Origin of the sequence: Sorangium aterium, assembly GCF_028368935.1 — a bacterium.
GTDB lineage: Bacteria > Myxococcota_A > Polyangia > Polyangiales > Polyangiaceae > Sorangium > Sorangium atrum.
This window is the reverse complement of sequence record NZ_JAQNDK010000002.1, coordinates 749,730-807,400: the sequence shown is the minus strand read 5'-3', so window position 1 is coordinate 807,400 and position 57,671 is coordinate 749,730. Positions and strand designations below refer to the sequence as shown.

The 57,671-nt window shown below is 71.4% G+C and carries 43 protein-coding genes and 2 pseudogenes (2 of these 45 cut by a window edge); 17 read left to right on the top strand and 28 right to left on the bottom strand.

Going from position 1 to position 57,671, the window contains the following annotated elements:
* The 3 genes from POL72_RS17990 to POL72_RS17980 all read right to left on the bottom strand — a co-directional run.
* A protein-coding gene (locus POL72_RS17990) for a glycosyltransferase family 4 protein (protein WP_272096639.1) crosses the window boundary here: on the bottom strand, nucleotides 1-53 show its 5' portion. 1,123 nt of this gene lie to the left of the window's left edge; only the first 53 of its 1,176 coding nucleotides appear in the window; its start codon is at nucleotides 51-53; the stop codon falls past the left edge of the window.
* Complete coding sequence (locus POL72_RS17985) at nucleotides 50-1,420, bottom strand: phenylacetate--CoA ligase family protein (protein WP_272096638.1); 1,371 nt, start codon at nucleotides 1,418-1,420, stop codon at nucleotides 50-52. The genes POL72_RS17990 and POL72_RS17985 overlap by 4 nt, the downstream gene beginning before the upstream one ends.
* 331 nt (nucleotides 1,421-1,751) lie before the next feature.
* Nucleotides 1,752-5,693: a protein kinase domain-containing protein gene (locus POL72_RS17980; protein WP_272096637.1), complete on the bottom strand. Its 3,942-nt coding sequence runs from the start codon at nucleotides 5,691-5,693 to the stop codon at nucleotides 1,752-1,754.
* A 130-nt stretch (nucleotides 5,694-5,823) separates the two neighbouring features.
* Between POL72_RS17980 and hisC the strand changes: the two genes are divergently transcribed.
* Nucleotides 5,824-6,906, top strand: coding sequence for a histidinol-phosphate transaminase (hisC, locus tag POL72_RS17975; protein ID WP_272096636.1), 1,083 nt, complete (start codon nucleotides 5,824-5,826; stop codon nucleotides 6,904-6,906).
* Between the two features lie 16 nt (nucleotides 6,907-6,922).
* Here hisC and POL72_RS17970 read toward each other — a convergent pair whose 3' ends face one another.
* On the bottom strand, nucleotides 6,923-7,642 hold the full coding sequence (locus POL72_RS17970) for a hypothetical protein (RefSeq protein WP_272096635.1): 720 nt from the start codon (nucleotides 7,640-7,642) through the stop codon (nucleotides 6,923-6,925).
* A gap of 509 nt (nucleotides 7,643-8,151) precedes the next feature.
* Here POL72_RS17970 and POL72_RS17965 point away from each other — a divergent pair.
* Complete coding sequence (locus POL72_RS17965; protein ID WP_272096634.1) at nucleotides 8,152-9,375, top strand: hypothetical protein; 1,224 nt, start codon at nucleotides 8,152-8,154, stop codon at nucleotides 9,373-9,375.
* Here POL72_RS17965 and POL72_RS17960 read toward each other — a convergent pair.
* Complete coding sequence (locus POL72_RS17960) at nucleotides 9,260-10,531, bottom strand: cytochrome P450 (protein WP_272096632.1); 1,272 nt, start codon at nucleotides 10,529-10,531, stop codon at nucleotides 9,260-9,262. The genes POL72_RS17965 and POL72_RS17960 overlap by 116 nt on opposite strands.
* A 42-nt stretch (nucleotides 10,532-10,573) precedes the next feature.
* Here POL72_RS17960 and POL72_RS17955 point away from each other — a divergent pair, with 42 nt between their 5' ends.
* Both POL72_RS17955 and POL72_RS17950 read left to right on the top strand, forming a co-directional pair.
* On the top strand, nucleotides 10,574-11,320 hold the full coding sequence (locus POL72_RS17955; protein WP_272096631.1) for an AraC family transcriptional regulator: 747 nt from the start codon (nucleotides 10,574-10,576) through the stop codon (nucleotides 11,318-11,320).
* 99 nt (nucleotides 11,321-11,419) lie between these two features.
* Nucleotides 11,420-12,592: an aminotransferase class V-fold PLP-dependent enzyme gene (locus POL72_RS17950; protein ID WP_272096630.1), complete on the top strand. Its 1,173-nt coding sequence runs from the start codon at nucleotides 11,420-11,422 to the stop codon at nucleotides 12,590-12,592.
* Between the two features lie 159 nt (nucleotides 12,593-12,751).
* Here the strand turns inward: POL72_RS17950 and POL72_RS17945 are convergent, their stop codons facing one another.
* From POL72_RS17945 to POL72_RS51205, 9 genes and pseudogenes are all read right to left on the bottom strand, one after another.
* Entirely contained in the window at nucleotides 12,752-14,017 is a 1,266-nt protein-coding gene (locus POL72_RS17945) for a phosphatase domain-containing protein (RefSeq protein WP_272096629.1), read from the bottom strand.
* Nucleotides 14,018-14,125: 108 nt separating this feature from the next.
* Nucleotides 14,126-15,466: a PAS domain-containing protein gene (locus POL72_RS17940; RefSeq protein ID WP_272096628.1), complete on the bottom strand. Its 1,341-nt coding sequence runs from the start codon at nucleotides 15,464-15,466 to the stop codon at nucleotides 14,126-14,128.
* A 383-nt stretch (nucleotides 15,467-15,849) separates the two neighbouring features.
* The gene (locus tag POL72_RS17935; protein WP_272096627.1) at nucleotides 15,850-16,974 is read right to left on the bottom strand and encodes a CE1 family esterase; all 1,125 of its coding nucleotides are present in this window, start codon (nucleotides 16,972-16,974) and stop codon (nucleotides 15,850-15,852) included.
* 83 nt (nucleotides 16,975-17,057) lie between these two features.
* The gene (locus POL72_RS17930; protein WP_272096626.1) at nucleotides 17,058-18,110 is read right to left on the bottom strand and encodes a poly(ethylene terephthalate) hydrolase family protein; all 1,053 of its coding nucleotides are present in this window, start codon (nucleotides 18,108-18,110) and stop codon (nucleotides 17,058-17,060) included.
* Between the two features lie 333 nt (nucleotides 18,111-18,443).
* Nucleotides 18,444-19,448: a c-type cytochrome gene (locus POL72_RS17925; protein ID WP_272096625.1), complete on the bottom strand. Its 1,005-nt coding sequence runs from the start codon at nucleotides 19,446-19,448 to the stop codon at nucleotides 18,444-18,446.
* A gap of 77 nt (nucleotides 19,449-19,525) precedes the next feature.
* Nucleotides 19,526-19,852 carry a hypothetical protein gene (locus tag POL72_RS17920; protein ID WP_272096624.1) on the bottom strand — a complete coding sequence of 109 codons (327 nt, stop codon included), beginning with the start codon at nucleotides 19,850-19,852 and terminating at the stop codon, nucleotides 19,526-19,528.
* Entirely contained in the window at nucleotides 19,849-21,381 is a 1,533-nt protein-coding gene (locus POL72_RS51215) for a c-type cytochrome (RefSeq protein ID WP_272096623.1), read from the bottom strand. Before POL72_RS51215 ends, POL72_RS17920 begins: the two co-directional genes overlap by 4 nt.
* Before the next feature lie 106 nt (nucleotides 21,382-21,487).
* Nucleotides 21,488-21,934, bottom strand: a pseudogene (locus tag POL72_RS51210) (PKD domain-containing protein); the annotation flags it as partial.
* Nucleotides 21,935-21,937: 3 nt separating this feature from the next.
* Complete coding sequence (locus tag POL72_RS51205; protein ID WP_272096622.1) at nucleotides 21,938-22,624, bottom strand: Ig-like domain-containing domain; 687 nt, start codon at nucleotides 22,622-22,624, stop codon at nucleotides 21,938-21,940.
* 187 nt (nucleotides 22,625-22,811) lie between these two features.
* Here POL72_RS51205 and POL72_RS17900 point away from each other — a divergent pair, with 187 nt between their 5' ends.
* Nucleotides 22,812-24,128, top strand: coding sequence for a glycoside hydrolase family 43 protein (locus tag POL72_RS17900; RefSeq protein WP_272096621.1), 1,317 nt, complete (start codon nucleotides 22,812-22,814; stop codon nucleotides 24,126-24,128).
* Nucleotides 24,129-24,186: 58 nt separating this feature from the next.
* Here POL72_RS17900 and POL72_RS17895 read toward each other — a convergent pair whose 3' ends face one another.
* From POL72_RS17895 to POL72_RS17880, 5 genes are all read right to left on the bottom strand, one after another.
* A complete protein-coding gene (locus POL72_RS17895) occupies nucleotides 24,187-25,572 on the bottom strand; it encodes a DUF2156 domain-containing protein (protein ID WP_272096620.1) in 1,386 nt (461 codons plus the stop codon).
* A gap of 103 nt (nucleotides 25,573-25,675) precedes the next feature.
* Entirely contained in the window at nucleotides 25,676-26,617 is a 942-nt protein-coding gene (locus POL72_RS17890; RefSeq protein WP_272096619.1) for a hypothetical protein, read from the bottom strand.
* On the bottom strand, nucleotides 26,614-27,204 hold the full coding sequence (locus tag POL72_RS17885; protein ID WP_272096617.1) for an RNA polymerase sigma factor: 591 nt from the start codon (nucleotides 27,202-27,204) through the stop codon (nucleotides 26,614-26,616). The genes POL72_RS17890 and POL72_RS17885 overlap by 4 nt, the downstream gene beginning before the upstream one ends.
* Nucleotides 27,205-27,417: 213 nt before the next feature.
* Complete coding sequence (locus tag POL72_RS51765; RefSeq protein ID WP_373372212.1) at nucleotides 27,418-27,570, bottom strand: zinc-binding dehydrogenase; 153 nt, start codon at nucleotides 27,568-27,570, stop codon at nucleotides 27,418-27,420.
* Between the two features lie 36 nt (nucleotides 27,571-27,606).
* Nucleotides 27,607-27,846, bottom strand: a complete 240-nt coding sequence (locus tag POL72_RS17880) for a helix-turn-helix transcriptional regulator (RefSeq protein WP_272096616.1) — start codon at nucleotides 27,844-27,846, stop codon at nucleotides 27,607-27,609.
* Nucleotides 27,847-28,219: 373 nt separating this feature from the next.
* On the opposite strand from POL72_RS17880, the gene POL72_RS17875 reads away from it, so the two are divergent.
* Entirely contained in the window at nucleotides 28,220-28,990 is a 771-nt protein-coding gene (locus POL72_RS17875) for an HAD family hydrolase (RefSeq protein ID WP_272096615.1), read from the top strand.
* 119 nt (nucleotides 28,991-29,109) lie between these two features.
* Here the strand turns inward: POL72_RS17875 and POL72_RS17870 are convergent, their stop codons facing one another.
* Entirely contained in the window at nucleotides 29,110-29,829 is a 720-nt protein-coding gene (locus POL72_RS17870; RefSeq protein WP_012241508.1) for an RNA polymerase sigma factor, read from the bottom strand.
* 216 nt (nucleotides 29,830-30,045) lie between these two features.
* Here POL72_RS17870 and POL72_RS17865 point away from each other — a divergent pair, with 216 nt between their 5' ends.
* Together POL72_RS17865 and POL72_RS17860 are read left to right on the top strand one after the other, a co-directional pair.
* Nucleotides 30,046-31,407: an ATP phosphoribosyltransferase regulatory subunit gene (locus POL72_RS17865; RefSeq protein ID WP_272096614.1), complete on the top strand. Its 1,362-nt coding sequence runs from the start codon at nucleotides 30,046-30,048 to the stop codon at nucleotides 31,405-31,407.
* A gap of 112 nt (nucleotides 31,408-31,519) precedes the next feature.
* On the top strand, nucleotides 31,520-32,803 hold the full coding sequence (locus tag POL72_RS17860) for an adenylosuccinate synthase (protein WP_272096613.1): 1,284 nt from the start codon (nucleotides 31,520-31,522) through the stop codon (nucleotides 32,801-32,803).
* 150 nt (nucleotides 32,804-32,953) lie between these two features.
* On the opposite strand, the gene POL72_RS17855 is transcribed toward POL72_RS17860, so the two are convergent.
* The 3 genes from POL72_RS17855 to POL72_RS17845 all read right to left on the bottom strand — a co-directional run bounded on the left by POL72_RS17855 (nucleotide 32,954) and on the right by POL72_RS17845 (nucleotide 36,280).
* Complete coding sequence (locus POL72_RS17855) at nucleotides 32,954-33,661, bottom strand: tetratricopeptide repeat protein (protein ID WP_272096612.1); 708 nt, start codon at nucleotides 33,659-33,661, stop codon at nucleotides 32,954-32,956.
* A gap of 347 nt (nucleotides 33,662-34,008) precedes the next feature.
* Nucleotides 34,009-35,289: an esterase/lipase family protein gene (locus POL72_RS17850; protein ID WP_272096611.1), complete on the bottom strand. Its 1,281-nt coding sequence runs from the start codon at nucleotides 35,287-35,289 to the stop codon at nucleotides 34,009-34,011.
* A gap of 442 nt (nucleotides 35,290-35,731) precedes the next feature.
* Nucleotides 35,732-36,280, bottom strand: coding sequence for a hypothetical protein (locus POL72_RS17845; protein ID WP_272096609.1), 549 nt, complete (start codon nucleotides 36,278-36,280; stop codon nucleotides 35,732-35,734).
* A gap of 733 nt (nucleotides 36,281-37,013) precedes the next feature.
* On the opposite strand from POL72_RS17845, the gene POL72_RS17840 reads away from it, so the two are divergent.
* On the top strand, nucleotides 37,014-37,817 hold the full coding sequence (locus POL72_RS17840; RefSeq protein ID WP_272096608.1) for a class I SAM-dependent methyltransferase: 804 nt from the start codon (nucleotides 37,014-37,016) through the stop codon (nucleotides 37,815-37,817).
* 494 nt (nucleotides 37,818-38,311) lie between these two features.
* The gene (locus POL72_RS17835) at nucleotides 38,312-39,157 is read left to right on the top strand and encodes a DUF4142 domain-containing protein (protein WP_272096607.1); all 846 of its coding nucleotides are present in this window, start codon (nucleotides 38,312-38,314) and stop codon (nucleotides 39,155-39,157) included.
* Between the two features lie 132 nt (nucleotides 39,158-39,289).
* Here the strand turns inward: POL72_RS17835 and POL72_RS17830 are convergent, their stop codons facing one another.
* A complete protein-coding gene (locus POL72_RS17830) occupies nucleotides 39,290-39,958 on the bottom strand; it encodes a hypothetical protein (RefSeq protein WP_272096606.1) in 669 nt (222 codons plus the stop codon).
* 186 nt (nucleotides 39,959-40,144) lie between these two features.
* Here POL72_RS17830 and POL72_RS17825 point away from each other — a divergent pair, with 186 nt between their 5' ends.
* The 4 genes from POL72_RS17825 to POL72_RS17810 all read left to right on the top strand — a co-directional run bounded on the left by POL72_RS17825 (nucleotide 40,145) and on the right by POL72_RS17810 (nucleotide 44,348).
* Entirely contained in the window at nucleotides 40,145-41,323 is a 1,179-nt protein-coding gene (locus POL72_RS17825) for a tetratricopeptide repeat protein (protein ID WP_272096605.1), read from the top strand.
* Nucleotides 41,320-42,336, top strand: coding sequence for a tetratricopeptide repeat protein (locus tag POL72_RS17820; RefSeq protein ID WP_272096604.1), 1,017 nt, complete (start codon nucleotides 41,320-41,322; stop codon nucleotides 42,334-42,336). The genes POL72_RS17825 and POL72_RS17820 overlap by 4 nt, the downstream gene beginning before the upstream one ends.
* A 268-nt stretch (nucleotides 42,337-42,604) precedes the next feature.
* Entirely contained in the window at nucleotides 42,605-43,687 is a 1,083-nt protein-coding gene (locus POL72_RS17815) for a hypothetical protein (protein WP_272096603.1), read from the top strand.
* 208 nt (nucleotides 43,688-43,895) lie between these two features.
* Complete coding sequence (locus tag POL72_RS17810; RefSeq protein WP_272096602.1) at nucleotides 43,896-44,348, top strand: hypothetical protein; 453 nt, start codon at nucleotides 43,896-43,898, stop codon at nucleotides 44,346-44,348.
* 12 nt (nucleotides 44,349-44,360) lie between these two features.
* Here POL72_RS17810 and POL72_RS17805 read toward each other — a convergent pair whose 3' ends face one another.
* Complete coding sequence (locus POL72_RS17805) at nucleotides 44,361-46,091, bottom strand: GAF domain-containing sensor histidine kinase (protein ID WP_272096601.1); 1,731 nt, start codon at nucleotides 46,089-46,091, stop codon at nucleotides 44,361-44,363.
* 130 nt (nucleotides 46,092-46,221) lie between these two features.
* On the opposite strand from POL72_RS17805, the gene POL72_RS17800 reads away from it, so the two are divergent.
* The gene (locus POL72_RS17800) at nucleotides 46,222-46,701 is read left to right on the top strand and encodes a hypothetical protein (RefSeq protein WP_272096600.1); all 480 of its coding nucleotides are present in this window, start codon (nucleotides 46,222-46,224) and stop codon (nucleotides 46,699-46,701) included.
* 1,581 nt (nucleotides 46,702-48,282) lie between these two features.
* Here the strand turns inward: POL72_RS17800 and POL72_RS17795 are convergent.
* Nucleotides 48,283-49,707, bottom strand: a pseudogene (locus tag POL72_RS17795) (serine/threonine protein kinase); the annotation flags it as partial.
* 254 nt (nucleotides 49,708-49,961) lie between these two features.
* Here POL72_RS17795 and POL72_RS17790 point away from each other — a divergent pair.
* Nucleotides 49,962-52,616: a heparinase II/III family protein gene (locus tag POL72_RS17790; RefSeq protein ID WP_272096598.1), complete on the top strand. Its 2,655-nt coding sequence runs from the start codon at nucleotides 49,962-49,964 to the stop codon at nucleotides 52,614-52,616.
* Between the two features lie 33 nt (nucleotides 52,617-52,649).
* Here the strand turns inward: POL72_RS17790 and POL72_RS17785 are convergent, their stop codons facing one another.
* Both POL72_RS17785 and POL72_RS17780 read right to left on the bottom strand, forming a co-directional pair.
* Complete coding sequence (locus POL72_RS17785) at nucleotides 52,650-54,602, bottom strand: protein kinase domain-containing protein (RefSeq protein ID WP_272096597.1); 1,953 nt, start codon at nucleotides 54,600-54,602, stop codon at nucleotides 52,650-52,652.
* A gap of 77 nt (nucleotides 54,603-54,679) precedes the next feature.
* Nucleotides 54,680-56,557, bottom strand: a complete 1,878-nt coding sequence (locus tag POL72_RS17780; RefSeq protein ID WP_272096596.1) for a sigma 54-interacting transcriptional regulator — start codon at nucleotides 56,555-56,557, stop codon at nucleotides 54,680-54,682.
* Nucleotides 56,558-57,149: 592 nt separating this feature from the next.
* Here POL72_RS17780 and POL72_RS17775 point away from each other — a divergent pair.
* Nucleotides 57,150-57,671 carry the 5' portion of a mannan-binding lectin gene (locus POL72_RS17775; protein WP_272096595.1) on the top strand. The gene runs 120 nt beyond the window's last position, so the window shows 522 of its 642 coding nt (coding positions 1-522); it begins with the start codon at nucleotides 57,150-57,152; its stop codon lies off the right edge, out of view.

Here is a 57,671-nt window from a genome sequence, read left to right as displayed (position 1 = left end):
GGCCGGCCCGGCGCGGCATACGGCGCCGGCCGGACCCCGGGCGCTCCGATCATGCCGCGGCCTCGCGGCCGAACTCGATCGGCACCTCGGTCATGGTGAAGCGGAACTTGCCGCCCGATGTGACCGGGATGTCGCTGACGAGCTGCACCCGGATGTCCGCCCGCTCCCCGAGGAACCGGCGCAGATCGCGCTCGATGGCCTGCGACGTCTCCGGCCCGTACCCCTCGCCAGGGATGATCTTGATCGTGATCGCCCGCGTCTTGTCCTGGTGGACCTGATACCGCTCCACCGTCGGATTGTCCTTGAAGAAGTAGGGGAAGAACACGGACGAGAGGAGCTGGCCGTCCGTCCCGACGATCATGTCGAGCACCCGCCCCTCGACCGAGGCGAGCAGCGGCAGCCCGCGGCCGCAGGAGCAGGCCTTGTCGGCCGCGACCACCACATCCTCGTTCTTGTAACGGATCAGCGGCATCGACCGGCACACGAGATCGCTCAGGATCACCTCGCCCGGCTCGCCGGGCCGCGCGTGCCGGCCGCCGCGCACCACCTCGAGGAAGACGTTCTCGATGTTGAGGTGCTTGCCCTCGTGGCGCTCACACTCCGCGCCGATCAGCATCATCTCCCTGCATCCATAACGGTCGTAGACCGGCGCCTGGAACGCCCGCTCGATCACCTCGCGCTGGTGAGGGAACAGCCGCTCCGCCGTCGCGATGATCCCCTTCGGCGTGGGCAGCCGGTGCCCGGTCTCGAGCGCATAGCGCGCCGTGTAGTAGAGTGGGCTCGTGTACCCCACAACGAGGTTCGGCTGGTAGCGCCGGATCTCGTCCACCACCCCCGCGAGCCGCTCCTCCGCCAGGTTCCACGCGCTGACCGTCTTCTTCCGAATCAGCGCCTCGTGCAGCGTGCGCTTCGCCTTCTTCCAGCGGGGCTCCAGGGTCGGAATCCCCCAGATGTACAGCTCCTTGTCCCCGATCCGGCCGCCGGCCCACGCGTCGGAGCGCAGGGCCGCGGCGCTTCTACACTCGTATGTCGTGTGATCGTAAAAGAAGCGCGCCGGCTCTCCGGTCGATCCGCCCGTACCGCTCCTGAAGAGCTTGCCGCGCCACCCATCAGCGATGAGCTCGCTGCCGTGCGCGCGGAGATCGGCTTTGGTCAACACCGGAAAGCGCGCGAGATCCTCGGGCGCGTGCACGTCCTTGACCCGCACCCCGTATTCGGCGAAGCGGCGCCGGTAGAAGGGCACGCTCTGCTCGGCAAAGCGGAGGGCCGCCAGCATCTTTCTCCAGTTGAGCTCCCTGAGCTCGCGCTCCGGACGCCACTGGGACCGCTCCAGCTCCCCCAGGTAGGCCAGCGTGGCTCTCCCTCGGAGTTTCGTCTCGTAAAACGGAAAGAGCACGTTCCGAAAGAGGGCTGAATACATGGCTGCTGAGGATTCTTTCGAACCTCGGCCACACAGTCAAGCAACCGCGGCCGGGTCGCCGCTTCCCCACGCACGCGCCACCCACGCCCCGCGCACGCCCTACCCACGCCCCACCCACACGTTGCACACGCTCCTCCACCCGCAGCCACGATTGGTTACCGCGGAGATGGCGTGAGTGAACTCCTCATGACAACGGCTCAGCTCGACGCGCTCACCGGGGCGCGGTGACATACGCGCTGCGCGTCGCCCTCGCCCGCCGGCGCAGCCGGGCGAGCCAGCACACATGAGCTCTTCAGCTCTTCCGTCCGCAGCGCGGCCGCGACTCGCGGCCTCACTGCAGGGTGGGCTCCGCTTCTTGCTGCCAGAGCGCCGCCAGCGCGAACGTCTTGGCGTTCTCCGGCACGGCCTGGCAAAAGCTCTGCCGCCGCGCCGGGTCCTGGATCCATTGCGCCCGCGCGACGAGCCGCTGCATCGCCACCGTGATCGCCTCGCGCGCCGCCTCGTGGTGGCCGCAGGCGCGGAGCGACTCGGCATACACGAGCCGGATCTGCGCCTCGCCCTCCTCGGTCCCGCCGACCGACACGAGCAGACCGAGCCCGCGCCGAGCCGCCTCGAGCGCCTCCTCTGCCCGGCCCTGCTCGAGCAGCACCCGCGCGCGCACCGAGAGCGCGTGCGCCTGGAGCGTCGGCACGTGCGCCAGCATCGCCACGGCCGCGCCCGCCTCGTTGTCCGCCGCGTCGAGGTCGCCGAGCCGCGTCAGGATCGCCGCGAGGTACGCCCGCGACCGCGCCTCCTGCCGCCGGTTCGCCTGCGCCACGAAGGCGTCGATCGCCTCGGCCGTCGCCGCGCGCGCCGCGCCGAGATCGCCCTGCTGGATCCAGAGCAGGCCCTGGTTCTGCTTGGCGAACGCCGCCACGTTGTAGAGCCCGATCCGCCCCGCCTCCGCGAGCGCGTCGCGCAGCTCGGCCTCGGCGCGGCCGTACACGCCGAGCTGCAGCAGGCAGTGCGCCGCGTTCACGCGGCTCAGGCACGCGTTCCTGAGGTCGCCTGTCTGGAGGTAGGCGGGGATGCTCTGCTCCGTGCACGCGAGCGACGCCGCAGGGTCGCCGTAGCACAGCGCCCGCGACGCCCGGAGCGCGTGGATGCGCGCCGCCACCGCCGCGTCGCGCTCGGCGAGCGGCATCGCCACCCGCGCGAGCTCCTGCACGATCTCCTCCGCCGCGGCGTACTGGCCCCCGTGCAGGAGCGACCCCGCGATGCGCGCCAGCGCGCTCACGGAGGCGCCGGTCGCCTCCCCGACGTCGATCCACGAGCCGCGGTCCCCGCTGCCCGGGCCGGCCCCCCGGAGCTCCTCGACGAGATCCGCGAGCCGGTCGCCCATGCCGAGGCGCACGCGCATCGACGCGGCCTCCCCGGCCGCCGCGTACCAGAGCGCGCTCTTCCGGGGGAAGCCCCGCATCGCCATGACGGCGCACCGCTCGGCCTGGGACGCCTCGCCGAGCCACTTGTGCGCCTCGGCCTGGACGAGGCGCAGCGCCGCGAAGAACTCCCCGTCCACGTCGGCGCTCGCGGCCCCCTGCTCGGCGCGCTGGATCGCGGCGCGGAAGTCGTTCGCCCCGAGCGCCTGCTCCGCCGCGCGCCGGAACCAGACGACCGCGCGCTCGGCGTCGCCGCCGCGCTCGAAGTGGTCCGCCAGCAGCGCCGCGTCGCGCTCGCCGGCCGCGTCCAGCCACTCGCCGGCGAGCAGGTGGCCGAGCGCGCGATCCTCGTCCGTGAGCGTCGCGTACGCCGCCTCGCGCACGAGCGCGTGCCGGAACGCGTACTCGTCCTCGCTCCGGAACTTGCCCTCGCCCCGCCGCGCGATGAGCTCGCGATCGACGAGCACCGCGAGCCAGCCGTCCACCTGGGGGGCGCGGCGCTCGCCGCCGAGCAGCGCCATCAGCCCCCCGCGCCAGAACTTCTGGCCGAACACGCTCGCGGCCCGGAGCACCCGACGCGCCTCGCCGTCGAGCGACTCGAGGCGGGCCTGCACCATCGACAGCACCGTCTCGGGGAGCGCCTCGGTCCGGCCCGAGGCGGCGGCGCGGATGAGCTCTTCCAGGTAGAACGCGTTGCCGCCGGCCCGCTCGCACAGGCGCGCGCAGAGGTCGGGCGTCACGGCGTCGCCGAGCACCTCGCGCACGAGCCGCTCGCTCCCCCGCCGCCCGATCTCGCGCAGCCGGATCTCCTGGACGCCTCGCGAGACCCACACCTTGGGGAAGACGGTCTCGACCTCCGGCCGCGCCAGCGCGAGCACCATGAGCGGCTGGTCGCGGAGCGCGAGGGCCGCGTCGATGAGCTTCACCGTGGGCACGTCGCCCCACTGGAGATCCTCGAGCACGAGGAGCACCGGCTCGGCCCGGCACTCGGCGAGCACGAAGTCCTCGAAGGCGCGGCGGATCTGGTCGCCCATGAGCATCGGGTCGCTCCGCGCGGCGCGCAGCTCCACCCTGCCCTCGTCGGAGAAGCGGATCCGCGCCACCTCACCGAGGAACTCGGTCACGCGGTCGAGGTCGGCGTCGCTCAGGTACCGGCCCACGCGGGCGCGGAGGCGCTGCTCGCGGACCTCCTGCGGCTCGCCGCCGGAGAGCCCGGCCTCGCGGCGGAGCATCTGGCGCAGCATCCCGAAGGGCGAGCCGGCGCTCATCGGGTCGGCGTGGCCGAGCCAGACCTGCACCCGGTCCTTGCGCTCCTCGACGCGGCGCAAGAACTCGTAGCGCAGCCGGCTCTTGCCGAGCCCCGCGGGCGCCGTGATGAGCACCGCGCGCGCGGTCGGCTCGGAGACGCACTCGTCGAGCACGGCGTCGAGGATGGCGAGCTCGTGGTCGCGCCCCACGAACGGCGTCGTGCGCCCGAGCAGCGTCCGCGCGGCCTCGACGAGGTCGCGCTCGGCGCGGAGCACGAGGCCGGTCGCGTCGCCGCCGACCTCGAAGCGGGCGTCGAGCAGGCCGGCCATCACCTCGTCGAGGCGGATCGACCCGCCTTCGGCGCGGTCGAGCAGCCGCACGGCGCGGTCGATGGTGGGCCCCATCGGGAGCCGGTCGTCGGCGGAGCCGCGGCCGGCGACGAGGGCCATCTGCACGCCGGGCAGGAGGTCCCGCACCTCGATCGCGCACCGCGCCGCGCGGGCGGCCTGGTCCGTGATGAGGCCGCGCCCCTCGAGCGTGATGAGCAGGAGCCCGTCGGCAAGCGTCTGCAAGGCCCCGCCGAAGCGCGACGCCACGCGCTTCACCTCGTCCTCCGGGACGGTGCGCGCGAGGGGCACCGTCATCGGGAGCGTCATCGGCATGGTGGGCCCCTGCCACGAGGGGGCCTCCGGCGCCCCCACGCGCGCGAGCATCAGGCACAGCGTGCGCCGCTCGCCGGTCGTGAGCGCGCTCGCGCGCCGGCTCACGGGCGCGGGAGGGGTGCTCTTGATCTCGCCGACGCGGAGCAGCTCGAGCGCCACGGCGGCGCCGTTCGCGGGCCGTTCCGCCGGGGCCTTGGCGAGCATGCGCGCGACGGCCATGTCGACGTTCTCGGGGACGTCGGCGCGCAGGTCGCGGAGGCGCGGCGCCTCGTCGAGCACGACGCGGAGGAGGGCGGTGTGGATGTCGTCGCCGATGAACGGCGGGCGCCCGGTGAGGCAGTGGAACAGGACGCAGCCGAGCGCGAACACGTCGGCCTGGGTGCCGACGTCGCGCTCGCCGCGCGCCTGCTCCGGCGCCATGTAGAACGGCGTGCCCATGACGACGCCGGTCATCGTGAGGGGCGCGAGCGACGTGAGGCGGGCGATGCCGAAGTCGAGGAGCTTGACCTGCTCGACCGACTTGTCGACGAGGTACAGGTTGCTCGGCTTGAGGTCGCGGTGGACGACGTTGTTGCGGTGCGCCTCGGCGAGCGCCTCGGCGATCCGGAGGCCGAGCGTGACGCTCTCGGCGATGGTGAGCCCGCGCCGGCGCAGCCGGTCGCCGAGGCTCTCGCCCTCCAGCCACTCGAGCGCGAGCCAGGGCTCGCCGCTCTCGGTGGCGCCCTGCGCGATGTACCGGACGATGCCGGGGTGCCGCAGCTCGGCGAGCACCTGCGCCTCGCGCGCGAAGCGCTCGCCGTGCTCGAGGCCGCGGCCCGACATGACCTTGAGCGCCGCCGTCTCGCCGGTGTGCCGGTCGAGAGCGCGGTAAACGGAGCCCATCCCGCCCGACCCGGCGAGGCGCTCGATCAAGAAGCGGTCGGCGACGATGTCCCCGGGTTTCATCGGGACGGCGAGTATCACACGGAGCCCCATGGGCGAGGCCAGATCCCGGCGACTCCCGGCGACGAACCCGCGGCAGGGCGCCTGCGAGCCGGCTCACTCCCCACGGCCAAGGTGTGATAGGGTGCGCGCTATGTCTGCGATAGTCCTGCCCTCCGTCGAGCTGCTTGCGCCGTACGAGACAGGGAAGCCTCTCGACGAGCTCGCGCGCGAGCTCGGCGTGACGGACGCCGTGAAGCTCGCCTCGAACGAGAATCCGCTCGGCCCGAGCCCGCGCGCCCTCGAGGCGGCGCGCCAGGCGCTCGCGAACGTGCACCTCTACCCGGACGGCGCGGCCTACCGGCTGCGCGAGCGGCTCGCGGCGGTCCACGGCGTCACGATGGAGGAGATCGTCCAGGGAAACGGCTCGAACGAGCTCCTCGACCTGATCGTGCACACCTTCGCGACGCCCGGGTCGCACATCGTGTTCGCCGACCCGGCCTTCGTCGTCTACAAGCTCGCCTCGCTCGCCTACGGCGTCCCGTTCACGGCCGTACCGCTGCGCGACCTGCGGCACGACCTCGAGGCCATGACCGCGGCCGTCACGCCGAAGACGCGCCTCCTGTTCATCGCGAACCCGAACAACCCGACGGGCACGCACGTCGGCCGCGCCGCGGTCGAGCGCCTGCTCAGGGAGGTCCCGCCCGAGGTGATCGTGGTCATGGACGAGGCGTACATCGAGTACACGGACGCGCCGGATTTCCCGGACTCCCTGCGCCTCCGCGGGCTCCGCGAGCGGCTGCTCGTGCTCCGCACCTTCTCGAAGATCTACGGCCTTGCGGGCTTCCGCGTCGGCTACGCCGTGGGCCCGGCCCAGCTCATCGACTACATCAACCGGGTGCGCGCCCCGTTCAACGTGAGCGCGCTGGCGCAGGCGGCCGCCGTCGCGGCGCTCGACGACGCCGAGCACATCGAGAAGAGCCGCGCGCTGAACCTCCGCGAGCGCGACCGGCTCACGCGCGAGCTCACGCGGCTCGGGCTGTCGGTGGCGCCGAGCCAGGCGAACTTCGTGCTCGTGGACGTCGGGCGGCCGGCGCGCCCCGTGTACGACGCCCTGCTGCGGAAGGGCGTCATCGTGCGGCCCTTCGGCAACCTGCCGACGAGCCTGCGGGTCACCATCGGCACCGAGCGCGAGAACCAGCGATTCCTCGACAGCCTGTCCGACGTGCTGGCCTGACCCGGCGAGTGGCGCGCTACCAGCGCTTCGCCTCCGGCGGCGCGCAGCGCACTGCAGCGCGCAGCATGCCGCCGAGGCGCAGCGGCACGAGCGTGACGAGCCCGCGCTCCTCCGCAGCGCCGGGGCGCGCCGAGGGGTTCTCGTAGACGTGCAGGAAGTCGCAGCCGCCCGCCGGCTCGGCCGCCGTCTGCCCGACCTCGAAGACGAACGGGCCACCTCGATCGTTCGCCTCCGGGTCGAACGAGGAGGCGAGCCTGGACATGAGCTCGTCCGCGCCCTCCGGCGGGCTCGTGCGCGCGATGTCGACGAAGCGCGAGAACAGCGCATAGCTCGACGGGTGAGCCACCGAGCACAGGCAAAACACGGGTCGACCCGGGTGGGCGAGCATGTACCGGATCAGGCGCAAAAGGACGTGGCGGAGGACGTCATCGTCGCCGGCGTGCTCGCCGAGCGCCCCGGACTCGCCACGGAAGATCGCGATCTGCGGGCCGGAAGGCTCCGGATCCATGATCTGAACCGCGAAGTAGCCGGTGATCTGGCTGTCAGCGCCCCTGTGGACCACGACGGCGCCGTGCTCCGCGCCAGCGTCGATGACGTGGGTGGCGAAGCTCTTCTCCCTCTGCGCACCCTCGAAGATCACGCGGCGTAAGCCATAGAGCTCGTCGATGAGCTGCTGTCTCTGATCCCAGGACATCTCACGTGGAACAAAAACCTCGACGGAGGTCTGGTCTTTCATCGAATCCTCCATGCCTGCCCATCCCGTCGCCGACCTCGGCCGCGGGACGGCGGTCCGCCGGGCGCCGTCAGCGTCGCAGCGTCGTTCATGCTGTCGGCGCCAGCGGCATCGGCGCCATCACATCCAGCAATGGTGGTGCCACGGTGCGAGGAGCGGCGATGACGCCGCGGTCCTCCCCTCATCGTCGGCCGTGCGCCACGCACGACGCGCCAGCCCGGCCCAGACGAGCTCGTCGGCGCGGCGGCGCGGCGGCGCGGCGGCGCGGCGGCGCGGCGAACCTGACGGTCCATCGCGGCGCGTCCGCTTGTATCGCCGGACCGCACAGCAGGACGGGTGAGGCCGGCGTGCATCAGCTCCGCAGGCATCAGGAACGCTGGAGGACCGCGCGACCGAGCCATCCATGCAACGAGACGCTCGCGGCGCGCCGCCCTCAGCGCCTCGTGACATGCGGCCGCGAGCGCGATTGCCCGCTGGCAAGCGGTGCTTTACGGTCGCGCTCAATGAACCGCATGCGTCGAGCCCGCCTCTCCCGCCTTCCCTTCGTGCTCGCGCTTGCCTGCGGAGCCCTCCTCGCCTGCACCGCATGCTCCGGCAGCGGCGGCGCGCCGGGCAAGGCGCCGGCCAGAGCGCAGGGCGAGGCGCCCGCGCCCGCGCCGCAGGGCGAGACGCCCATCGCGCCGACCCAGGCCTCGCCCGGGCCCGCAGCGCCCTCGACCGACTTCCTGGGCAAGCGGCCGGCCACCTCGCTGCTCTCGGGTCGCCTCGCGGTGCGGCTGCCCGAGGGGGCGCGGATCGAGGCGCGCGCGCGCTCGGTCATGGCCGCGGCGGAGCCGGACGAGGACGAGACCCGCGTGGTGCTCGACGCCGGCGACGAGCGCTTCGTGATCATGGCCTACGAGCTCTTCGCGCTCGGCGGAAAGGATCCCGAGGGCGGCGTGCGCGCCGCGGCGGCCACGGACTTCCCCGGGGGCGGCGCCACGGTGGAGCCGCTCGGCGTGTCCGACGAGCAACTCAAGGCCTGGGCCGTGTTCCCCAAGAGCGCGGATCGCGGCAGCGTCGCCATCCCGGTGCTCGTCCTGTACGTCCTGCACCCGGACGGCTTCGCGCAGATGCTCGCCTTCTACGTCAATCCGCCAGCCGCGAAGGACGCGGCGGGCTGCAGCGCGCTCGCGGCCGGCGCGGGCGCGCTGCCGGCGGCGCCCGGCGAGCTGCCCCGATGCACGGCCTTCGCGCGCGCGATCGCCGCCACCGTGAGCGCGGGGCCGCGGCGCCTCGACGCGGGCGGAGGAGAGCGCACCCTCAAGGGACAGGGCAGCGAGGACAGCTTCCTCGTGAAGGTCCCGGCAGGCGCGAGCACCACCGCGCAGCGCGGCCCGGACTTCACGGTGCACCGCCTGCGATTGCCCGTGGAGCTCGGCGCGCCGCAGTCCGCGATAGGCATCTATGTCGGTGGTCACCCGTCGTTCCAGTACAACCAGAACGAGGCGAAGGTGACCCCCACGCCCAGGCCAGGCAAGGTGTTCGGAAAGGCGATGAGCTGGCAAGTCTGGCCCATGAGCCCCACGCGCGTCATGGCGGAGGCGATCCTGCCGCACCCGAAGATCAAGGGCCTGACGTTCACCTCTTCGCCGGCGCCGCGGACGACAAGGCGCTCGCGCCGCTGCTCGACATCGCCGCCTCGCTGCGGGTGCCCTGACGGCCCGGGGCGCCGCCGAGGCGCGGACCTGGCGTGAATCGGATGGGCAGGCGGGTCGGGCCGTGCACGTGGATCGCCCGGCGCGGCTCCCACGGCGCGTCGCTGGCGAGCTCGAGGCCACCGAGCCGCGCGACCAGATCGGAGAGCGCGATCCTGGCCTCGAGGCGCGAGAGCGGCGCCCCGATGCAGAAGTGGATGCCGTGCCCGAACGCGATGTGCGGGTTGGGATCGCGCCCGATATCGAAGCGGCCAGGGTCGAGAAATTGCTCCGGATCTCGGTTCGCGGCGCCGATCATCGCCAGCACCGCCTTGCCGGCCGGGATCACCTTTCCGTGCATCGGGACATCGCGCCTCGTCACGCGGAACATCGCCTGGACCGGCGAGCGGTAGCGCAGCACCTCCTCGATCGCGGAGGGCAGCAGATCGGGCGCGGCCCGGAGGCGGGCGAGCTCGTCCGGGTTCTCGAGGAAACACAGCATCGCATTGCCGATCAGGTTCGTTGTCGTCTCGTGGCCTGCCACGAGGAGGAGCTGGAAGAAGCCCAGGATCTCGTCCTCGTTCAACCGCTCTCCGTCCACCTCGGCCTCGACGAGCCTGGTCAGGAGATCATCCTCCGGCGCCGCCCGCCGCTGCTCGATGAGGCCTCTCAGGTAGGCCTGCATCTCGGCCGTCACCGCCGTGAACTCGACGAGCGCCCGGGCCGCCTCCTCGCTGCCGGAGACCGTATAGCTGAGGTCCAGGATCGCGTCGCTCCAGCGCTTGAACCGCGGCTGGTCCGCAATCGGGGCGCCGAGCATCTCGGCGATCACCAGGAGGGGGAGCGGGACCGTGTAGTCCTCGGCGAGGTCCATCTGGCCGCTCTCGATCGTCCGGTCCAGGAGCTCGCGCGACAGCCGCCGGATGCGCGGCTCGAGCCCCGCGACCGCGCGCGGGGTGAAGGCCCGCATGACGATCGCGCGCAGCTTGGTGTGGCGCGGAGGGTCCGAGAAGATGAGCCACTCGGCGGTCCTGGTGCCCGGCGGCGACACGACCGAGCTGAACGCCTCGTGATCGTGGAGCGCCCGCTTCACGCCCTCGTAATCGAAGATCATCCACGCGTCGGACGGCGGGTAGTGGAGCACGGGAGAGCGGCTCCGGAGCTGGTCGTACACGGGGTAAGGGTTGCGGCGCATCTCTTCCGAGAACAGGTTCATCGCTCACGACCTCCAGCGGAGGCCAGGGTAGGATCAGGGGTCGTGGGCCGCTTGAACGAATCCCGGATCGGCGCCGTGATCGCGGACGCCTTCGCGGTGCGCGCCTCGACGGCGATGAGGTCGACGCTCCACGCCGAGCACGGCGCGGCGATCCTGGTGGGGATCGAGCGCGAGGTGACCGTGACCGAGCCGGGCGGCGCGGTCGTGCGCGGGCGCGCGGTCGTGGTGCCCCCCGACCTGTGGCACGCCGCCACGAGCCCCGGACCGACGCTCGGGTTCCTGTACGACCCGCAGAAGGTGCCGCACGTGGCGGGTCATGCGCGCCTGCGCGGCGGCCCCTGTCCGCTCGAAGGCCGGCTCCTCTCGCGCCTCGACGGGGCCGTGGCGGCGCACCGCGCGTCCCTGTCGCGCCCCGACGTGCTCGACGGCCTCGCGCGCGAGGTCGCGTCCTGGCTCGCGAGGGAGTCGCCGCGCCGCGCCCTGGATGTGCGGGTCGCCCGCGTCCTGGAGGCGCTGCGCGAGCCGGCCGCGGACCGGCGCCTCGCGGTCTCTCGCGCCGGCATCTCCGAGGCGCACCTGCAGGCGCTGTTCGTGCGCGACGTGGGGCTGCCCATCCGCACGTTCCAGCTCTGGCGCCGGCTGCTCGTCGCGCTCGGGGCGTTCGCGCGTCTCGACGCCACGGGCGCCGCCCACGCGGCGGGGTTCGCCGACCTCGCGCACTTCTCGCGGACGTGCCGCCGCATGCTCGGCTACTCCCCGAGCGAGCTGCGCAGCGGGCTGATGGAATAGCCCGCACCGCGCTTCACCGGCGAGCTGCCGCCGGCGGCCGCCGCGATTGACGTGGAGCTGCCCAGCCGGCAGCGTGTCGGCCTCTCGAGGAGATGACTCATGACGATGGATATCGCCGCGCTGCGCCGCGACACCCCGGCCTGCGCCGGCGTCCTGCACTTCAACAACGCCGGTTCCTCGCTGCCTCCCGCCGTGGTGGTCGACACGGTGGTCGAGCACCTGCGCCGCGAGGCGGCCGTCGGCGGCTACGAGGCCGAGGAGGAGGCGGGCGCGCGGCTCGAGGCGGTCTACGGCTCGATCGCCCGGCTCATCGGCGCGGCGCCCGACGAGATCGCGCTTGTCGAGAACGCCACGCGCGCCTGGGACATGGCGTTCTACTCCCTCCGCTTCGGCCCGGGGGATCGCATCCTGACCGCGCGGACCGAGTACGCCTCGAACTACATCGCGTTCCTGCAGGTCGCGCGGCGCACCGGCGCGGAGATCGTCCCGATCCCGAGCGACGAGCGCGGCGCGGTGTCGCTGCCCGCGCTCGATCGCCTGATCGACGAGCGGGTCAAGCTGATCGCCATCACCCACGTCCCCACGAACGGCGGGCTGGTCAACCCGGCGGAGGAGATAGGCCGCCGCGCCCGGTCCGCGGGCGTGCCCTTCCTGCTCGATGCCTGCCAGTCGGTGGGGCAGCTGCCGCTCGACGTCGAGGCGATCGGCTGCGATCTCCTGTCGGCGACGGGGCGCAAGTACCTGCGCGGGCCGCGCGGCACCGGCTTTCTCTATGTCCGGCGCGCGCTGCTCGACCGGCTGGAGCCGCCGTTCCTCGATCTCCACGCGGCCCGCTGGACGGCGCCGGACCGCTACGAGCTGCGGCCCGACGCCCGGCGGTTCGAGAACTGGGAGAGCTACGTCGCCGGCCGGCTCGGGCTCGGCGCGGCCGCGGAGTATGCGCTCCGGCTGGGTCTGCCGGCGATCCGCGACCGCGTAGGTGCGCTGGCCGAGCGCCTGCGCGCGCGGCTCTCCGAGGTCCCTGGGGTCACCGTGCGCGACCTCGGCGAGCGGCGCTGCGGCATCGTGACCTTCACCAGGGCAGGCGAGGACGCCGCGGCCATCAAGGCGCGGCTCGGCGCTCAGGCGATCCACGTCAGCGTGTCGACCGCCGCCGGGACGCTGCTCGACTTCGAGGATCGCGGGATTCCCGATCTGGTGCGCGCCTCGGTCCATTATTACAACGACGAATCCGAGGTCGACCGCTTCGTCGCCGCGCTCACCGAGGCCTAGAGCGCTTTCCGCCTACCTCTGCACCATGCCGAGCAGAGCGGCGGTCACCCGCACAGGAGACGGGCCCAGATCGGCGTTTTCGGCGCGCAAGCGCACTCCGGTGCGCTGAGCACCGAAAACGTCGAGGTGGGCCCGTATCCGAAGCGGGTGACCGTCGCTCTAATGGATGTGCAGCGACGAAGGTAGCGCCTCGTTCAGCCGGGCGACGTCGCGCGCCACCTCGCGGCGGCGCGCCTCCTGGTCCGCCTGCGACGGGAACGGGATCGCGGCGAACGCCGCAATCGCGGCCTCGGCCACGCGCGCCGCGCCCTCGGGGCCGAGGAGGCCGCGCTCGAGGGCCGTGAGCGCGGCGCCGATGTACGTATCGAACAGGTGAACGCCCGAGGTCGCGAGCTCCCTCCGCGTGAGATCGGGTGTCGCGACCACGTCGTGGATGAAGACCGCTCTCACCGCCTCCGAGGCGAGCTCGAGCATGCGCTGGCCGAAGTGGATATCGCCCTGCCCGCTGTCGCCGACGAAGACGAAATCGTACTCCGGGTACAGCCGCCGGTACTCGAGGAAGTTCTCGAGCTTCTTCTCCGCGATCGTGCGGTTGCCGATGAGGCGGGTGAACGAGCCCGTGAGCACGTTGGCGGTGAGCTGACCGCGCTCGGCGAGCGCCTTGATCGTCGCGTCCTCGACGAGGCCGAGGCGATCGCCGGGGCGGGCGGTGACGAACGTCAGATCGCCGGCCCGCCCGGGCGTGGGGCCAGGGCCGCGGTCGAGCTCCGCATAGAACTGCAGGACGCCGGGATAGACGGTCTTCTTCGGGTACCGGGCGTCCTTCCAGTTCGCATAGAACGTGTCGTCGATATCGGAGAGGATCTTCACCTCGCGCACCGACACGGAACCTGAAGCAGAGAGAGCGTCAGACGCCGAGACCGCCTCCCGCGCGAAGTGCGCGAGGAGCTCCTCGCGCAACGCGTCATCGTCGATATCGTGGTAGAAGAGCTGGTGAAGGTCGCGGTAGCCACCCCGGCCGTCGAGCGCGTTCTTGAGCCGCGTGACGTCCGCGCCGCGCGTGCCGAGCCAGAGGCGGCGCAGCGCCTGCTCGTCGAGGCTGCCCGTGCGGCCGCGCTGCAGCGCCGAGGCGAGCGCCGCGCGCGCCGGGATCCCGAGATCACCGAGGCGCTCGGCGGTCAGGAGCTCGAGCAGCGCCGTGCGGTTGTCGGGGCCGATGAGGCGATCGTCGATGTCTCCGAGCAGGGCGGGCAGATCGAGCTGGAGGAGCAGCTGGTCGAGCTCGATGGCGGTCGATCCCGCGAGGATCTCCAGGATCCGCCGCTCGTCGTCCCGATCGGTGTGGGAGGCCATGCGCCGCCGGATCTCGTCGAGCTTCGACAGCACCGACGGGATGGGCGCGTCGGGAGAGGTGTCGATCGTCATGGGGTCCTGACAACGTAACCGATCCGTCGGGCGCTGGTAGGAGCCCGCCGCCGCTTGACGAAGAACACGGCTGACAGGCGGTCCGAGCTTCTGCTCTTTCAGACGGGTTCAGCCTGCTGACCGCTGGTGTCCCGGGTGGCGGAGGGCGTGCGCGATGCCGCTTTGCAGGGTACCCAGCGTGGTGATACCGGACAGATCCGCGCCGAGGGTGATCAGCGTCTGCGCCACCTCCGGGCGCACGCCGGTGAGCACCACGCGCGTGCCGAGCAGCTGGGCGGCGCGCGCGGTCCGCGTCAGGGCATCGGCGACGTGCTCGTCGACAGCGCGCACGCCGGTGACGTCCAGGATCGCGGTGTGTGCGCTCTGATTGCTGATCCCGGACAGCAGCGTCTCCATGATCTGCGCTGCGCGCGCGCTGTCGATCGTCCCTACGAGCGGCATCGCCACCACCCGGTCGGCGATCGGGATGAGCGGCGTGGACAGCTCCCGGAGGGCGGCCTGCTGGGCGACGATGATCTTCTCCTGCAGCGCGGCCCGCTCGGCCTCCGCATGCCTGAGCGAGGTGATGTTGGTGACGACGCCGCCGAGCCCGACCGGCTCGCCGCGTCCGTCGAGGATCGGGAACTTGACGGTGGAGAAATGAATGCTCGTGTCGCCGAGCAGCAGGCTCTCTTCGTACTGCATCGCCTTCCCCCCGGCCATCACGTGACGCTCTCTCGCCAAGAGGTCCTCGATGGCCTCGGGGGCCAGGGGGCTCAACTCGACCTCATCCTTGCCGATGACCTCGAACACGTGCCGCTGGAGGACCTCGGCGTGAGCTCGGTTGACGAAGACATAGCGCCCTTCGGTGTCCTTGACGAAGATGGAATTGCGCGAGTGGTCCAGCAGCTGAAGGAGCAGCTGGAGCCGCCCGAGCAGCACGTGCTCCCTCCACGGCGGGTCGCCGGCATCCTCGACGATCGCCGCGATCTCACGCGCGCCGCCGCTGTCGTCGCGCAGCACCGCGTGGGTCCACCGGAAGAGGCGCGCCTGCCCGTCTCTCGTCGTGCCCTCGCTCGTGGCCGAGGCGAACCGGTTCTCCGTCCAGTCGAGCAGGAGCGCACGCACCGCGTCCGGGGACACGGGATCTGCGCCCACGAGCTCGGAGAGCCTGCGCCCGACGGCCTCGCCCTCGCTCCAGCCGAAAACACGTTCGGCGCCATCGTTCCAGCGCGTCACCGTGCCGTCGGGGCTCCAGCGGATCAGCGCCGGCGCCGGCGTGAGCAGCCACGCGAGCGCGCCGAAGGCGGCGTGAACGTCCGCGCCCGCCGCGCCGGCCTGCGCCGCTCCCTCGGCCGCGCCGCCGCTCGACCGCTCCGCCAGCGCGCTCTCCAGCTCCTCGACGCGGGCGTGCAGCGCCGCGATCTCTGCCCTGAGCCGCCCGATCTCCTCCAACGCCTCATCCGCCATTGGCCGGACGGTATCCACAGCATGCTCGGGGTTGCAAGATTGACATCCCCGAAGATGTACGCAAGATCCGTACGCCGGCACACTACGATGCTGCCCATCGAGACATTCCCTATTCGACGGGATGGGCGCGGGCTGCACGGTTCCCATCGTGGATGGGGTCGTGCCGCGAGCGGGCGCATCGAGCTTGGTACTGATGCTGTACGTCGGCGAGGCAGCCGGCCCCCTCCGCTGCCCTCGCGCGCTGCCCTCGCGCGCAGCAGAGCGGCGGTCTCCCGCACAGGAGACGGGCCCAGATCGGCGTTTTCGGCGCGCAAGCGCACTCCCGTGCGCTGAGCACCGAAAACGCCGAGGTGGGCCCGTATCCGAAGCGGGTGACCGCCGCTCTAGAATTGGCTCAGGAAGGTCCAGACTTCCTGGGGCATCCACGACATGTTCTGCCCGGCGTCGTTCGGCGACGGCGTATGACCGCCGTCGTAATCACACCAGCGGGTGGGATTCCCCTCGGAGCATCCCTTGTAGTCCGAGCAGGCGTGGCCGCCTCTGGGCGCCTTGGCCAGGGACTCCACCGTGCATCCATTTTGCTTGGCGAAGAAATCGCTGTTGGAGGTCTGTCCGGCCCCGCCGCTCTCCTGCTGGCCGAGCGAAGACATGAAGGCGACCGGCTGGCAGCTCGCGGGCCGGGCGAGACCGCCGCCGGAGTGGACCACCGCGGCGCGGTAAACGTCCGGACGCGCGCAGGCCAGCGTCCACGCCATGGCACCTCCCTGGCTGAAGCCTTCGAGCTCGATGCGCGAGGTGTCGATGCAGAGATCGCCCGTGACCTGCTTGAGGATGTCGTCGACGAAGGTCACATCCTCGCCGGCCGACCAGATCCCGCCGACGGCGTCGGGCGCGATGAAGATGGTGCTCCCCTCGGAGAGCGACCAGAGCCCGAAGTACGAGGGCGCAACTTGGCCGCTGTTGCCCGTGGCCCCGTGGAAGGAGAGGATGAGCCGGTACGGGTGGTCGTTATCGTAATCGTCGGGGACGCGCAGGGCGTATTTGCGGCTCTTCCCGCCGCTCTGCACGGAGCCAGCGCCGTTCTGAAGCGTGCGCGTCTTGCCGCAGCCGGCGGACTTCATCGCGTCACCCCCGCCCCCGCTGCCGCCGGCCCCGGCTGTGCTGGCACCGCCCGCGCCGCCGGCCCCGGCTGTGCCGGCACCGCCCGCGCCGCCGGCGCCACCCGAGTCCGCTCCACCCGAGCCCGCTCCACCCGAGTCCGCTCCACCCGAGCCCGCGGTCGCCCCGTTGCTGCCGGAGGTAGTGCCGCTGCTCGTGCTACCGGAAGCAGCGCCACCGCCGGAGCCGCTCGCGGAGGTCTCACCGGCGGATGATCCGCCGCCGTCGGCGTCGTCGCTACAGCCGACGCTGAGCGCGGCGCAGAGGCCCAAGGCGCCCCAGATCGGCCGCAGCCAACGAGAGTGACGGTGCATGCAATCGGAGCTCACGGAGCCAACAATGGACGACATGGGTGCTCTCCTCGGTTGGCATCCAACCCAAGGGGTTTTACAAGGCAGGCGCGGCACGGAAGGGCGTCTTTCTCGGCGCGAGGTCATTCCCAGTTCTTGCGCTGGGGATTCACCCAGGGCGAGGTGCACATCACGCAATCATCACCGTAGAAATAGTGCTTCCCACCGGTGTCATTGTAGATCCAGTAACGCAGCCAAGCCACGATCGCCGGCCGCTGGACGCCTCCCACGTCGCGCGTGATGTACCCGTGATCCGCGCCCATCACCGTCGCCAGGAACGTCTGGGTCTGGGACATGTCGTACGTCTTTTGCTGCATCGGAAGCCCGACCGTGTCCTGCGTTCCGCTGGTCTGCAGCATGGGCCCGTGCAGGGCGGCAGTCGCGATGTGGCCGTGGATGGAGACGACGGTGGCCACGGCCTCATGGCCGCCGAGCTCCACGGCGGCGGTGCCGCCGACCGAGTAGCCCATGGAGACGGCATGGCGCACGTCGATCTTGCCCTCGTAGATGCTGCCCGCCTTGCTGTTTTGCGCGATGATCCAGTCGAGCCCCTCGCGCATGGCCGCGAGGTTGTTCGGGGCGTTGGGGCCGCCCGTGAGGAGGTTGGCGCCGACCACCACGAAGCCGTGAGAAGCGAAGTTCGACAGGAGAGCCGTGTAGGCGGTCACCTGCGTATTGATCCCGGGACCAAAGCTGATCGGCGCATGCAAGAAGCCGTTCTCACCCAGGCGTTCGGGCCTGAAGATCGTGTGGTTTCCGCTGGGCCCCGCGTTCCGCTCCACGGTCGTCGCGAACGGCCCCTCGGCAGAGTAATCCGTGATCGGCGGGAGCGGCGAGCCGCCGGCTCCGCCCGCTCCAGCGCCTCCGTCACCTGCCCCGCCCGTGCCGCCGTCACCTGCTCCGCCCGCTCCGCCCATTCCACCGTCGCTCACGTCGGCGCCGCCGCTGCCGCTGGCAGCGCCACCCGACCCAGCGGTCACGCTGGCCGACGCCCCGCTGACGGCTGACACGCTCGAGCTGCCCGCGCCCGCGGCTTGCGCCGCTCCGCCGCTCTCCTCGCCGCACGCCAGCATCGCGACGCTCGAGAGCAAGCAGAAGACATGGAAGCGCCTGACGGCTTTCTTTTCGTGGAACACGATGCCCCTCTGGTCACGTCACGCCAGCGCGAAGCGCTCGCTTCAGGCCGATAAGGATGAAATTGGCAGACTGGTGATCGCCAGACGTTCCGAACCTGGAGCGCGCCCTGATGTCGTCCCCAGCCGAGCCCAACTCCTGCGCTTTCCCCCTGCGTGCGCCTCGTCTGGAACATTGGCGCGACCGTGGATGGTGAACGCGCAGGAGGACGCGGGGCCCGATGCGCGTGATGGCCTACCCAGGGCAAGGCAGAAGAAGTTCTGGAGCGATCAATGTGAACGCTCACACAGCCGGCGTCAATCACAAACTGGCGCGCGGCGGCTACGCGGACGGCGCTACTTGGCCAGCTCTTCGATGGCCGCGGCGAGCTCCGCGGGGGGCAGCGCGTCGGCGGCGCGCCACGGCGGCATACGCAGCGGCGAGGTCGCGGGCTCCTGCAAGCGAAAGATGGCCTTGTCCTTCGTCTCTCGCGACATGCCGTCCAGGTCCTTCACGTTGAACTTGGCGCGGTTGAGCGCCGGGTTCCCGCGACCGTCGTGGCAGCGCGAGCAGAGCTGCGTGAGCACGGCGCGCCCGCTCGCTCCCGGCGGCGGCACCAGGCCGAGCTTCACCTTCGCGTCCGCGGAGAACAGATCGCGCAAATCGAGCAGGGACTGTCGCGGGGCTGCGCCCGTCACCACGTCGAGGTAGGACCTCGTCCGCTCCGCGCGGAGCGCGGGATCCGTCACGTCCACGAGCGGGTAAGGCACCGAAATCGAGTCACCCGCCAGCGACACGGCGAACTGCTTCTCCCAGATCGCGCTCGACGAGCCGGCCTTGGCCTCGGCCTCGATGCGCGGGTCGAACGCGTTCGGCTGCGCCGCCTGGCCTTCGGCCACGAGCAATGCCTCGAGGTGCGCGCCGCTGCCCTCGTCGATGGCGTTCTGGATGGCCGCGATGGGGATGCCGCCGTACTGCGCGTCCCGCGCGTGGGCCTCCAGGAACTGCGCCGTGAGCACCCGATCGGACTCCGTGCGCTGCACGAAGCGCTGCGGGAACCAGTGCATCCAGGGGAACTCCAGCTCCTGCATGCGCAAGATCTTCTTCGTGCCGTAGCCGTCGGGCTGATGGCACGAGCGACAGTCGAACGACGTATTCTCGACGTCTTCCTCGCTGTAGATGCTGAACGCGGTCCAGCCGTGCTCTACCTCCTCGGTGAGCAGGCTCGCCAGATCGCAGCCGCCGTCGTAATCACACTGTCGCTCGAACGTGAACAGGTAGAAGTTGTAGTCGCCGGTCGAGAGGTCGCGGCTCACGACCTCGACGAAGGGCTCGCCGCGAACGAAGCCGAGCGCGGTCATTTCAGCCGGCCTCTCGCGCAGCTCGGTCACGCGCGGAAAGAGGATAAGGCGCGGATTGATGGCGGAGACGGAGCTCTTCACGAGCGAGGTGGAGTGCCGGTGAGCGCGAAGGCGCGATCTTCGTCGAGCTTCGCGACGCGGAGCAAGCTGGCGAGGTCGGTGATGTTCGGCCGGGGCTCGGCGCACACCGCCTGCCAGAAGCTGTCGCCGCGCGGCGTCGCGCAGAGCGCGCGGTGCTGCGCCTCGCGCCTGGGTAGGTCCGACAGCTCCGGGTCGGGAGCGTTCACGGGCGGCAGCGTGTCCCAGTCGTTCGTCGTCTGGTCAGTCGCAGCGCCGCCGCCGATCTCGCCGACGCACGCCGCCAGCAGCAGCGACACCAGGCACAGGCTCGGCAGGCGTCTCACGCGACCCTCCCTCGGCGGGCGCCGAACGTCATCAACCCGGCCACGAGCGCGAACGCCAGGAGCGGCGCGTGGCTGTCGCCGCGCCCGCCCGTCACGCTGCAGCCAAAGAGGCCTTCCTCGGTCGGCTCCTCATCCGCGCCGTCCCCCTCGCTCGGCTCCAGGTCGACGGTGCCGTCGAGCTGCTGCACGTAAGCGATGAGCTGTCCTAGCTCGGCTTCGCTGAGCGCGCTGGTGAAGGCGTGGCGATCTTCGGCGTTGGCCGTGACGAGGACGTCGCGCAGCGTTGGCGCGGAGCCGTCGTGCAAGTAGGGCGCCGTCTCCCAAACGCCGTTCAAGGTCGGCGTGTCGATCCCGAACAGCGGCTCACCCGCGCGCATGCCAGAGGACGCCTTCACGGTGCCGACGTCGTGCAGCTTGCCGCCCGCGCTGTCGGTCCCGTCGGGACCCGTGTGGCAGAAGCCGCACCCCAGGCGCTTGAAGATCGCGCGACCCGCGACGCCGTCCTGGGTGAGCGAGCCGTCGGCGTCGCGAAAGGGGCTCGGGTTGTGCGTGTCGAGCGAACCGAGGAACGCCGCCAGCGCGTCGAGCTCGGGGCTCAGGCCGGCCTTCTTGTCGCCGCGCGGCGTGGCGACGGTCCCCACGGCGAGCTGCTCGGCGCTGAGGAACCCCTTGCCGCCGAACAGGTTACGGATGTTGTCGTCGGCGTCCTGGATCTCGTCGAAGCTGCCGCTCCAGTTGACGTTGCCGTGGCCCGTGCCGCGCCGTCCGAGCAGCGAGACGGTGTTGCGAAGCCCCTCCCCCACGCTGCCGAAATCCCACACGCGCCCGTCGTCCGCGCCGTCGAAGTGACACGACGCGCAGCTGATGTAGCCCTGGTCGCTCATGCGCACGTCCTCCGAGTTGAAGAACAGCTGTTTGCCGCGCAAGACCTGCGCGTCGAGCTTCTCCGCGGCCACGGTCGGAACGTCGGCCAGCTTCTTGGTGATGAGGTCGTGCGAGCTGACGATGTCGGCGACGTCGTAGACCGCCACCGTACGGCTGAGCGACGCGTGCACGAACAGCCTGTCGGTCTCGGTCAGCGCCAGGCCGCGCGGAGCAAAGCCCGTCTCTTTCAGCGCGGTCACGAATTCGCCCGTGTAGGCGTCGCGGACCTCCACCAGGGCCGAGCCGGCGACGCTGACGAACGCATAGTCGCCGAGCGGCGTGAACACGACCTGGTTGGGCAGGTTGCGATCGTCCAGATCGATGCGCTGCGCGACGTCTTCGACGCCCTCCGCGACGTTCAACAGGGCCACGAGCGGACGCACCGTGTTGTCGTCGCTGAGCGCGAGCTGATCCCGGAATGGACCGCGAAAGACGTTGTCCTTCTTGCCCGGCACCCACGCGAACAGGCCGTCGGGCAAGAGCCCCACCGAAAACAGGTAGTTCGGCAGGCCACGCCCTTGTTGATCCGTGTCCTCCGTCGTGGTGTCCGCCGCGAGCTCGAAGCGCGTGCTCACCTGGAAGGTCGCCGCGTCGATGCGCGCCACCTCGCCGTGACCCTCCCCGGAGGTGCAGCACCCACAGCTTGCCTTGCGCCGTGAGCGCGACCCCGACCGGGCCGCGCGCCACCGGCACCTCTGCGAGCCTGGTCAGCGCGTTCGTGTCGACCACGCTCACGCTGTCGTTCTCGTAGTTGGCCGTGTAGATCTTCGCGTTCGGCCGGTCGTAGACGAGATCGGTCGAGCCCGCTGCGTTGCCCGTGACGAGCGGCCGGTGCACCGTGTGCACGAACGCGACGCTGGTGAACCCGACATCGTCTTTGACCGTCACGAGCACCGGGTAGTGGCCGGGAGCGGCGTAGGCGTGGACCTGCTGCACGTCGTCGACCGTGAACTCGGTGCGCGTCTCGTCGCCCATGTCCCAGCGCACCTGCACGGGGCCGACAGCGTCGCCGATCGTCAGGTCCAGCGTGACGGGCTCGCCGGCGAGCGAGGGCGCGCGCTCGGGGATGCTCGCCGTGATGGCATATGCCTCGGCCGGCCAGGCCGCCGCCCAGCAGATGCCGCCGAGCAGGCCGAGGACCCTCCGCAGCGAGCGCATGGCTCAGGGACCTGTCGTGAACGTTGACTTGAACTCGGCCGCGATGCCGTCGCCGACGAGATCTTTCATGCCGTCCTTGGGCAGGACGACCTCGTAGGTCGTGTTCGGCATCAGGTCCTCGTCGGGGTCGAAGTTCACGATGCCCATGTACAGGCCGAACGAGCCCTTCACCGGCTGCCCGCCCACCGGCCGGACGATGAAGCTGCCCGGGTGGACCGTGGCGAGCTCGATGTTGTCGGTGAGGCTGAGGCCGATGCGCGACTTCCTGGACAGCCCCGTCGCCCCGTTCTTCGGCAACACCGTGTCGACCGCCGGGGGCGTGGTGTCCGGATCCGTGGAGTGCGCGGCGATGACCATGCCGCGGTAAGGCAGCTCGTCGTCGGCCAGCACCAGCAGGCTGCCGACCGAGATCGAGAACTGGTCGTCGCCGTTCGTGAACTCGAGCCGGCCCCAGATGCGATTCTCGATCGACATCCGGTGGATGTCGCGCACGTCGATCTTCGAGACGCCGGCGTCGGGCCGCAGGTGACCCAGGAACAGATAGCCGTCGGAGAAGCTCATGTACTCGGATCCAGCGGGGTACCCCTTGGCCCTGAACGCCGAGTCGGGCAGCGTGGCGACGGGTGAATTGGCCGAGCCGATGTCGGTGGGATCCGTGAGCACGTCCCACGCGCGCAGCGGCGACTGCACAAAGACGTGCTTGCCGTACAGGCCACAGATGTAGCTCTTGGATCGCCGGTTTTTGATTGACGCTATAAATGTGAACGCTCACATTGGCTGGCCGGGGGCTGGACTTCCGGACGGCACGGCTTGGCGTGGTGGTGCTCACCGTCGCCATGGTCGTCGTGCTGGATAGGCTGATGAGGAGGTGCTCGACATGGACTACGCTCGTTCGAAGCTGATTGCTGGTCTTGTACTTTCGGCATGGCTCGGGGCTTGCGGCGGTGGTGAGGAGAAGCCGGACACGGCGACCTCTGGCCCAGGAACGTCGTCATCGAGCTCCAGCAATAGCTCGAGCAGCAGCGGCGCAGGCGGCAGCGGCGGTGAGGGCGTCAGCAGTGGCACGGTGGGCAGCGGCGGCGCGACGGGCAGCGGCGGCGCGACGGGCAGCGGCGGCGCAGGCGGCAGCGGCGGCGCAGGCGGCAGCGGCGGCGCGGATGGCGGCGGCGGCGCAGGCAGCACGCCGCCCCCGACAGCGTTCGACAACCCCATCATCAAGTACGATGCGCCAGATCCGACCAGCGGCCCCGGAGACCACATCTTTACCGCGGACGGCGCCGCCATGGCCTGGAACAACAAGGTCTACCTCTATACCGGCCATGACGAGCAGGCCGAGGGTGCAGAGGGCTACCGCATGTTCGACTGGCGGCTCTGGACATCGTCCGACATGATCCACTGGGAGAACAAGGGCGCGGTGATTCGCTACGATGTGTTCTCCTGGGCTCGCGGCAGCGACTCGACGGGCAACGCCAATGCGGCTCAGGTGGTCGAGCGCGATGACGAGAGCGGCAACCCGAAGTTCTACTTCTACGCGCCGGTGCAGGGCGGCCAGTCGGCTTATGGGATCTCGATCGGCGTCGCGGTCGCGGACAAGCCGGAGGGGCCGTTCAAGGACGCACGGGGGATCCCGCTCGTCTTCCTGGCCGACACCGACGGCACGGCGGACCATTCGTGGCGAAACCTTGATCCGACGGTGTTCGTCGACGACGACGGCCGGGCCTACATGTACTGGGGGAATGGAGTCCTGTACTGGGTCGAGCTCGAGGACGACATGATCCACCTGAAGGGTGAGACCTACACGACCGACGGCGGCGGGAAGATGCAGAACCGCAGCATCGGCGGCGCCCAGATCCACGTGCTCAAGAACATCCCCGGCTACACCGAGGCGCCTTTTCTGTCCAAGCACGGCGGCCTCTATTATTTGACCTACGCTTCGGGGTTCCCGGAGAGCATCTCCTACGCGACAAGCACGTCGCCGGAGGGGCCGTGGCAACATCGGGGCGTCATCCTGGATCCGGTGCCGAACAGCAGCACCATTCACCAGTCGCTCTTCGAGTTCAAAGGGGCCAGCTACCTCACGTACCACGACGCCGCGCTGCCGACCGGCGGCAGCTACCGGAGGTCCACCTGCGTCGATCGCGCCTACTACAACGACGACGGGACGATCCGAAAGATCGTCCCGACACACAGGTGATTCGCACGGCACGAGCCGTCTCTGACGATCCTGGAATAGCCCTCATCCCCGTGAGAGCCTATCCGAAGCGCCGCTCCGGCTTGTGCATCCGCGCGCTCCACAGCAGGGCCGCCGCGACCGCCGGCGCCGCCACCGCCGTCGCTACGACCGCGGCCTCGAACGCCCCCCGCGCCCGCGGCACGTTGAACAGCAGCGCCTGCCCCAGCGTCAGCGCCGCGTCGCAGGTCACCAGCACGGCCAGCGCCAGCGAGAGCCGCTGCCCGTACCGGCGGCTCAGCCGCAGCATGGCGGGCGCGAGGCCCACGTCGAACGCCACCCACGCCCATTTCACGGCGGGTGACGGGAACCACCGCGCCGCGGGCGCGAGCGCGAGCAGCGCGGTCCACGGGACGAGCAGCCAGCCGAGCACCTCGAAGATCACGGCTGGCCCGCGCAGCAGCGTCGCGAGCCCGAAGCGCAGGAGCCCCCCGCGCGAGAACGCCGCGAGCGTGTCGTAGATGGCCACGAGGCCATGGCCGCCCGGCGGGACCACCAGGTAAATCGGCGCCCATCCGTCGGGACGCAGCTTCGCCTTGAACGCGTAAAGCCCCTGGAAATCGTACAGGCGAGCCCCGATCCGCCGCGCCGCGCGCAGCCCGCGCCGCACAGGCCCGGCGAGCGGCGCGAGGCCGAGCGTCACATACAGGCGCTCCTCCGCCGCGGCGGCGCGCATCGCCTGATCGACGAGCAGCTCCGTGGTGCCGTTCGGCGCGGACGGGTCGCGGAGCAGGTCCTCCAGAAAGAGGCCGCGCCGCGCGTACACGGGCACCGCTGCGAGGAAGCCGACCACGGCGCCTCCGGCCTCCGCCACGACATAGCGCCGCTCGCCCGCGAACGAGAACGGCTCCAGCTGCACGAGGAAGCCCATGGGCGCCATCGGCCGCGACGAGGCCCAGCGCGCCATCAGGCGCTCCACCTCGCCCCGCAGCGGGCTCCCGGGGTCCTCGAGCTCGCCGCGGCTCACCGAGCGCGCGACCACGCCCTTCGCGCGCGCGCGGCGGAGCTGCTCGCGCAGGCTCCGGCTCGACCGGAGCACGCCGCCCCAGCGCGCCGGCTCCCACACCGGCTGCTCGCCGACGAGCATCGCGCTCCACGACACCCGCTCGCAGAACCGCGCCTCCGCGCCGAAGAGGCACGCCCGCCGCCCCTCGGCCGCGGCCGCCTGCACGAACGCCTGCGCGACCTCGGCCAGCTGCTCGGCCGCCGTGATCGGCGCGCCGGCGGCGACCCAGGCGCCGCCGGTATCGACGTAAGCCACGCAGGCGTCGTCGCCATGGAACCAGTAGCGAAAGTCGGACTCCAGGGTCTGGAACGAGGTCGCGTTCCATCCGTGGCGTTTGAGCAACGCAAGGACGCGCTCGCGGTCGGAGCGCTGGTTCGGCGGCGGCACGGTCCGCCGGAGCATACCTCAAGGGCGCGTGGCCGGCGTCGCGCGCGCCCGTACTCCCCGAGCAACAGCAGCGCATGGCCGCGGTGTTCCGCCGCGCAATGGCGAGGCCCCTCCGGTATCAATCTCCGGGTCCGTTCCTCCCGTGCGCGGACCCTTCGCTCGCGCCGAGCCCGGCGGCCGACTCTACGCGATCGGCGTGAGGGCTGCCCGGGTGCGCCTCGAGGAAGCGCCGCGCCGCCGCGTGCGCGCCCGCGCGATCTCCCTTGCGCGCCAGCGCCTCGACGCGGATCGCGGCGGCCTCGTCGGAGAGCTGAGCGCTCGGGAACTCGCGCGCGTGGCGGGCCAGGAGCGCGAGGGCGACCGCCGGATCACCGCGTCGCAGCGCGCGCCGCGCCGTGTCGAGCAGCGCAAGCTCGGCGGCCAGCGTCGGCGCGTTCCGTTCGCGTGCGCGCGGGCTGCTCGCCGCCGCGGCAGCAGGAGCCGTTGCGGCGGGCGCGGCCATGGGCGGAGCCTCGTCCGCCCGCTCCTCCGGGACGCGCTCGTGCAGCTCCGCCTCGGCCGCGCTATGGGCGCGCGGCGCGGCGAGCGCCCCCGGCGCGCTCGCCGCCTCCTGAGCGCGCCTCGCGGGCATCGGCGCGTCGACGTGCGTCCATTCCGCGACCCCGAGCGTGAGCACCCCCGCGAGCGCGCCGATCCCGAGCGCGCTCAAGATCCCGCTCCCGCCCGCCACGCCCGCCACCTTCAGCGCAGCGCTCGCCCCCGCCGCGGCCGCGCCCCCCGTCGCGGCCGCGCCCCCTGCCCCCGCGCCCGCGCTCCCCGCCGCGGCCGCGCCCCCTGCCCCCGCGCCCGCGCCCCCTGCCCCCGCGCCCGCGCTCCCCGCCGCTCCCGCGCTCCCCGCCGCGGCAGCGCCCCCCGTGCCCGTCACAGCCGCCCCGACGCCGACCGCGACGAGCATTCGCCGCGTCAAGCCGCTCGGCGGGCTCTCGTCGAGCGCCGCGCGGAGGAGCGTCGTTCGCAGAGCACTCCCCTTCTGGTCCAGAAGGCGCTCGGGATCGGTCATGGCGATTCACCTCGGAAATGGGCCCGCGCCTCTATCCGCCTCACGGCGGCCTGGAAGTGCTCGCGCGCCCGGCGGAGGCGAGACGCGACCGTGCCTGCCGGAAGATCGAGCAGCGCCGCGATGTCCGCCGTCGTCATCTGCTCCAGCTCGAACAGCACGAAGACAGCGCGCTGCTCGAGGGGCATCGCGTCGAGGATGGCATCGAGCGTCGCGCGGGCGCGAGCGCGATCCATCATCTCCTCGGGGTCCGGCGCCGGATCGACGCGCTCGCAAGGCGCGTCCTCCAGCACCTCCCGGCGCCGCTGCTGTGTCCTCCGCGCGCGCGAGGCGATCCGCAGCGCCGTGCTGAACAGGAACGCGGCCTCCCGGCCCGATTCGATGTCCCCGAGCCGCCGGGCCGCCACGAGGAAGACCTGCTGCGCCGCGTCCTCCGCGTCGGCGCGCGGCAGGCCGAGCCGCACCAGCGAGCGCCAGACGAACGCCGAATAGTCCATCACGAGCCCGGTGAGGCGCCCGGCCGCCGCCCGGCTGTCGGGCGGAACTGCGGCGGGGAGCTGCATCAGGGTCAGCGCTTCACCACGGCTCACGCCTTGTGCAATCTCCGGATCGAGGCGAACCGATCACAAAATCGACAGGCCAGCGCCGAGCAGCAGCACGGATGACCGCGCGGACCTCGTGGAGAGCTGCACCGGGCGTGCGCCGCGAGCGAGCGCCGCACCAGCGCAAATTGCGGTCCTTAGTGCACGTCGACGCGCACGAGCGCGCCGACCGGGAGCTGCCCATACCGCATCCGCGTCATCTCACGCGCGGAGCACGGCCGCGCGCGCAGCGCCTTCGTCGTCGCCAGCGCTCGTGATCACAACGACGCTTCCTTTCTTGCGCCCTTGTTCGACACCGGCGTGGGCCTCGGCCATTCGCTCGATCGGATAGCGTCGATCGATGACGGCGCGCACGCTGCCGCCGGCGCCGGCATCCGACGGGCGCGCGGCTCAACCCCGCTCGCCCGACGCGCCGCCCTTCCACTGAAAGACGTGCTCGAGCGGCACGCCGAAGGCCGCCGCGATGCGGAAGGCGACCTCGAGGGAGGGCGAGTAGCGGCCCTGCTCGATGGCGACGATGGTTTGACGGGTGACGCCGACCTTCTCGGCCAACTCCGCCTGCGTCATCTCGCTCGCTTGAAACCTCAGCGCGCGGATGACGTTGGTGATCTGAGGCTGCCCCTTGCCCATCGGGCTATCCGATACCGCTCACGGCATCGAGCACCAGCCAGCCCGCGATCAGCGCCTGGCCAGTCAGCAGGATCGCCGCGTTCCATTTCTTGAACGTCATCTTGCCCTCCGAGGCAGCGCGACCTTCCGGAGACGAGCTCCGCCCGCCACACATCCGGCCGCAGATGGCCGGACGCCTGCGCCGCTTCGCGCGCGGCCCAGGCTCTGTTTCATCGCGGTTTCGCCTCGCTCCGCGCTCGCGGCGCCCACGTCGCGGCCGCGCTGGTTCGAGGTGGCAGCGATCCCTGTCGGGGTTGCTGACACCTCGAACTGGTAACTGACCCCGTGGTCAATGTCAATTTTTTCATACATAGAGTCGTGATTGACGGACACCATGTCCTGTTTCTATGACATCGGGGTGCTCGCCGTACCTTCCGTCAGCGAAGGCGCCGGCGTAGGCTCTGCGGCGATGCTCACTCCCACGGTGGTCGTGTTCGACCTGGACGGCACGCTGATCGACAGCCGGGGCGACATCGTGGCGGCGGTGAACCATGCGCTCGTGGCGACGGGCCGGGCTCCGCTGCCCGGGCAGGTGATCGTCCGGTACGTGGGCGACGGCGCGCGCGCGCTGTGTGCGCGGGCGGCCAGGCTCCCCGAGACCTCCGAGAGCGTCGAGGAGCTCCTCCGGCACTTCCTCGAGTACTACGCGCGGCACCCGCTCGACTTCACCCGCTGGATGCCCGGCGCGCAGGAGATGCTCGAGAGGCTCTCGGACCTCGGCGATCTGGCGATCTGCATCTGCACGAACAAGCCGCGCTCGACCACCGACGCGGTGCTCGCCGCGCTCGGGGTCGGCGCGCGCTTCCGCGCGGTGGTCGCGGGCGGCGACGTCGCCGACAAGAAGCCGGATCCGGCGCCGCTGCTCCACCTCGCGGCGCGCCTCGGCGTCCAGCCGCACAAGATGGTGATGGTCGGCGACGGCCCGCAGGACATCGAGTGCGCGCGCCGCGCGGGCGCGCGGTCGATCGCCGTCCTCGGCGGCTTCGCGTCGCAAGACGAGCTCCTCGACGCCCGCCCCGACGTGCTCCTCCGTACCATGGGCGAGCTCTGGGACGTCCTCCGCCGCTGGCGCGACGCGACGGTCAGGCTCTCCACCGTTCGTTAGCTGCACACCCGCGCGCGTCGGATCGGCGTGCGCGTCGGATTTGCGCGCACGGCCGAACTGCACGCGCGGTCAGCCTCTCTCCCCGCCGCACGCGCAGGACGTCGTTGCCCGCGCGCCCCTCAGGCCGCGACGCCCTCGGCGATCTCGCGCCCGAACGCGGTCGCGTTGAGGATCGCCCGCAGGCGCACGCGCGCCCGGTGGAGCCGCGAGCGGACGGCGCTCTCGCTCACGGCGAGCTTCTGCGCGATCTCCTGGAGGCCGAGGTCCTCGTGGTAGTGCGCGAGCACCACGTCGCGGTAGTCGTCCGGCAGCTCGCAGAGCGCCTCGCGGACGTACGCCTCCCGCTCCGCCGCGGACGCGGCGTCGTCCTCGCCGATCGTGCTGCGCATCGTCGGCAAGAGGCCGAGCTCCTCGAAGTCGAGCCCCTCGACGATGCGCGCGCGCTGCCGCCGCTGCGACCGCATCAGCATGAGCGCCTCGTTCGCCGTCACGCGGAAAAGCCACGTCGTGAAGCTCGAGTCGCCCCGGAACGAGCGGATCGTCCGCACCACCTGCAGCAGCGTCGACTGCACGAGGTCGAGCCGATCCTCGTCGGACACGGGGTAGCGCGCGAGCTGCCGCTCCACGTGCGGGCGGATGAGCCGCGTGAGCTCGTCGAGCGACTCCCGATCACCGTCCTTCGCGCGGCAGATGACCTCGGCTAACGGGCCCGCGCTCGCGGCGCGGGGCGACGGGCGCGACCCGACCGCGCCAGGCGGGGTGAGACCGCACGGCGCCAGAGGAGTCTCAGGCCTGGTGCTGGCGCTCGGTACATCGGTCGGAACGGCGGTCAGAGCCATGAGCCATCTCTCCGTCGAGGGCGCCGCGTGCGCTTCCGGCCCACGGGCCCGGTTGTGCGCACCGACCAGCAAACGCCTTGCCACGGCAAGCTCAACGGACGTGCGCGCCACGTGCGCACCGCGTGCTCAGCCGGTATAAGCGGGGCCACGATGTCCAGCGACGCTCCGCGATGGGAAGCCCCCCGAGGGGGAAACAGCCACGTTCCGACGCCCGAGGTGGACCGGTCAGCGCCGTCCGCCTCCGCCCCGCCGCGCGCGCTGGCGCACCCGCTGCCCGCTGGCATGCGCGATCTCCTCCCCGAGGAGGCGCGGCGCCGGCGCGCGCTCGCCAAGCGTGTGCTCGATCACTTCGTTCTGTGCGGCTACCAGCCGGTCTCGCTGCCCGCGTTCGAGTTCGCCGAGGTGCTCGAGCGCGGGCTCGGCACGCTCGACGCCGCGGACGTGCTGCGCTTCATCGAGCCCGAGTCGGGCGAGGTGGCGGCGCTCCGCCCGGACATGACCCCGCAGATCGCGCGGCTCGTGGCCACGCGGCTCGCGGACGCGCCCCGCCCCATCCGCCTCTGCTACGAGGGCACCGTCCTCCGCCGCCGCCAGGGGCGGGCGCGGCGCCACCGGCAGATCCCGCAGGCCGGCGTCGAGCTCTACGGCGTCGGCACGCTCGCCGGCGAGCTCGAGATCCTCCGCCTCGCCGCCTCCGCGGTGCGCGAGGCCGGCCTGGAGCACTTCGTTGTGGACCTCGGCCACGCGATGATCGCGCGCGCGCTGCTCGACGCCGTCCCGGCGGGGCTCGCGGCCGAGCTCTCGGAGGTGCTCGAGCTGAAGGACGCTTCCCGCCTCGCCGCCGTGCTCGCGAGCCCGAAGGCCGCCGACGTCCCGCGCCGCATCGTCGCGGCCATCGCCGCGCTGCCGGACCTCGCGGGCGGCGGCGCGGCTGACCCGGACGGCGCCGCGGTCTTCGACCGCGCCACGAGCCTCCTCACCGGCACGCCCGCCGAGGCGCCGCTCGCCGAGCTCCGCGCGCTCTGGGACGCGGCGCGGGCGAGCCCCGAGCTCGGCCCGGCGCTCCGGGTCGACCTCGGCGAGCTCCGCGGTCTGGCGTACTATACGGGTGCAATTTTCCACGTGCTCGCCGATGGCCCCGGGGAGGCGATCGCGGCGGGCGGGCGCTACGACATGCTGCTCTCCCGCTTCGGCCTGCCGATGCCGGCCGTCGGCTTCGCGCTGAACCTCGACGCGATCGCCTGGGCGCGCGACGTCGCGGGCGCAGCGGACGAGCCGGCGCTGCGGGTGCTCGTCGCTGTGCGGCCGGAGCGCGCCGCGTCGCTCGCGGCGGCGCTGCGGGGGCTGGGCCTCCCGGCCGTTGCGCACGCGCCGGACCAGGATCCGGAGGGGTACGCGCTGTCCTGGCGGTTCTCCCACCTGGTGCGGGAGCGGGACGGGGCGCTCGTGGTCGAGGCGACATCCGGCGGCGGCGAGGCCGCGACGAGCGCGGGCGAGGTTCCGGCGGCCCTCGACGACGCCGCGGCGGCCCAGGCGATCGTGCTGAAGACGGGGGCAGGACGTCCGGGCGGCAAGTAGACGCTCGCTCGGCAAGCGAGCCTGGGGTAAAGGCGAACCTGGACCCGGACGGAGCCGCTCGGAGTGACGAGCGGGCCGAGGCCGGGCCACGTGATCCAAGAGGAGCTTCGGAATGACCGCGATCGTGATCGTCGGCGCACAGTGGGGCGACGAGGGCAAGGGCAAGGTCGTCGACCTTTATACGGAGAGCGCCGACCTCGTGGTGCGCTACGCCGGCGGGCCCAACGCCGGCCACACGCTGGTGGTGGGCGGGGAGAAGCTCATCGTACGGCTCATCCCGAGCGGCATCCTCCGCTCGAACGCCCGCTGCGTGATGGCGCAGGGCATGGTGGTCGATCCCGGGGTGCTCGTCTCCGAGATCGACGCGGTGGAGGCGCGGGGCTGCTCGACGCAGGGGCGGCTGTTCGTTTCGGATCGCGCGCACCTGATCTTGCCGTTCCACCCGCTCGTCGATTCGCTCCGCGAGGCGGCGGCGGCGGACGGCGTGCGGCTCGGGACGACCAAGCGCGGCATCGGCCCCTGCTACGAGGACAAGGCGTCGCGGCGCGGGGCGCGGCTCGGCGATCTGCGCGACATGAAGCGGCTGGCGCAGCTCGTGTCGCGCTCGATCGAGGCCTGGACGCCGACGCTGCGCGCCCTGGGCGGCGAGCCGCCGTCGCTCGACGCGATCCTCGAGGAGCTCACGCCGCTGGCGAAGCGCATCACGCCGCTGCTCGCCGACACGTCGCAGCTCATCGACGGCGCGCTCCGCCGCGGCGAGCGCGTGCTCCTCGAGGGGGCGCAGGGGACGTTGCTCGACATCGACCATGGCACGTTCCCGTTCGTGACGTCGTCGTCGGCGATCGCGGGCGGCGCGTGCGTCGGCGCCGGGGTCGGCCCGACGCGCATCCGCCGCGTGCTCGGCCTGGCCAAGGCGTACTGCACGCGCGTGGGCGAGGGGCCGTTCCCGACCGAGCTCGAGGGCCAGCTCGGCGAGCGGCTCCGGTCGGTCGGCGGCGAGTACGGCTCGGTGACGGGCCGGCCGCGCCGGACCGGGTGGCTGGACCTGCCCGCGCTGCGCTACGCGGCGCGGGTGAACGGCCTCGACGGGATCGCGCTCACCAAGCTCGACGTGCTGACCGGCATGCCGGAGCTCAAGGTGTGCGTGGCCTACGACACGCCGTCGGGCCGCACGCGGGAGTTCCCCATCGACGACATCGCGACGGCCAAGCCGGTGCTCGAGACGGTGGCCGAGTGGAGCGAGTCCATCGACGCCGCCCGCTCCATGACCGAGCTGCCCGCGGCGGCGCGGCAGTATGTGGAGATGGTCGAGAAGGAGACCGGCGTGCCGGTCGACGTCGTCTCCGTCGGCGCGGATCGCGAGGCGACCATCGTCCGGCGCAACGCGTTCGCCTGAGGGGCAAGCGAGCGCGAAGCCCCACGTCGAGGAGATGAAGAGAAGGCCGGCACCGTGAGACAACGGGCGCCGGCCCTCACCGGCGGAGCGTTACAAGACCGCGTCCAGTTTGACTACATTGCACACTCCCCGGCACGGGCGCCGTCGGACTCACGTCTCGTGGGCTCCCGCCGCTCCGAGCCGGGCACGATCGAGCCAGGCGAGCAGCTCCTTTGCCCTCCTGTTGTCGCCAAATCTCCCGAGGAACCAGGTGTACGCGCGCTCGAGGACCGGAACCGCGTCGGGGTGACGTCCCATCGCGATGAGGCAACGGCCCTTGCCAAACAGCAGCGTGAACTCGGCCAACCCGTCTCCTCTGCCGCTCATGATGCCGGACGCGCGCTCGTACGTCGCGAGGGCCTCCTCCCACCGCCCGGCATCCAGCAGCATATAAGCGAGCCCGCCCAGCGCGTGAGCGAGCAGGACGCCATCTCCATGGGCTCGCTCCGTGAACCGAACGACATTCATCATGTGGGTGCACGCCAGCTCGGCTTCTCCAGACGAGTTCAGGCTCAGCGCCAGCGCTTCCTGGATCCGCGCCGCGGGACGCGACTCCTCGCCGTGATGCTCGACGGCGAGCCGTAACGCGCGCTCGAGCGCGGCCCTCTCGCGATGCGGCAGCGTGGTCCACGGGTACTGCTGGCTCACAGCCCTGGCGTACTGGTAAAGGGGGTTGATCAGCTCCGGCGCGCGGTCGCCCAACCGCGATTCGATGTCGTGGATGAGCCCGGAGAGCAGCTCCTCGGCCTCGGCGTACGCTCCACGCCTCAAGAGCTCTCTGGCGCGGCCAACGGCCTCGGCGATAGGAGGATCGCTCATGTTGTGTACCTCCGTGCCGGCGCTCTGGGCGGCAATGCAGGGCTCGTGGTGAAGAACAACACTTCCCTGATCCATAATCAAGCGGAATCACCGATAAAAATGAAGCGCCAGGACGTCGAGGACGCGAGGAAGAGAGGATTCCCTCTGCTTCTCTGGCGCCTGGCGTCCTGGCGGTTCATCTCTCGATACAGCTGCTTGATCGGCGCTTCAGCGCCGCGCGCCGGTCATCCTGAAGCCGTGAAGCCGCTCGCTGCATAACTCTCTGAAACGCAGAACTGGTAATCGGACTACTCCTCGAGAGTATCGGGATCCATTCCCCCTCGTGGAGCCCTCCTCCCGCGCGGCGCTCACGGCGCGGCGCCTTCCGCTCCACGGATCGACGAAGGGACGCTCGCCTCGGAGCGAGGCGCCGGCGTGCTGTCCGCGGCGGCGCCGGCCTCGGGCTCGGTCCTCCTCGCGGAGAACACCGGCAGGACGACCCGGGAAGAGGGCGCCCTTCTCTCCCGGCCCGACTCGGCGTCGAGCACGAAGCCGCGGACCGACCGCCACACGTCCAGGAACCGCGCGCGGCCGAAGCCGGAGCTGGACATGAAGAGGCCATATCGCTTGTAGTCGCGGTCGGGGCTCACGACGTCCTCCTGCGGCGCGTCCGAGTCGCCGTAGTGCCCGATGATGTCCGCGTGGTCCGCGTCGACGTAGACGCTCTCCTCCGGCGTGGGCCACACCATGGATACGGAGTTGACGATGCCGTCGTTGTGCGCACGGACGAGCGCCACGCTGCCTGCGGCGTCGAGCCTGCGAACGGAGCAGTCCGGACCGAGCTCCGCTCCAGGGTTGTGCGCGGTCCACCGGTGACAGATCGTGAACAGATCCCAAGCAGGCGCGCTCGGGTACGGCTCGGCCCTGGTCACGATGGATCGGACGCGCACGTGCCCGTAGGTCGTCCTGAAGATCTTCGCGTGGAGAGGGTCCTCGGCGTGACGGGCCGGATCGAGGTCCGCCATGGCGCCGAAGTCGTCCGAGGCGTCGTTCAGCCACCTCAGCGTATCGAAGTAGCTGGCCCTCGCCCGCGCGCGGACCAGGCCATCCTTCGAATCGAAGGAGCCGAGCAGGCTCGTCGTGTCGAGGAGCGCGTCGATCCAGCCCGCGGACCACCCGAGCCGCTTGATCGAGCCGGCCAGGAAGCGCGAACCCGGCAGCCGCAGGGCGCGGCAGGTCTCGTACAGCACCGTCGCGAGCAGCTGGAGCTCGCCGGACCAGCGGGTGAACACGTGGGCCAGGTTCGAGCCGCGGTGTGGCGTGGAGAGGAACTGCACCGAGGAGATGCTCTTGATGAACAGCTCCGCCGGCAGCTCCTCGATCTGCGCGCCGTCCGCCGCGCGCTCCGCGTGATCGTGCAGGAGCTTCATCATCCACCGGATATCCATGCCGCCGGTGGAGTGTCCGACGAGGTGGAGGGAATCGCCGCGGCTCAGGCGGAGGATCCCGCGCTTGTACCGCTCAAGAAGCCAGTCGAGGAGGAGCCGCGCGCGCGTCTCGATGGCGGCCGTGGGCACGTTCGGAAAGTAGTGCAGCGTGAGCGGGGCGTCGTACATCGCGCCCTTCCAGCCGCGCAGCGCCTCGGTCACGCCATGGTAATATTGAAGCGATCCCAGGGCATCGAAGCCACCGAAACCGGGTACGAGGACAACATGAGTCCTTGGCACGTCCGTGCGAGTCGTCACGTCCATGAATGCGTGTTCTCCGCCCTGTGATCGCCCTACCGCGCTCGGCGTGTGGGCGTGTACCGTTATCTATCCGGGATGAAACAGCCGACCGGACCGGGTAGTCCCCGCCGCTGTCGTCGCGGAGTCAGGCATCTCTCACGCCATCCGCGCTCGCCCCGCGATCTCGGCCCGACTCACCGCCGGATCGCGCGCAACGCGGCGGTCGCGGCGGGCGAGCGCGCAGGAGGTCGAGCCGAGGGTTGCGCGATCGCGCAGAAGGTGGAGCCGAAGGTTGCGCGATCGCGCGGGAGATTGCGCAGGGTCGATCGCTGCGATGGGAGGCGAGGCGGGAATACCTTGAGAATTACTGCCCCGAACCGCCCCCATGCGTGTGGGAGCCGCCGCTCTTGCTTCCGCCGCCGGGCGTGCCGCCCCGCTGGCCGCTGCCGCCGCCCGGCGTGGTGGTCCCGCCCGGCGTACCGGTTCCGCCGCTCGGCGGCGCGTAGGCCCCGCCCCCCGGCGTGCCGCCGGTGCCGCTGCCCGGCGTGCCGCCCGTGCCCGGCGCGCCGCCCGTGCTCGGCGTGCCGCCCGTCGTGCCGCCGGTGCCCGGCGTGCCTCCCGGCGTGCCGCCGGTACCGCTGCCCGGTCTGCGCTGGGTGCCGCTGCCCCACTCCTGCGTGCCGCCCTGGGTGCCTGGCGCGCCTTGGGCGCCTGCGCCCGGCTCTCCCATCTCTCCTCCAGGCATCGTACCCTCGCCTGGCGTTCCGCCCTCGGGCGCTCCCGGGGCTCCAGGCGCGCCGGGGGTCTCTCCGCCCGTCGGTGCGGGCGCCGGCGAGGCCGCCTGTCCGCCTTTATTGCCCCCGCAGGCCATGAGCGGCAACGCGGTCAGGACTACCAGAAACATGCTTCGCATGATGTGTCTCCCAGGTCGTTTGCGTTTGCGGCTCGTGCCGAGCCGCCGGCGATGCGGACGCGCCCATGCGCGCGAAGGCCGCCTCCGGTGCCTGGCGGCGTAGCGTCCCGCGCTCGACATGCTGGGGCCGGATCCGGCCCTCGGGATCGAGACGACGCCGGAACGACGCATCGGGCCGCGCCCGATCGAAGGCCGATATGCCCTCGAGACACGAACAACGCCTGACGCCGGCCGGCGCGCGCTCGCCAAGCGCGCGCTCGACGACAGGCGCTCAGCCGGTGTCGGAGCGAGCGAATCGATCCACACGCGCCACACGCGGCGCGCAAACCGCCCTCGCCGCGGCTCGCCCGGCTCGTCTCACCTGAACGCATGGCGCGTTATCGTTCGCCTGGCACGGACGCCCCGGCGAGAGATCTTCGTGGGCAGCGCGGGCCCACAGCGCGCCGTGCTGTCTCTCCTCGCGCCGGGCTCGCAGCCCTCGCGCCCGCCGCGCCAGGCCTCTTGTGGCTCCGCCCAAGGCTGCTCGCGTGGACGCCCGGCGGTGACGGCGCGCTCCCGCTCCCTTGAAATCGTCTGGACATATCGTCGGGACAAGCGCGTTTTACAGCCCGGACCGAACAGCTCAGCCGCTGTGCGCCGCTCAACAGATGGATGACGCTGGAAGAAGGTCGGGCGAAGTCAGCAGGGAGAAGCTCGCTTTTCCTCCACGGGATGGACTATTCTGTCCATTCCTATGGCCGAGAACAGCTACGTATTTGCGGGTTCGGAGCGTGCGCGAGAGCTGGAGCGCCTGCGGCGGATCGAGGGCTTCTTCGACCCCGGCAGCCGGCGCCTTCTCAAGGCGTCCGGGATGGGACCCGGCTGGAGCTGCCTCGAGGTAGGAGCCGGCGCCGGGTCGATCGCCTGCTGGATGGCAGAGCGCGTGGGCCTCGAGGGCGAGGTGGTCGCGGTCGACCTCGATGTCGGGTTCATGGACGCTTCTCCGCCGCCCGGGGTCCGGATCATCGAGGGCGACATCCGCCAGCTCAATTTCCACGCGGCGCGCTTCGATCTGGTGCACGCGCGCTACGTGCTCATCCACAACGCGGATTTCCAGGATCTCCTCGACGCCATGCTCGCAGCGCTGAAGCCCGGCGGCCACCTGGTGCTCGAGGAGCCCGACTTCACCGCGGCGAGGGGCGCCTCCGGTCCGGATATCGAGGCGTTCGATCGGGTCAATCGGTCGATCCTCGCGATGTTCGAGGCCGACGGCAAGGACCCCGGCCTCGGCCTGCGCCTGCCCGCGATCCTGACGTCGCGAGGGCTCGCCATCGAGGCCGTCGAGAACGAGGCGCCGCTGTGCCCGGGCGGTCACCCGCTGTCCGAGATCATGAGCATCTCAGCCACCCAGCTCCAGCACAGGTACCTCGCGACAGGGCGGGTCAGCGCGGAAGATCTCGCCGGCTACACCCGGTTCGCGGCCGATCCGTCGGCGTGGGGTGTCTACTACGGCACCGTCGGCGTCCTGGCCCGCAAACCGGCCAGGACCTCCGACTGACGTCCTGCTCCCGCCCCGGCGGCCAGGTGACGGCGCCAGGTGACGGTGCCAGGTGACGGTGCCAGGTGACGGTGACCGAGAGCCCGATTCCGGGCCCGCCCTCCAGCAAAGCGGCGAACTCCGTCCTGCGATCTCCGTCGAGCTCGGACACGGCACCACGCTGATCCTCCGACAGCGCCGCTCCCCGCCCCCGCCCGCCCCCGCGCAAGGTTTCCAGGGCCGCCGCCCGTGCGGCGCCCGCGTCCGTTCATCGACGTCGAGAGGTGGCACCCCTGCGCCGGTCCGTCGCGCGGCACGGACGATTCAGCCGATCCTGCGCGCTGGTGAGAATTGACTATTTGATGTTCTCGCGGCTTGCGCCGCCCAACAACGGTTCAAGATACGTGACGGGGCGGGCCAGGCATCACCGCCGAGCGCTCCAGCGCCGGCCCCGCTTCCGTCAATGACATGGGGGAACTATGAACATTCGAGCCGATTCTCTTCGTTTTGCATGCATGGCAGCCCTCGCGCTCGCGGGAACCAGCGCTTGCTCCGTCGCGGCGGAAGACGGTGTTCTGGTGGCGGCGGACGAGGACAGCTCGGAGGAGGCGGTCGATTCCACCTCACAGGCCTTCTCGCTCAGCATGCCGCAGCTCGCCGCCGTGCTCGCCGCCTTCAACGCGACCGAGATCACCGACGCGCAGATGGCCCGGGCCAAGGCGTCGGACGCCCACGTCCTCGAGCTCGCCGCGCAGCTGTTCGACTATCACACCGCCGCGAGCCAGCAGCTCGCGCTCGCGCTCGCGCAGATGGGCATGGCGCCGGCGGACAACGAGATCAGCCTGTCGCTGATCGAGCAGGGCACGGCGGATCGGCAGCAGCTCGATGGGCTCGCGGGGCCCGGCTTCGACTGGACGTTCGTCAACGTTCAGATCTATCGACACCGGGAGTTCCTCGCCCATCTCCAGGAACAGATGGCCATCGTGGGGCCCGAGCTGCACCCGGGGCTCTCTCACCTCGTCCCGGAGGTCCTGAGCGCCACGAAGCGTAACCTCTCGTTCGCCACATCGCTCCTCGCGCTCATCGGCAGCCCGTACGTTCCGGAGAGCGGCTATCCATCCGGCGTTCCCTATTCCGGCAATTACGGCACCTACGGCAACTACATCGATTACGGCAATTACGGTAACTACGGCAACTACGGCAACTACGGCGGCGGCTTCGCCAACAACGCGCCTTCCTACGGCCCCGTCTACTTCGGCGGCAACGGGCCCTACTCGCCCGCCGTCTCCCCCTACTACGGGGTTTACGGCCGCAGCACGCCGCCTGGCTTCGGCGCGCCCAGCCCGTACCCCCGCCCCTGAGGCCGGCCCGATAGGGCTCGCTCGCGCCAAGGCGCCTGGCGAGGGGGACGTGCGCGTCGCCGCCCCACGCTCGAAAGGAGCGGGAAGCAGCCGGTGGGTTTCTGACGGGCCTACGAGGAAGGGCGCGGCGCGCTACAGGCGTCGCCGTGCCCGGCCGCGATCCGGGATGACCGCGTGGATCTCCGCCTCGCTGAAGCCAGCGGCCCTGTAGAGGCGCTTCAGGTGCACCAGCTCGATGTGCGCGCTCTTCGCCACCGAGGCGCGGATGCGGTCGAGCACGCTCAGCCGCTCGAGTGGCAGCCGGGTCGCCTCGACCGTCGAGCGCACCGCCGCCGCCGCCGACTTCACCTCGGCCGCCGCGGCCTGCGCCTTGTCCAGGCTGAGCTTCGGGTGGATCCCGGAGCCGAGGAGCTGCGCGAGCACCTCCAGCCGATCCGGCTGCCCCGTGAGGTCGCCGTCCTCGTTGTCGGCGAAGTAGGCGACGCCGCCCGGGAACAGGATCGACAGCGCGGGATCCGCGGAGGGGCGGCCCACGGCGTTCCAGACGTCGTCGGCGACCTTGCCGAGCGCGTCGTCGGCGCGCGCGGACTCGGCCTCGACCTTGGCGAGCAGCGGCTCCGCCTCGGAGCGCGCGGCGTTGCGCTGGGCCTCCACCCCGTCGAAGAGCGTCAGCACGGGCACGAGCCGCTGCTCGGCGAGCTCCCGGAGGGGCCCGCCCTTCGCGGAAGCGCTCTGGAGCGTCGCGCGCACGTCACCGATGATGTCGTCCGCTGGCGCATCCTTGCGAATCACCTCGCCCATGATGTCGATCCTCCTCAGGCTCCAAGGCTGCGGAGTCCAGCGATACACGACCCGCGAACGCCCCCCGTCGACGCTGTCACCTCGGGCACCATAACGGACCGACGCCCACCCGATCAACCGGATCGCAGCCCGGCGCCGTCGGCCCCGGCGTGAGCCTCCAGTGCGCCTCCCTGGTACACTCTCGCCGTGCACCTCGGCCCGCTGCTGCTCACGGCCCTGCTCGTCCTCCCGCTCGCCGCGCACGCCGGACAGGCCGGCGATCTGGTCGCCGCCGCGGCGGCGGCGGGGCGTCCGCCCGAGTGCTCGGCGCGGTCCGGCCGGGCCATCGCCCGGGGGCCCACCGTCTGGGAGCGCGCGCGGGCGCCCGAGCTCCCGCGCTACTGCGACCTGCTCGCGCGCGGCCAGGCGCAGCTCGGCGGCGACGCCGAGGCGGCGCGCGAGTCGGCGCGCCTCGCCGACCAGCTCCTCCCGGGGCACGCCGCGCCCCAGGTCCTGCTCGCCCGCGCCGCCCTCGCGCTCGGCTCGCCCGAGGACGCCGCGCGGGCCTTCGAGCGGGCGCGGAGCGTCGATCCCCGCAGCGTCGAGGATCCGCAGACGATGCACGACCTCGCGCGCTCGCTCGCCCGCACCGGCAAGCGCGGCGAGGCGATCGCGATCTACCGCGCGCTCGTCCCGCGGATCGATCTGCTCGGGACCGCGGACCAGCGCGCGCTCGTGCTGCTCGAGGCGGCGCACCTGTCGATGGCCACGGCGGGCGCGGCGTCCGTCGCCGACGCGAGCGCGAGGCCGCCTGCGGGCGCGCACGGAGAGGCGGCCGCCCGCGGGGCCCTCGACGAGGCGATCGCCTACCTGCGCGAGGCGCGCCTGCGCGCGCAGACGCAGCTCGCCCGCGACGTCACGCTGTCGCTCGCGCTCGCGCTGGACCGCGGCGGCGACAAGGCCCAGGCGGACGCCGCGCTCGAAGGCGAGGCGGCCACGCTGGAGGCCCCGCGCGGGCGCGCGGCAGAAGATCGGAGCGCCGGAGCGGCCGCGCGCGAGCGGGCCGCGGACGACCTCGCCAGCGCGGCGGCGCGCCTGCGCACCGTCGAGTACCTCGCGGTCCCGGAGGACAGGCTCGCCCTCGAGGCGCTCGCGCTGGAGCGGACCATGACGGCGGCCGCGATCGCGCGCTGGGAGGCGTACCTGTCGGGCGCCGGCGGCCAGGGGCCGTGGGCCCCGGCGGCGCGCGCGCGCCTCGACGCGCTCCGGCGAGGTGGCGGCGGGGGCCACCGGCCCGCGCGCGCGGCGACGCGCGCGGCCGCGCGCGGCCCGCAGGAGCGGAGCGCGGCGCCGCCGCCGCGGCCGAACCCAGGAGGAGCGCGGTGACGCGGCGCTCGCCCCTGCCCTGGCGCTCGCTCCTGCCGGGCGCCGCGGCGCTCCTTGCGTTCTCGCTCGCGGCGGGATCCCTCCGCGCAGCGCCGACCGTCTGGTCCCGCGCGCTCGATCCGGCGGCCGACGAGCGCGAGGAGCTCATCTCCCAGGCGGACGCGCTCCTCGCGCGGTACGACCAGCTCCGGCGCTCGCCGCTCCTGGAGCGGGTCGAGGAGATCGGACCGCTCTGGCTGCGCGAGGCGCGCGCCCTGTACGAGCGCGCCGGCGCGGCGACCTCGCGCACCCCTTCGGTGCGGCTGCGCTACGCCGACATCCTGGAGCACCTCGGCGACGTGCAGGGCGCCGTCGCGACGCTCGAGGGGCTCCTGCGGCTCCATCCTCCGGCGCCTTTCCGGGCCGACGCGTGGCACGCGCTGGCGGTCTGCTACGCGCGGCTCGGCAGGTACACGGACGAGATCGAGGCGTACGACGAGGCGCTGGTGCTCGAGCCGCACGCGGCCTCGCGCGCGCTGCTGCTCGCCAACCAGGCCGAGGCTTACATGGCGCTCGGCGACATCACGTCGGCGGTCGAGGGGTACCGCGCCTCGCTCTCGACCCTCGGGTCGCTCGACATGGTCCGTTACGGCGTGACCACGCTCTGGGGGCTCGCGGTGGCGCTCGACAGGTCCGGCGACCTGGAGGGAGGCATCGAGAGCATCCGGCTCGCGAGGACCTACGATCGGGCCGACCAGCAGATCAACGGCGCTGGCTGGTTCTATGTGCCTTCCTACGACGAGGCCTGGTACGCGGCGATCGGCCACTGGGCCGCGGCGCGGAGCGCCGAGCTCGGCGCTGCGCGCGCGGAGGCCTACCTGCAGGCCGTGACCGCGTGGGAGTCCTACATCGCCCGCGCTCCCGGGAACGATCACTGGCTGCCGCTGGCGAAGGCGCGGCGAGCGCAGTGCGAGAGGGAATGGGAACAGACGTTGAAGCGCCTGCGCAAGCTCGCGGCGCCGCAGCGGCGCTGACCCGGGCGGCGGCCGCTGCAACGTCTGGACGGCCGAGCGCCGCTTCCGCCCGCGCCCGCGCCCGCGCCCGCGGCGTCCGGCGAAGGATGGCCGCGCGTGCGCGTGGTGCGCGTGATCACCGATGGTGCTCTGGTCGTACAGCGGCGCGATGGCGAGAGCCCCTTTACGACCCCGGCCGGCGGGTTCACCTTAACGTGGTCGCCCTCGCGCGCGGGGGCGGCGCCGGCCAGCTCACCCCGAACGGAGGCTCCATCGAGATGCGTGACTCGTGTTCGATGAGGTCGTGCTCTGGTCCGGACGTCCCAAGGTCGTCGCGACGCCGCTGCTCTACCTCGTGGGCGCGGCCGTCTGCGGCGTGACCTCCGCGATCAGCACCGCGTCCGCCGTGGTCGTGAGCAAGGCCCTCGACGCGTCGCCGAACCAGCTGCTCGCCTTCGCGGCCTGGATGGCGAGCCTCGCGGTGGCGTTCAGCTACCTGCCGCGCTGGTGGCGCTCGGAGCTGGAGTACATGCTCACCGATCGGCACATCGTCGTGCAGCGCGGGAAGCTCCGGCGCTCCATCGAGCGGCGGTCGATCAGCTACGCGCGCATCCACTGGAACCCGAAGCACCCCGGCGTCGGCGACCTCGAGCTCGTCAGGGCGGTGCCGACCGGCGCCCTCCGGCGGCGGCTGTCGATCGTGCTGACCGGCGTCGTGGCCCCGGATCGCGTCTGGGCGATCCTCCGGGGCGTCGTCCCGTCGGCGCCCGCGGGCGACGGTCACCGCCTGCTCTCGCAACGCCTCGACGAGGGCGAGCGGGTGCTCTGGTCGGCGCACCCGGCCGACGGCTGGCACAAGTGGCTCCCGAACGGCCTGCGCGGCGTCGGCTCGGTGCTGCTCGGCGTGCTCCTCGGCGGCTTCGCGGTGGTCACGGCGGTGCACGCCGTGCGCAGCATCCGCATCGTGACCGCGGCGGGCATGGATCCGGAGAGCGTCTCCTTCGTGGCGCTCGTCGCGTCCCTCTCGCTCACGATCGTGCTGCTCGTCGCCGCGGGCGCGGCGATGCTCTACATGTCGGTGGTGCGTCCGGCGCGGCTCGCGGCGCGGACGCGGTACCTCATCACCGACCGGCGCGTGCTCATCCAGCGCGGCGACGAGGAGCTGCACCTCGATCGCTCGCGCATCGTCGACGTGATCGACGCGCCGGGCGCCGGGGGCCTGCGGGACGTGTTCCTCGTGCTCGACGGCCCGCGCGCCCGCGCCGTCGCCGCGAGCGGCGCCTTCGGCGAGGCCCCGGGCGCCGGGCTCCAGCCGGTGCTGCACCGGGTCGCGGACGTGGACTCGGTGCGGCAGATCCTGCGGCCGGCGTAGTCCACCGTCGCCTGCGCGCGCCGCGCGCCCTGCTCATCGCGCGAGCCCGTCCGCGGAGGCATGGTCGCTGCTCCCCGGAGGAGGATCGGCCGCTGCGAGGTGCCGTTCAGACTGGATCTCGAGCGCTGCCTCACACCCGAGCCTCGGATCCTGCGCTTCCGAGCTCGGCAGTGTACCCCGCGCACGTTGGATCAGGGTAAGGAGCCCCATGCCGATCGTTCAGATCAACGACCCGCAGCAGTCGGCGCCGACGAGCTGCGGCGTCATCATCTTCCGCGTCGATCTCCAGACGGGTAATGTCGACGGCACCTTCGCCCTCGCCCTCTACGAGGGGGAGCTCGCGCGCGAGATCGGAACCAGAATCAGCCCCCCGACGGGAGATTTCGCGGGCGCGTACTCGGTCACCACCCTGCGCCCCGACGGGACCACGTTCGCCGTGGGCGACATGATCGCCAGGCCGCTCGGCCAGGAGGGCGTCTACCTGGTCCGCTGGGTTCTACGGCCGGTCGAGCTGGCGCTCGAGGAGCTCGGCTATGTCCCGGGAACGCAGCTCATTTACGAGGCGATAGGGATGAAGCTCAACGGCGGCGCGGCGGTCGCGGTCGCCTGGGACAACAATGTCTTCGCGCGGCGCTGGCCCCAGGGATCCGCGCCCCAATAGAGAGCCCCGGCCTCAGCCAGGCAATGCGACGATGAACGTCGCGCCCTCGCCCTCCCGGCCATCGACCCTGAGCGTGCCCCGGTGGGCCTGGACGATGTCGTAGCTCAGCGACAACCCGAGGCCCGTGCCCTGGCCCGTGGGCTTCGTCGTGAAGAACGGGTGGAAGATCTTGGCCCGCAGCGCCTCGGGGACGCCGACCCCGTTGTCGCGCACCCGGATCTCGACCTCGCGCCCGAGCCGCCGCGTGCTCACCATCAGCGTCGGCACGTACGGCCCGGCCGCCGAGCGCTGCTTCTCTCGCAGCGCGTGGAAGGCGTTCGTCAGGAGGTTCACGAACACCCGCCCGATCTCCTGCGGCACCAGCTCGATCGCGCCCACCGCCTCGTCGTAATCGCGCTCGATGATCACGTTCAGATCGAGCTTCTGCGCGCGCATCCCGTGGTAGGCGAGGCTCACGTATTGATCGAGCAGCCCGTTCAGCCCGACGCGCTGGCGCTCCCCCGTGCCGCCGCTCGCGTGCTGCATCATCCCCCGCACGATCCCGTCGGTGCGCCGCCCGTTCTCGGCGATCTTCTCGGCGCTCTGCTTCAGGCTCACCACCAGATCCTCGATCTCGGCGACCTTGAGATCCCGGTTCGACGCGAGCCCGTCCAGGATCTCGGCGGTGATATCGACGTTCGCCTCGGCGAAGTTGTTGATGAAGTTGAGCGGGTTCTTGATCTCGTGCGCGATGCCCGCGGTGAGCTGCCCGAGCGAGGCCATCTTCTCCGATTGCACGAGCTGGAACTGCGTCGCCTTGAGGTGATGCAGCGCCTCCTCGAGGTCGGCGTTCTTCTTCTGCAGCTCCGCCGTCCGCTCGCCGACCCGCTGCTCGAGCTGCCCGTAGAGCACCGCGTTCTCGATGGACACGGCCACCTGGGCCGAGAGCAGCCGCAAGACCTCCAGCCGCTCCTGCGTGAACGCGCCCGTGGCCAGGTTGTTTTCGAGATAGAGCACGCCGATGAGCTTGCCGTGGTTGAGGAGCGGCATGCACAGGACCGACCGCGTCTGGTTCCGCGTGATGTAGGGGCTCTGGGTGAAATCGCCCTCGTGCGCCGCGTCGGCGAGCACCACGCTCTCGCGGGTCCGCTCCACATACACGGCGATGCTCTCCGCGAACTGCCCCCCCTCGACGGACGACACGAGGTCCAGCTCCGTGACCGCGGGGGCGGCCCGCGGGTCGGCCGGATCCACGCGCGCCTCCACGCTGGGGATGAGCTCCTCGCCCTGCGCGAGCAGCAGGACGCCGCGCTCGGCCCCCGCGTTCTCGATGACGATGGTCATCAGCTTGGTGAGCAGCCGCTCCAGCACGAGCTCGCTGGCGATCGCCTGCGACGCCTTGAGCACGCTGCCCAGATCGAGCACCCGCGACGTCTGCTGCCGGGTGCTCGTGGTGGTGAGCGTCGTCCGGTCGAGGGGCGCCTCGGCCAGCGGCTGCGGCGGGTTGAGCTCCGCGTCGAGCAGCGCCACCTTGCGCCGCGCGCCCCAGAGCTCGAAGCCATAGCGGGCGTCGGCAAGGTAATCCCTGCCGAGCCGCTCCTTTCCGCGCCGGAGCCAGAACCTGCCGTAGAGCTCGCTCGCGAGCGCCTCGTCCTGGAGGAACCCGTGGGCCCTCGCCGAGGTGATGGCGCGCTCGTACAGCTCGATGGCCTCCCCGATCTCGCCCGCGAGCCGCGCGAGCTCGGCCCCGACAAGCGCGTGCATGTGAGAACGTCTCGGGGCAGACCTCCGCCCAGCGCCCCAGCTGATCCCGCCTCGCCGCGGCGGCCTCCTGGAAGTCCCTCCGCTCGTCCGCCCCGGCGCCGTCGGCCAGCGCCGCGAGGCAGAGCGCGTGATGAAACTGGTGCTCCGCCGACGCCACGTTGCCGGTGACCGCCGAGATGAGCGCCTCGGCCCTCGTCGCCGCGGCGCGCGCCCCCGCCAGATCGCCGTGCAGGTACAGCGTCTGCGTCTTCAGGATGTGATGGTAACAGAGCGCCATCACGCTCTGGTTCGCCTCGCACGCGGCCAGGTAGTCGGCCTCGGCGGCGGGATCCGGCGCGGCGCCCCCGGCCCTGCCCGAGAGGTCCGCGAGCGCGAGCTCCAGCCCGCGGATGATGTCGATCGCGATCTGGTTCTTGCTCTTCTGGTTGAAGTGCAGAAACTCCGGCAGATCCGCGAGCACCTGCGCGAGGGGCCTGCCCTCATACAGCTGGTTGAACAGCTTGTAGATGAGAATATAGCCCGCGTACCGCAGCTCCCCGGCCTCGAGCCCCGCCTTGTATCCAGCGTCGTTGACCGCCTGGGCCGCCGGCAGGGGCTTCACCCACGGTAAAAGGAAGTTGCCGAGGGCGAAGCAGCTGTTGCAGACGTCGCCGGGGCTGTTGAACCGCTCGCCGAGCCGCACCGCGAGCACCCCCATCTCGTAGCCCGCGACCGGCTGGCCACGGAACCCCGAGAGCACGATCCCGAAGAACGCGAAGATCGAGCAGGCGCCGGGGGCGAGCCCGTACTGGAGGCTCAGGCCGACCGACTTCGTGACGGTGAGCCCGTAGAGCTGCCGGTCCACGTAGAACGTCGCCGAGAGCACGTTCGAGAGCAGCTTGAGCGCGGCCTTGCCGGCGGGATCCTCCACGGCGGGCGCCTCCAGCAGCGACTCGAGCGGGCGATCGCCGAGCCGGCGGTCGACGTCCGCGAGCTCCGCCTCGAGCGCCGCGCCGAGATCCCGCTCGGGCAGGTCGATGCCGAGCAGGGCGAGCCCGCGCCGGGCCTCGTCGATGGCCTCCGCGTACCGCCCGACCATGGTGCAATGGCTGACCAGCGCGTCGTACACGCCGGCCTGCTCGAGCGGCGTCCGCGCCTGATCGAGCAGCACCCGGGCGAGCGCCTCGGCGCGCGCATGGTTGCCGTTGAGCCCCTCGGCCTCCGCGAGCTCGCGGTGGAGATCCGCGGTGAGATCGTGGTGCTCTCCCCAGGAGCCCTCGGGCAGGAGCGCGAGCCCCGCGGCGAGGTACTCCCGCGCCGCGGCGTAGGCGGTGGAGCTCTTCGCCCGCTTCCCGGCCTCCAGGTTCAGCCGGGCGATCTCGAGCCGCTCGACCGGATCCGTGACGAGGCCCCGCCCCTGGTTCAGGTGCGTCGCGAGCTGGAAGATCCGCTCGGCCCGCTCCGGCCCGCTGATCTTCGAGAGGAGCAGCCGCCCGATCCTGAGGTGCACCGCGGGCCGCTCCGCCTCCTCGACGAGCGCATACGCCGCCTGCTGCACCCGGTCGTGCAGGAACCGGTAATGCCGCACGAGCAGCGAGGGATTCGTCGAGTCCTGGACCACCTCGAGCTCGGAGGCCGGCAGCAGGAGCCCCTCCAGCGCCGCCGCGAACAGCGGCTGGGACAGCGCCTCCTCGGATCTGCCCGCCACCAGCGAGAGCGCGCGCAGATCGATCTCGCTGCCCATGCAGGCGCCGAGGCTGAGCGCCTGCTGGGTCGCGGCCGGCAAGCTGCGGATCTTGCCGATCATGAGATCGATGATGCCGTCGGTGACGCCCTTCGCCTCGATCCGGCCGAGATCCCATTGCCACCGCCCCCGCTGCCGGTCGAAGGCGATGAAGCCTTCCTTGTGCACCGCCTTCAGGAGCTCGCTCACGAACAGCGGGTTGCCCTCGGTCTTGCGCAGGATGAGCTCCGCCAGCGGGCGGACCCGCTCCGGCTCCGCGTGCATGGCCTGGCCGAGCAGCTCCTCCACGTGCTCGCGGCCGAGGGGCCCGAGGTGGATCTCGTGCACCGCCGTCCCGTACGCCCGGATGGCCGCGAGCGTCATCGTGAGCGGGTGAGCCGGCCCCACCTCGTTGTCCCGGTAGGCCCCGATCAGGAAGAGGTGCGCCGGTCGATCCTCCCCGAGCACCCGCTCGAGCAGCCGCAGGCTGGCCGCGTCGGCCCACTGCAGGTCGTCGAGGAAGATCACGAGCGGGTGCTCCCGCTTCGCGAAGACCCGCAGGAAGCGCTCCAGCACCAGGTTGAAGCGGTTCTGCGTCTCCGTCGGCCCGAGCTCGGGCGCGGGCGGCTGCGGCCCGAGGATCGCCTCCACCTCGGGGATCACGTCGAGGATGACCTGCCCGTTCTGGCCGAGCGCGCCGCGCAGCGCCTCCTGCCACCCCGCGAGCCGCGCCTGGCTCTCCCCGAGGATCTGCCGCACCAGCGACCGGAACGCCGCCACCACGGCCGCGTAGGGCGTGGCCCGCTGGAGCTGGTCGTATTTCCCGCCGATGAAGTACCCCCGCCGCCGCGTGATCGGCTCGTACAGCTCGCGCACGAGCGCGCTCTTGCCGATGCCCGAGGAGCCCGTGACGAGCAGCAGCTCGGCCGCGCCTCGCGCCCCCTCGACGGCGCTCTTCGCGCCCTGCGCGACCCGCTCGAAGGTCGAGAGCAGCGCCTCCACCTCGCGCTCCCTGCCGTAGAGCCGCTGGGGGATCTGGAACCGCTCCGGCACGTCGCGCGCCCCGAGGTCGATCGCCCCCACCGCGCCCGTGTCGCGGAGCGCCGCGATGCACGCCGCGAGGTCCGCCCTGATGCCGTACGTGCTCTGGTATCTCGCCTCGGGCGCCTTCTCCAGGAGCCGCATCACCACGTCCGACACCGCCCTCGGCACGCCTTTCGTCCGCGCGTGAGGCGGCGCCGGGAGCCTCGCCAGGTGGCAATGCACGAGCTCCATCGCGTCCTGCGCCGGGAAGGGGAGCGCCCCGGTGAAGAGCTCGTAGAGGGTGACGCCGAGCGAGTAGAAGTCGGTGCGGTAATCGATCGCCCGGTTGGTCCGGCCGGTCTGCTCGGGGGCGATGTACATGAGCGTCCCGTCGAGCACGTCCGGGCTCTTGAGGACGGGGTTCTCCCGCGACAGCACGGTGGAGATGCCAAAGTCGATGATGGCGAGCCGCTCCCGCTCCGCGCTCCAGACGATGTTCGAGGGGTTGATGTCCTTGTGGATGATGCGCTGCTCGTGGAGCTGCCCGAGCGCGTCCACGATGCGGACGGCGATGTCCAGCGCCTCAGCGAGCGGCGGCGTCCCCCGGCGCAGCAGCCTGTCCAGCGACTCCCCGCCGAAGTCCTCGATAGCCATGGTCCAGCCCTGCAGCTCGAGCCCGAGGCCATAGACCCGCGGGACGCAGGGCAGCTCGAGCCCGCGCTGCATATCGTATTCGCGCTGGAACCAGGCGAGCCGCTCGGGAGACGGGCGGAGGGGCTTCAGGATCTTGAGGATGAGGGGCTCCCCGTCCGCCTTGCGCAGGGCGCGGCAGACGCGGGTGTTGGTGCTGTCGTAGACCTGAGCCTGTATCTCGTACCCGGGCAGGACCATGCTGGATCTAGCCTCGATGCGCCGCGGGGCTGCGGGGCGAGTGGCGGAGGGCGGCGCTCATGGGAGCGGATTGGACCACGGTCCGCGGGACAAAGCCATGTCCCCGCCGGGCCGGCGCTCCTTCGACCGAGCACGCACCGAGCACGCACCGAACACGCACCGAACATGCGCGCGCTGCGCCACCTCGCGCCGGAGGTGGCCGCGAGGCGGCCCACGTTGACGCCCGCATTGCGGTGCTGATAACAAGGACCCTCATGCTCCGTTCAATGGGGGGAAAGGTCCTCGTGCCGTGGCTCCTGCTGCTGGGCCTCGGAGGTTGTCCCAAGCCGCCCCCGTGCGCCCCCGTCCAGATCCAGGAGCGGAAGCACCCGTTCATCGCCTTCGATCGCCACGACATCCCCGCCCTGAGGCAGCGGGTCACCCAGGACCCTTACAAGACCTGGATGGACGATGTCCGCCGGGGCCCGCCGGGGCAGGGCCACCCGTGCGCGGCCCCCTCCACGAATACGGACGTAAAAGAATACCAGCTCTCCAACTGCGCGCTGTACGGGGCCCTCTCCTGGGTGATCGAGCAGCGCAGCGACGCGCTGAAGACGGCGCGCGATACGCTGCTGAAGGCGGGCGACACCAGCACCGGCTGGAACCAGACGCCTGGCGCCTGGTACTGGGGCGGAAGCCTGCTCAACTATGCCTACGCCTACGACCTCGTGCAGCCGGCGCTGAGCGCGGACGACGACGCGGCCATCCGCGACAAGCTGGAGGACGCGCTCGGAAAGACGATGGGGGTGTACGGCGAGTTCAACACGACGTACGTCACCAACTTCCGCTATCGCGTGGGCAGCGGCGCGGCCACGCTGAGCTACGCCCTCGGCGAGCACGACCACGCCTGCACCGTCGAGCGCGATCTCTTCGGCGACGAGCCGCTGGACTCGCTCGTCGCCCTCCGCTCCTACGGCCCCTACATGCAAGCCTGCCTGACCAAGGACGGCACCTACGTCGAGGGCCCGAGCTACCAGGACGACGTGTTCTCGGTGATGCTGCCCTACCTCCAGGCCATGAAGAGGCTCTCCGGCGGGGCTCGCGACGGCCGTGATTACATCAACGCGGTGAACACCCCCGCGGTCTGGGGCGATGACACCCGCATCGCCCGCATGCTCCGCTACGGGGGCGCCCTCTCCATGCCGGACGGCAACGCGGCCACCCTCGAGACCGGCTGGCGCGAGCCCCTGCAGCTGAGCAGCATCGCCGCCAGCGCGCTCAGCGACAAAGAGGGGCGCCGCGACGCGAAGGGCTTCTATGGCTGGCTCAGCGCGAAGGGCAAGGCCGTCGTCAACAACCCGGTCTATAGCATCCTCTATACCGATCCCGACATCGCCAGGGCCGGCGCCGGGGCGCAGGAGCCCAAGGAGCCCGCGTACACCTCGATCGTTACCTCGGACATGACCTCGCTGCGCTCCGGCTGGAGCGCGGACGCGGTTCACCTGCTGATGACGACCGAGCACGAGTACCGCCCGTCCTCGCACAGCCAGCCCGATCAGACGAGCTTCCTCCTGCACGCGAAGGGGCAATACCTGCTCATCGATCCGGGCGACGGCCGCAACTACGACCCCGCGGGCAGCTCCCACACCTCGCTGTTCTACTGGGTCAACTTCAGCCCGGAGTCGCACAACCTGGTCACCATCGACAGCTTCAAGGGGATCCGGGATACGTACCAGACGCCCGCGTGGCGCCAGCTCGGCATCTTCAGCGACCTGACCCGGCCCGTGGACGATCCGGCGATCCTGCAGGCCTCCTTCCTGACCGGGGAGCTCGACTCCTCGACGGTCACGATCGACGATTACGTCAACGTGCCCGACGTGTCCACGCGGCGGACGGCGACGCTCGCGCGGAGGAGCTACGTGGTCGTCTTCGACCACATGATCTCCGCGGCCATCGGCTCGGCCCAACCGATGCTCCACTATTACGACACCCACCTTCATTACAGCGGTTGGCTGGGCTGCCGGCCGGGCGCGCCCGCCATCTGCACCGACTACGCCACCTCCAGGCCCACCTCGTCCAGCACACAGGTGGACTGCGGCGACGTCTGCGGCGAGGTCCGGATGGCCAGCGACCTGGCAGCGGCGGGGGCAGCGACGGGGCTCGCCCCGAGCGAGCCGATGCCTCCGGGCGCTGGCGGCGGCGCTCCGTCCGCTCCCACGGCGGGCCGGCTGGTGTGGGCGACGCGGACCGACGACGGCAAGCGCGATCTCGAGCTCGACGTTGTCTACGTCCCACGACCCGACGCCTTCTCGGTGAATCGAAGCGGCTTCACCAACTTCTTCCCGAACATGACCTTCCGGCACCCGTTCTCGGTGGCGCGCTACATCGCCTCCAGCACGCAATGGCTGACCGTGCTCTACCCGCGCGACCTCACCGCGGGCGAGCCGAAGCCGGCGATCGAGGCGCTCAAGGTGAGCGGCGGGAGCGGCTCGGCCGCGCTCGTCTCCATGGCGGAGCAGGACACGCAGGATCTCGCGCTGGTCTCCGACGGCGCGCAGCCGGTGGAGGTGGGCGACGCTTTTCGCGTGCCCGCCGTGCCCGCCGCGAAGCTGCAGGGCCGCAGCGCGCTGCTGCTCCTGCGCCACAGGGCGCTCGAGCGCGCCCAGATCGACGCCGGCACCTCGCTGAGCCTCGGCGGCCGCGCCCTGCTGCTCGCCGCCTCGCCCGTGTCCGCGTCGCTCTGGCCCGAGGGCCCCGGCCTCGCCGCGGAGCTGGTGCTCTCCAGCGCGGCGCAGGTCGGCCTCGCCGTTTCGCAGAAGGACACGCAGCTCACCCTCGACGGCAAGCCCGCGCCGACGCGCTACGACGCGGCCAGCGGCACGGCCTCGACGAGCGTGCCCCAGGGCCGCCACCGCCTCACGGCGCGCTGAGGCGCGTCGAGCCGGCGCCGGCGCGGCGCGACCTCATCGCATGGTGGTCGTCGAGTGGACGCCGATGGTCGGCTCGCAACCTGCGACGAAATCGGCCGGAGCGCGCTTCACCAGGTTGAAGACGCTCACGGGAGGGGCTCCCGGCAGCAGGCTCCTCGCGCCGACGTCTTCGAAATCGAAGAGCTGCTGCGCGGCCTCGCGGACCGTCGCTTCAACGAGGATCTCCCCTGGCCGCGACGCCCTGGCGAGGTGCGCTGCGGCGTTGACCACCTCGCCGAGCACCGTGTAGTCGAGCCGGCCGTACGCCTGGGATCCGACGCTGCCGGAGAGGACCTGCCCCGTGGAGAGCCCGATGCAGATCCCCTGCGTGTACGGCGAGCCCTCGCCGGCACGGCGCGCCACCGCCGCCATCTGCGCGCGGACGGCCACGCACGCGCTGAGCGCCCGAGACAGGTGATCCGGCCCCTGGAACACCGTCATCACCGCGTCGCCGAGGAACTTGTCCACGACCCCCCCCTTGGCGACGAGCTCCGGGACGATCACCTCGAAGTTCGCCCTGAGCAACCGCATGGCCTCGCCGGGCAGCCTCTCCCGGGTGACGGGCGTGAACTGGAAGATGTCGATGAACGCCACCGTGGCCATGACCGCCTCGCTCGCGAGCGCGATCGCGGGGCCCATCTCCCGGATCCGCTCGATCAACGCCGCGCTCGTGAACTGACGGAGGATCTTGTTCTCCTCGTCCGAGCGAGCGTTCCTCCGCAGCTCCGCGACGTGCTTGATCGTCTTGTCGATGGTCGCCTCGAGATCGCCCCGCTGGATCGGCTTGAGCAGGAAATCGAACGCGCCCTGGTTCATCGCGCTCCGGATGTTCCCCATGTCGCCGTAGGCGGACATCATCACCGTCCTCGCAAAGGGGCTCACCTCGGGGACGCGCCCGAGGAACGTGAGCCCATCCATCACGGGCATGTTGATATCGGTGACGACGACGTCGATGTCGGGGTGGCGCCGGAGCTCGTCGAGGGCGTTCTCACCGTTGTCAGCGAAGATGAACTCGTAGACCCGGTCGCGGATCTTCTGCCGGAAGAGCAGCTTCATCATGAGCGCCACGTCTGGCTCGTCGTCGGCGATGAGGATCTTGGCGGGGCCCCCGCTGGCCTCGATCACCGCCGCGAACGCCGCCACGAAATCGGCCGCGGACTGGAACCGCTGCGCCGGGTCCTTCGCCAGCGCGTGCTCGAAGAAGCGGTCGAAGCCGGGCAGCAGACCGGGCACGAGGCTCGACGGCGGCGGGAACGGATCGGTGCAGATGCTGATGAGCAGCTCCCCGATCCCGCTCGCCGCGAACGGGAGCCGGCCCGTGAGGGCCCTGTAGGTGATGACGCCGAGCGACCAGAGATCGCTCAGGTGATCCGGCACGACGGCGCGCACCTGCTCGGGGCTTATGTATGACGGCGTACCAACGACCCTGCCGAACGATCCCTGCTGATCCTCGTCCGACTCGAAGACCGTCCACACCACGCCGAAATCGAGGAGCTTCACGCATTCTCCTGGCTCCTTCCGCGCTAGGAAGACATTCGCCGGCTTGAGATCGCGGTGGATGATCCCCGCGGAGCTCGCCACCTGCAGGCCAATGGCGATCTGCCGGAGCAGGGCGAGCGTCGCCGACGGCGAGAGCTGCCGCTCCCGGGTGAGCCTGGCCTCGAGGTCCTCCCCTTCGAGCAGCTCCATGACGATGTAAGGGCAATCTTCGTCGATACCGTAATCGTGTATCTGGATGATGTGCTCGTTGCGGAGCCGCGCGATCGCCGTCGCTTCTCGCTCGAACCGGCGTCGCGCCGGGTCGGAGCTGACATGCTCGGGCGTCATCACCTTGAGCGCCACGGGACGCCGGAGCACCTGATCGAACGCCTCCCAGATGACGCCCATCCCGCCGCGTCCGATCTCTCGTCTCAGCGCGTACTTCCGCGCGATCGTGCGATTCAGCATGGTGAGCGCAGTGTAGCGAGCTCCCAGCGCGCTTGCTCAGGTTCGAGACGCGGGGGCCCGTCGACAGCAGCCCTGCATCAGCGAGGAGAGGGCCGCTTCACACCCAGGACCTTCATGCGGTAGGACAGCGTGCGCACCGGTATCCCCAGTCGCCGCGCGGCCTCGGTGCGGTTCCAGCCCGCGGTTTCGAGCATGTCCTGGAGCAGCTTGGCCTCATACTGCTGCACCTTCCCCCGGACCAGCCCGCCCTCGGGGGGCGCCTCCTTCGGGGCGGACGGCGTGGGGCAGAACACGGCCACGTCGGTCGGAGCGCGGCCGAGCTCCGCGTCCGTCCCCCGGTCCGCGGGGCGCTCCGACTCGCCGCGCGCCGCCGCCGCGCGCACCCGCGGGGGCAGATCCTCGAGGCCGACGAGCGCGCCGGGCGTCACCACCACCGCGCGCTCGATCACGTTGCGCAGCTCGCGCACGTTGCCAGGCCACGCGTACGCGCAGAGCAGGGCGAGCGCCTCGGGGGTGATGCCCTCGACGCGTCGTCCGTTGGCCGCGCTGGCCGCGCGCAGGAAATGCCGCGCGAGCGGCTCGATCTCGTCCTTTCGATCGCGCAGCGGCGGGATGTCGATGACGACGCCGCCCAGCCGATAATACAGATCGGCCCGGAACGCGCCCGACGCGGCCATCGCCTCGAGATCCCGGTGCGTCGCCGCGACGACGCGCACGTCGACCTCGATCTCGCGGCTCGAGCCGACGCGGCTGAACGACCCCGACTCGAGCACGCGGAGCAGCGCGGCCTGGGCCGGCGGCGGCAGCTCGCCGATCTCGTCCAGGAACACCGTGCCGCCGTCGGCCTCCTCGAACACGCCCTTCTGCTGCTGCAGCGCGCCGGTGAACGCCCCGCGCTCGTGGCCGAACAAGGTGCTCTCCACGAGGTCCTTCGGGATCGCCCCGCAGTTGACGCGCACCACGCGCCGCCCCTTGCGCGGGCCGCCCTCGTGGATCATCCGCGCGACGACCTCCTTGCCGGTCCCCGTCTCGCCGTGGAGGATGACCGGGATGCGCGAGGCGCCCACGCGCCTCACCGTCTCGATGACCTCGCGCATCTGCTGGCCGGCGATGATCCCCCCTTCCTCCGGCTCCTCGCGCGCGAGCACCGAGGTCGCGGCCGGGCCGCACGCCACCGGGCGCTCGGGCGAGGCGTGGCGGGCAGCCTCGCGCGCGGCCGCGAAGACCTCGTCCGCGGTGCTTCCGGCGTCCGGGTAGAGGGCGAGGCCGACGAGGAGCCGGGCGTCGCTGCCGACGAAGGAGGCTGCGATGGCCTGCGCGGCGCGGTGCGCCTCCTCGGCGCCGGCCTCGGGCAGCAGCACGTGGGCAGCGCAGGTGCCGTAGAGCGCCACGCGATGGACGGGCTGAAGACACGCGCGCACGGCGTTGATCCAGCCCTCCGCCGTCACCGCCGCGCTCATGCGCACGTGGAGAAGGGCGAACGGACGGCGAAAATGTCGGGCGCGCGTCAGCTCGTCCTCCACGCGGCGCAAGAGCTTTTCCTCTCCCTCGAGATCGAGCGACTCGCCCCCGGCGCCGAACGCCTGCACCCGCAGCGCGACGCTGCCGAGCACGACCTCATCCCCTATCGCGATCCCGGCGCGGGAGACGCGGCGGCCGTCGAGGAACGTGCCGTTCTTGGATTCCAGGTCATCGACCCACACCCGCCCGCGCGAGAGGAGGAAGCGGGCGTGCTCCCGCGACAGGGTACGATCGTCGATGCAGAGCGCGGCAGGCGCGGCGCGCCCCACGACAAGCGGCGTGTCGGGCGAGAGCAATCGTCTCTCCGTCTTTCCGGCGTGATGCCAGACGAGCGCGATGCCCAGCGTCGCGGTCTGCTGAATGGCAGAGATCGACCTCCCCGCCAGGGTCCAGGTCTTCGCCGCGTCGTCCTGCACCGACTTGCCTGACCGCATGCACTCCGCCTCGCTGGTCTCTATATCAGGCTCTTTCGGAAGGTCCAAGAGCCACGGACCTCGCCGCTCGTGAGTCTCCGCCGCGCTGCGCGGCGCTGCGCCGCTCTGCTCCTGTTTGTGTCGCCAGGTCGCCGCGGGCGGGCGTTCCACTTCTACTTCCACTTCCACTTCCATTTCCATTGCGCGCCAACGTTTGCCGGCGCGCCCGGTCATGTCCGGTGGGCCTCGGCCCAATAGCTCAAGCCGGCTCACGTGCCGGGCGGAGCGACGATCTGGACGAAGGCCGCGGGAGCCGGGAGGACACCGCTGTTACGTTCGGCCCATCCTTGCCGGCAAACTCTTGCCGGGCAACTCGCGACGGCGATCTCTTGCGGGCAAGGTCTTGCCGAGGCGGCCATGGGCGGGCGCGCCGCGCCCCCGGAAACGCACGGGTGCCGCTCGCATTCTGCCTGCTGACGTGGAGCGCCGAGCGCTTCCGAGGAGGGCGCGCCCTGGTGGCACGCAGGCTGCAAACAACCGAAATCAGAATCGGACGGGCGGCGAACATCGCGACCCAAGACGTCAACCAGACAGACCACTCCAGGAGCCGACCATGAACACGAAACACATCCTCTCCGCACTCTTCACCTCCAGCGCGTTCGGCATCCTGCTCATCGCGGGTTGCAGCGTGCCGATGGACGAAGGCGGCTCGGAACAGGCGTTCGCCGACGAGGAGATCGTCGAGGAGGCGTCGCAGGCGCTCGGCCCTGCGTGCGTCGCCAAGAACCTCGCGCTGGAGGCCGGCCCGATCTGGAACACCACCGATGCCCAGACCAAGTGCCCGAACGTCTGCAATCCCCAGAACATGAACTGGAACGGGCAGTGGTGGACGACCGTTCCGGGCGCGATGTCGGTATGCGAGTGCAGCCCGCGCCCTGCCGCCGTCGTGCAGGCCGGCCCCATCTGGAGCAACACCCACGCTCAGACGCAGTGTCCGAATACCTGCGCCGCGTTCAGCAGCGCAACGAAGTGGGACGGGCAATGGTGGACGACCGTGCCGGGCCAGATGTCCGTCTGCGAGTGCGCAACCACCCCGCCGGCCACGGTGTCGCTCGAGGCCGGGCCCATCTGGAGC

Bases quoted from the DNA above. Each gene is read 5' to 3' on its own strand.
- POL72_RS17895 (WP_272096620.1), bottom strand. From the start codon at position 25,572: ATGCTCCGGCGGACCGTGCCGCCGCCGAACCAGCGCTCCGACCGCGAG.
- POL72_RS17830 (WP_272096606.1), bottom strand. From the start codon at position 39,958: ATGGGCGAGGTGATTCGCAAGGATGCGCCAGCGGACGACATCATCGGT.
- POL72_RS17980 (WP_272096637.1), bottom strand. From the start codon at position 5,693: ATGAAACCCGGGGACATCGTCGCCGACCGCTTCTTGATCGAGCGCCTC.
- POL72_RS17840 (WP_272096608.1), top strand. From the start codon at position 37,014: ATGGCCGAGAACAGCTACGTATTTGCGGGTTCGGAGCGTGCGCGAGAG.
- POL72_RS17880 (WP_272096616.1), bottom strand. From the start codon at position 27,846: ATGGGCAAGGGGCAGCCTCAGATCACCAACGTCATCCGCGCGCTGAGG.
- POL72_RS17780 (WP_272096596.1), bottom strand. From the start codon at position 56,557: ATGCGGTCAGGCAAGTCGGTGCAGGACGACGCGGCGAAGACCTGGACC.
- POL72_RS17790 (WP_272096598.1), top strand. From the start codon at position 49,962: ATGCTCCGTTCAATGGGGGGAAAGGTCCTCGTGCCGTGGCTCCTGCTG.
- POL72_RS17835 (WP_272096607.1), top strand. From the start codon at position 38,312: ATGGCAGCCCTCGCGCTCGCGGGAACCAGCGCTTGCTCCGTCGCGGCG.
- POL72_RS17845 (WP_272096609.1), bottom strand. From the start codon at position 36,280: ATGCGAAGCATGTTTCTGGTAGTCCTGACCGCGTTGCCGCTCATGGCC.
- POL72_RS17940 (WP_272096628.1), bottom strand. From the start codon at position 15,466: ATGGCGGATGAGGCGTTGGAGGAGATCGGGCGGCTCAGGGCAGAGATC.
- POL72_RS17810 (WP_272096602.1), top strand. From the start codon at position 43,896: ATGCCGATCGTTCAGATCAACGACCCGCAGCAGTCGGCGCCGACGAGC.
- POL72_RS17935 (WP_272096627.1), bottom strand. From the start codon at position 16,974: ATGTCGTCCATTGTTGGCTCCGTGAGCTCCGATTGCATGCACCGTCAC.
- POL72_RS17945 (WP_272096629.1), bottom strand. From the start codon at position 14,017: ATGACGATCGACACCTCTCCCGACGCGCCCATCCCGTCGGTGCTGTCG.
- POL72_RS17785 (WP_272096597.1), bottom strand. From the start codon at position 54,602: ATGCTGAATCGCACGATCGCGCGGAAGTACGCGCTGAGACGAGAGATC.
- POL72_RS17875 (WP_272096615.1), top strand. From the start codon at position 28,220: ATGTCCTGTTTCTATGACATCGGGGTGCTCGCCGTACCTTCCGTCAGC.
- hisC (WP_272096636.1), top strand. From the start codon at position 5,824: ATGTCTGCGATAGTCCTGCCCTCCGTCGAGCTGCTTGCGCCGTACGAG.
- POL72_RS17985 (WP_272096638.1), bottom strand. From the start codon at position 1,420: ATGTATTCAGCCCTCTTTCGGAACGTGCTCTTTCCGTTTTACGAGACG.
- POL72_RS17890 (WP_272096619.1), bottom strand. From the start codon at position 26,617: ATGACCGATCCCGAGCGCCTTCTGGACCAGAAGGGGAGTGCTCTGCGA.
- POL72_RS17965 (WP_272096634.1), top strand. From the start codon at position 8,152: ATGCGTCGAGCCCGCCTCTCCCGCCTTCCCTTCGTGCTCGCGCTTGCC.
- POL72_RS17900 (WP_272096621.1), top strand. From the start codon at position 22,812: ATGGACTACGCTCGTTCGAAGCTGATTGCTGGTCTTGTACTTTCGGCA.
- POL72_RS17800 (WP_272096600.1), top strand. From the start codon at position 46,222: ATGAAACTGGTGCTCCGCCGACGCCACGTTGCCGGTGACCGCCGAGAT.
- POL72_RS17925 (WP_272096625.1), bottom strand. From the start codon at position 19,448: ATGACCGCGCTCGGCTTCGTTCGCGGCGAGCCCTTCGTCGAGGTCGTG.
- POL72_RS17805 (WP_272096601.1), bottom strand. From the start codon at position 46,091: ATGCACGCGCTTGTCGGGGCCGAGCTCGCGCGGCTCGCGGGCGAGATC.
- POL72_RS17960 (WP_272096632.1), bottom strand. From the start codon at position 10,531: ATGAACCTGTTCTCGGAAGAGATGCGCCGCAACCCTTACCCCGTGTAC.
- POL72_RS17970 (WP_272096635.1), bottom strand. From the start codon at position 7,642: ATGAAAGACCAGACCTCCGTCGAGGTTTTTGTTCCACGTGAGATGTCC.
- POL72_RS17860 (WP_272096613.1), top strand. From the start codon at position 31,520: ATGACCGCGATCGTGATCGTCGGCGCACAGTGGGGCGACGAGGGCAAG.
- POL72_RS17950 (WP_272096630.1), top strand. From the start codon at position 11,420: ATGACGATGGATATCGCCGCGCTGCGCCGCGACACCCCGGCCTGCGCC.
- POL72_RS17855 (WP_272096612.1), bottom strand. From the start codon at position 33,661: ATGAGCGATCCTCCTATCGCCGAGGCCGTTGGCCGCGCCAGAGAGCTC.
- POL72_RS17870 (WP_012241508.1), bottom strand. From the start codon at position 29,829: ATGGCTCTGACCGCCGTTCCGACCGATGTACCGAGCGCCAGCACCAGG.